Source organism: Halomonas sp. GFAJ-1 (genome assembly GCA_002966495.1).
Taxonomy (GTDB): Bacteria; Pseudomonadota; Gammaproteobacteria; order Pseudomonadales; family Halomonadaceae; genus Vreelandella.
On the sequence record CP016490.1, the window covers coordinates 2,130,593 to 2,188,263 of the forward strand.

The 57,671-nt window shown below is 52.6% G+C and carries 28 protein-coding genes and 1 pseudogene (2 of these 29 running past the window's edge); 13 read left to right on the forward strand and 16 right to left on the reverse strand.

The window, feature by feature from the left end:
• The 5 genes in view from BB497_09700 to BB497_09720 are tightly spaced (at most 28 nt apart) and all read left to right on the forward strand, a layout consistent with a single transcriptional unit that may run on beyond the window.
• Positions 1-14,150: the 3' portion of a hypothetical protein gene (locus BB497_09700; GenBank protein AVI62947.1), read on the forward strand. Its footprint begins 16,888 nt before the window's first position; only the last 14,150 of its 31,038 coding nucleotides appear in the window; its start codon lies off the left edge, out of view; its stop codon occupies positions 14,148-14,150.
• Positions 14,147-15,952, forward strand: a complete 1,806-nt coding sequence (locus BB497_09705; GenBank protein ID AVI62948.1) for a hypothetical protein — start codon at positions 14,147-14,149, stop codon at positions 15,950-15,952. Before BB497_09700 ends, BB497_09705 begins: the two co-directional genes overlap by 4 nt.
• 3 nt (positions 15,953-15,955) lie before the next feature.
• Positions 15,956-18,106, forward strand: a complete 2,151-nt coding sequence (locus BB497_09710; GenBank protein AVI62949.1) for a peptidase M50 — start codon at positions 15,956-15,958, stop codon at positions 18,104-18,106.
• 15 nt (positions 18,107-18,121) lie between these two features.
• The gene (locus tag BB497_09715; protein AVI62950.1) at positions 18,122-20,080 is read left to right on the forward strand and encodes a preprotein translocase subunit SecA; all 1,959 of its coding nucleotides are present in this window, start codon (positions 18,122-18,124) and stop codon (positions 20,078-20,080) included.
• 28 nt (positions 20,081-20,108) lie between these two features.
• Complete coding sequence (locus tag BB497_09720) at positions 20,109-20,846, forward strand: efflux transporter periplasmic adaptor subunit (protein ID AVI62951.1); 738 nt, start codon at positions 20,109-20,111, stop codon at positions 20,844-20,846.
• A gap of 357 nt (positions 20,847-21,203) precedes the next feature.
• Here the strand turns inward: BB497_09720 and BB497_09725 are convergent, their stop codons facing one another.
• The 3 genes from BB497_09725 to BB497_09735 all read right to left on the reverse strand — a co-directional run bounded on the left by BB497_09725 (position 21,204) and on the right by BB497_09735 (position 23,339).
• Positions 21,204-22,004 carry a transposase gene (locus BB497_09725; GenBank protein AVI62952.1) on the reverse strand — a complete coding sequence of 267 codons (801 nt, stop codon included), beginning with the start codon at positions 22,002-22,004 and terminating at the stop codon, positions 21,204-21,206.
• 20 nt (positions 22,005-22,024) lie between these two features.
• Positions 22,025-22,258: a transposase gene (locus tag BB497_09730; GenBank protein AVI62953.1), complete on the reverse strand. Its 234-nt coding sequence runs from the start codon at positions 22,256-22,258 to the stop codon at positions 22,025-22,027.
• A 406-nt stretch (positions 22,259-22,664) separates the two neighbouring features.
• Positions 22,665-23,339 carry a hypothetical protein gene (locus BB497_09735; GenBank protein AVI64320.1) on the reverse strand — a complete coding sequence of 225 codons (675 nt, stop codon included), beginning with the start codon at positions 23,337-23,339 and terminating at the stop codon, positions 22,665-22,667.
• 163 nt (positions 23,340-23,502) lie between these two features.
• On the opposite strand from BB497_09735, the gene BB497_09740 reads away from it, so the two are divergent.
• Positions 23,503-24,675: a transposase gene (locus BB497_09740; protein ID AVI62954.1), complete on the forward strand. Its 1,173-nt coding sequence runs from the start codon at positions 23,503-23,505 to the stop codon at positions 24,673-24,675.
• Positions 24,676-24,770: 95 nt separating this feature from the next.
• Here BB497_09740 and BB497_09745 read toward each other — a convergent pair whose 3' ends face one another.
• A complete protein-coding gene (locus tag BB497_09745) occupies positions 24,771-26,102 on the reverse strand; it encodes an HNH endonuclease (protein ID AVI64321.1) in 1,332 nt (443 codons plus the stop codon).
• A 674-nt stretch (positions 26,103-26,776) separates the two neighbouring features.
• On the opposite strand from BB497_09745, the gene BB497_09750 reads away from it, so the two are divergent.
• Positions 26,777-28,129: a glutamate dehydrogenase gene (locus tag BB497_09750; protein AVI62955.1), complete on the forward strand. Its 1,353-nt coding sequence runs from the start codon at positions 26,777-26,779 to the stop codon at positions 28,127-28,129.
• Between the two features lie 107 nt (positions 28,130-28,236).
• A complete protein-coding gene (locus tag BB497_09755) occupies positions 28,237-28,650 on the forward strand; it encodes a nucleoside diphosphate kinase regulator (protein ID AVI62956.1) in 414 nt (137 codons plus the stop codon).
• A gap of 11 nt (positions 28,651-28,661) precedes the next feature.
• Here the strand turns inward: BB497_09755 and BB497_09760 are convergent, their stop codons facing one another.
• From BB497_09760 to BB497_09790, 7 genes are all read right to left on the reverse strand, one after another.
• Positions 28,662-29,204: an antitermination protein NusG gene (locus tag BB497_09760; protein ID AVI62957.1), complete on the reverse strand. Its 543-nt coding sequence runs from the start codon at positions 29,202-29,204 to the stop codon at positions 28,662-28,664.
• Positions 29,205-29,209: 5 nt separating this feature from the next.
• Positions 29,210-30,544 (reverse strand): 8-amino-7-oxononanoate synthase, encoded by a 1,335-nt coding sequence (locus BB497_09765; GenBank protein AVI62958.1) that lies wholly within the window; start codon positions 30,542-30,544, stop codon positions 29,210-29,212.
• Positions 30,541-37,902, reverse strand: coding sequence for a polyketide synthase (locus BB497_09770; protein AVI62959.1), 7,362 nt, complete (start codon positions 37,900-37,902; stop codon positions 30,541-30,543). The genes BB497_09765 and BB497_09770 overlap by 4 nt, the downstream gene beginning before the upstream one ends.
• Positions 37,899-39,554: a capsular biosynthesis protein gene (locus BB497_09775; protein ID AVI62960.1), complete on the reverse strand. Its 1,656-nt coding sequence runs from the start codon at positions 39,552-39,554 to the stop codon at positions 37,899-37,901. Before BB497_09775 ends, BB497_09770 begins: the two co-directional genes overlap by 4 nt.
• A gap of 1 nt (position 39,555) precedes the next feature.
• Entirely contained in the window at positions 39,556-40,311 is a 756-nt protein-coding gene (locus BB497_09780; protein AVI64322.1) for a short-chain dehydrogenase, read from the reverse strand.
• 71 nt (positions 40,312-40,382) lie between these two features.
• Complete coding sequence (locus tag BB497_09785) at positions 40,383-41,618, reverse strand: capsule biosynthesis protein CapA (protein AVI62961.1); 1,236 nt, start codon at positions 41,616-41,618, stop codon at positions 40,383-40,385.
• Position 41,619: 1 nt separating this feature from the next.
• Entirely contained in the window at positions 41,620-43,629 is a 2,010-nt protein-coding gene (locus tag BB497_09790) for a capsule biosynthesis protein (protein ID AVI62962.1), read from the reverse strand.
• Positions 43,630-43,933: 304 nt separating this feature from the next.
• On the opposite strand from BB497_09790, the gene BB497_09795 reads away from it, so the two are divergent.
• Positions 43,934-45,952, forward strand: a complete 2,019-nt coding sequence (locus BB497_09795) for a diguanylate cyclase (GenBank protein AVI62963.1) — start codon at positions 43,934-43,936, stop codon at positions 45,950-45,952.
• Positions 45,953-46,020: 68 nt separating this feature from the next.
• Positions 46,021-46,968 (forward strand): malate transporter, encoded by a 948-nt coding sequence (locus tag BB497_09800; GenBank protein ID AVI62964.1) that lies wholly within the window; start codon positions 46,021-46,023, stop codon positions 46,966-46,968.
• Between the two features lie 177 nt (positions 46,969-47,145).
• On the opposite strand, the gene BB497_09805 is transcribed toward BB497_09800, so the two are convergent.
• The 5 genes and pseudogenes from BB497_09805 to BB497_09825 all read right to left on the reverse strand — a co-directional run bounded on the left by BB497_09805 (position 47,146) and on the right by BB497_09825 (position 53,057).
• The gene (locus BB497_09805) at positions 47,146-48,708 is read right to left on the reverse strand and encodes a hypothetical protein (GenBank protein ID AVI62965.1); all 1,563 of its coding nucleotides are present in this window, start codon (positions 48,706-48,708) and stop codon (positions 47,146-47,148) included.
• A 460-nt stretch (positions 48,709-49,168) separates the two neighbouring features.
• Positions 49,169-50,423: pseudogene (locus tag BB497_09810) on the reverse strand (transposase).
• Between the two features lie 235 nt (positions 50,424-50,658).
• On the reverse strand, positions 50,659-51,627 hold the full coding sequence (locus BB497_09815; protein ID AVI62966.1) for a hypothetical protein: 969 nt from the start codon (positions 51,625-51,627) through the stop codon (positions 50,659-50,661).
• 213 nt (positions 51,628-51,840) lie between these two features.
• Positions 51,841-52,740 (reverse strand): transposase, encoded by a 900-nt coding sequence (locus tag BB497_09820; protein AVI62967.1) that lies wholly within the window; start codon positions 52,738-52,740, stop codon positions 51,841-51,843.
• The gene (locus BB497_09825; protein AVI62968.1) at positions 52,740-53,057 is read right to left on the reverse strand and encodes a transposase; all 318 of its coding nucleotides are present in this window, start codon (positions 53,055-53,057) and stop codon (positions 52,740-52,742) included. The genes BB497_09820 and BB497_09825 overlap by 1 nt, the downstream gene beginning before the upstream one ends.
• A 646-nt stretch (positions 53,058-53,703) precedes the next feature.
• On the opposite strand from BB497_09825, the gene BB497_09830 reads away from it, so the two are divergent.
• The 3 genes in view from BB497_09830 to BB497_09840 are tightly spaced (at most 54 nt apart) and all read left to right on the forward strand, a layout consistent with a single transcriptional unit that may run on beyond the window.
• The gene (locus BB497_09830) at positions 53,704-54,930 is read left to right on the forward strand and encodes a CRISPR-associated protein (GenBank protein ID AVI62969.1); all 1,227 of its coding nucleotides are present in this window, start codon (positions 53,704-53,706) and stop codon (positions 54,928-54,930) included.
• A 54-nt stretch (positions 54,931-54,984) separates the two neighbouring features.
• Positions 54,985-56,259 (forward strand): hypothetical protein, encoded by a 1,275-nt coding sequence (locus BB497_09835; protein AVI62970.1) that lies wholly within the window; start codon positions 54,985-54,987, stop codon positions 56,257-56,259.
• Positions 56,256-57,671 carry the 5' portion of a type III-B CRISPR-associated protein Cas10/Cmr2 gene (locus BB497_09840; GenBank protein AVI62971.1) on the forward strand. 573 nt of this gene lie beyond the right edge of the window, so 1,416 of the gene's 1,989 nt are visible here — the first part of the coding sequence; it begins with the start codon at positions 56,256-56,258; its stop codon lies off the right edge, out of view. The genes BB497_09835 and BB497_09840 overlap by 4 nt, the downstream gene beginning before the upstream one ends.

The following is a 57,671-nucleotide window of genomic DNA, read 5'->3' on the forward strand; positions in this document are numbered from 1 at the left end:
CGAGTGCCAATGGGGATGTCTCACTGTCCACGCAAGGCAGTATCCGTAACGGGTCAGCCGAGATTGGGGCACCCCGCATTGAGGGTGTCAATGTAACCCTTGAGGCAGATGATGGTATCGGTAGCGAGCAAGCCGACGGTACGCTGGATCCAGTGCAGGTTAGTCTCGTAGGATCAGGAGGAGTACTGAACGCTGAAACAACTCGAGGCGATGTCTTGCTATCGAGCGGGCCTACTAGCTCTCTTACTATCGGCCAAGTGACGACCGGTTCAGGCGATGTTTGGATAGAGACTACGAGAAGCCTTAATGCGGCTAACAGTAATTCACTCGTGCAAGGCCAAGCGATTACGTTAACGGCGGGTGTTGATATTGGTAGCAGTGACCAATCACTGCGTATTGATTCAAGTAACCGAGATGAGAACAGCGCTGAAGCCCAACGTCGTAATGATGTACTGACGATCAATAATGGAGACAGTGGCAATGATGTCTTCATTGAAGAAGTGTCTGGTGATTTACGCTTAAAGGAAATCATCACGCGTGGTGACGTCTTTATTGAAATTAAAGAAGGCAGTCTGTTGGATGCCAATACGGAGTCCGAGCGTGATGAAAGAACTTATGAAGAACTAAGGGATGGCGTTTGGTCAGCGCTTTCCCTCACTGACGGAAATCGTGTTGATGAAGCGATTGAGCGTCTTGAAACCCGCCGCACCGCGGAATACAGCGGTTACTGGCATGAGCGCCTTCAGCTTTCTGACGATGAGCTTGGTACGCTAGACAATGAGACACGTTATCAGCTGTTTATGCTTGATGAGGAGAGTGCTGTTCTTCTAGAGCTTGGCACTGATGATAATGGAGATGAAAAAATTGTAGGCTTGGCTGATCTAGCGCCAAAAGGTAGTGAGGGAGCCGAGCACCGTCTATATACATCTTCACAAGATTTTGAAACTGTCGCTCGCAGTCAGCTAAGACACATCGATAGTAGTGCCATAGCAGATATTGATGTTTCTCAACTGGATGACGCGTTAGCGGATGAGCTGAGCCGGCTAGTGGCGCAGGGTGGATACGTTATTGATACCAGTAGCCTTGCGCTAAATAATGAAGAAAAAGTGACGTATCGTCGCTTTGTAGCGTACGACGAAAATGCCCAGATCTCCTTAAGCGATAATGAGCGGGCCGCGTTAGACCAAGATCAAATTAATACCTTAGAAGTAACGAGAACAGAGCGTTTCCATCAACTGCACGCGACTTATGGCGGTGAGACAGATGTGTTCCGCAGCGATCATGTCATTGTCGTTAGTGACGAAGAGAAAGATGAACTCCGCGATAACGTTAAAGTATGGACTGAAGAGGAGCTGTTAAGTCTAGTCGGCGAAGGGCTGCTGCAAGAGACAACTGATACGCGCTTAGAAATCCAGGCACCTAACATCAACGCTGGTGGTGCGATCACTATTTTGGCGCGAGATGGCAGCGTGGGCTCGACCGATGCCTATACGGTTATTACGCTTGAATACGAGACCGATGCTAATGGAGAAGAACGTCTCAAGACATTAAGCGATGATGATCGCGTTCAGCTGTCAGCGTCTGAGCGCAATGATATTTCGTACATTCGTGATGGGCTTTTAGAAGACGTTAATGTTGATTTTGAGGTGAGTGATGATGGCGGGCAAAACACGCTAACCGCTATTCTGCGCGAAGATGAAGATAATCTTGAAGATTGGTCGCACTTTAATGTGGGCGATACCCTCTACCTAAACGGTAGCAGCACACTTAATTTTACTGAAAATGCCCGATATCTCACGGTGACCTCTATTGAGGGTAATCGGCTTGAAATGAGTGCTGAAGGCGACATTGTTAGTGAAACTGATAAAGTTGTTGAGCTAGGTCGTGTCGTACTGGATCCTCTCAATGTAGAAGAAGGCGTTCGTTTTACACACATCGTGATTGACCAGCGTAGCGATGTGAACATCTCTCAGCGTAATACGTCTGCAGGTATCACCATCGAAAGCGGTGAGTCGCTATACCTTGGCTCGGATGGTGATGTTGTGATTCGCTCGCTTGATGTAGGGGCAGATCTAAGAATTAAAGTCGACGGCAGTATCCTGTCCGATGGAGCGGTAATCAACGCAACCGACGCTATTCTAGAAGCAGCCACTGGAAGTATCGGTACCGAAGATAATGCTATCGAGCTGCAGTTAGATAACGATGGTCTTATTACAGCGCGTGCACGTCAGGATATCCACTTGGTGACAACGGAAGGACGTGATGCGCGTATCGCGACCTTGTTCTCAAGTGGTGGTGACATCGTCATCAATTCTGACGGCAAGATTGTGGATGGACTAAGACACGAACTGCTGAAATTACTGGCCAGTAACGGTGAAATTATTCTTCATGCGCAAGGCCATATAGGCGATCTTGCAAATGATAACGTTCTAGAAGTCCGTGCTGCCCAGGGGGTTACGGCGACGTCCCAAAACGGTGATGTTGCGCTCGATAGCGTTGACGGAAGCCTAGTGGTTAACCAAGTTGAGGCACAAAACGGGAATGTTTGGCTGGCTGCTGAAGGCTCCATTGTTAACGGCTTAGGCGTTGATCCGACGGTCGCTAATGTTATCGCTGAAGACTTAGAACTTCTGGCACGCTTTGGCGGTATCGGCAGTATCGAAGGTGATTTATTTACTAATCTGAGCGGACGCTTGGATATTGATAGTTTTGACTCCCTCTACCTGACAGATCAATCAGACTTGCTCAACATCGGTACAGTTCGTGCCGGCAGTGAGACGAGTGATCGCCTCGCTTTCATCACTTCGTTAGGCGCGATACGAAGTGCACTCTCTTCAGACGAACAGGAAAACCTTCTTTCTACCAATGTTCATCTGATTGCGACTGACGACATTGGTGAAGCAGACAATGTCATTACCACGAGAATTGGTGATCTACAGGGGCAGTCGATTAATGGCAGTGTCTTCATTGATAACCAAGGTGCTATGACCATACGCAGTGGCCTTGAGGCTGCTAACGATATCAACCTTGAGATTAATAGCCCGATCACTGTCGAAAACAACATGATGAGTCATCATGGCGACATCAACATCACGTCCAATGCTAGCAATGACGACATCGTTACGTTCACTAATGGTGCGCAGGTTATTGCAGCTAACGGCAGCGTTATTGTTAATGCTGCTGAAGGGATTGTGATTGATGATGGCAACGTGCTTATTAAAGCTGCCTTCGATGTTGAGTTCTACTTACAGGTACATGAATCCAGCCAAACAGATGGATTTGCAGATCTCAGCATGGGCCGTATTGAGGCGGCTAATACCTTCTTAATGCAAGGAGGCGAACGCCTTCAGACGTGGACATTGGATGATGAGCTAATTGTTAATGCTCACAGCATCGAGATTGTCTCGCTTCAAGGAGACAATGTTTATCTGTTGGGTGGGGCGCTAAGTGCAAGCCGATTAGAGTTTATGGGGGGAGGCAATGACGACACGCTTGTTTTCGATGGTGAACATGTAATTGATGATGTAAGCATTTCATTAGGTGGCGGTAGCAATAGCGCACGTTTTGAAGGGACGCTTAACGCCTCAATGGTGGTGTTGAACGGCAGCGATGGCAACGACCATGTGGTGTTTGATGGCGACCATAGACTTGATCGTTTAGACGTCAAGCTTGGTGCTGGAGATGACACGTTACGCGCACATGGGTCTATTCATTCTATCGATGGGATGCGCTTTGATGGTCAATCAGGCGATGACGATCTGCTGTTCCACGCCGATGAGCTCATCGGGCCAATTGATATCTTGGGTGGCGAAGGCGACGACCTAATTACTGTCGTTGAGCTTAATACACGCAACGCACTCATGACCTTAGACGGCGGAAGTGGTAGTGACATTTACCGTATTGTGACGCGCCAAGATGCAAATGCTGACTATGAAATTACGGTAGCTGATAGCGGTGCTGCCAACGATGGTGTTGATTATCTCTTTATCGAAGGGCGTGGCTACGACGCTTACGACGGATCGGTCGATATTAGTAGCTTAAATGCAGTTTCTAACGATGCTGAAGACTTGTTTTTAATACGTCGTAATTTCATTGCGCGGCTTGAGGGTGATAGTGCGCAGGGTGTTTCTGGCGACAATGTCGAACGTATTAACTACGATCAAAGTCTTAATGGCCGAGTCAGAATTAATGGTCACGATGGTAATGATACCTTCATTGTGGATGATACCTCCGCGATGATGACGCTTGATGGCGGTAAGGGAGATGACCGCTTCCAAATTGGGCAGATTTTTGCTGAAGATCCTAATGCACCTGAAAACCTGGTTGACGGTATTTATGTCAATTCAGGCGTTCGCGCAGGTGATGAAATTGAGACTATCAGAACAACGCAAGGCTTCTTAAGCAGTGGTAACCGTGAGTCTATGGTTATTTACGGTGGTAGTGGGGCCGATGAGTTCGTTGTCTATAGTAATAAAGGCCTGCTGCGGATGGAGGGTGAACGCGGCAATAACAGCTTTGTGGTGCGGGCATTTATTGTTGAAAACGACATCCAGGTACGTGGTGGTGATGATGATGACCTGATTGAGTACAACATAAACGCACCTGTCGATATTGACGGTGGTGGTGGCTTCAATACGCTTGTGGTTTTAGGTACAGAAGCTGATGACAACTTCGTTATTACCCGAGATGGCGTGTTTGGTGCTGGACTTAACATTGGATTTGACCGCATCCAGGCTGTCAACGTTGACGGGCTAGAAGGCGATGATACGTTCTATGTTTTATCAACCGCTTTTGATGTTGTTACTCGTCTTGTAGGTGGTCTGGGTAGTGATACGTTCCGCATTGGTGGTGATGTCACAGGGCGTGTAGTGGCTTCTGATGTAGAAGGTCGCAGCAGCTTGATCACTCATGGGGTCAATAGTGCTGATAGCGCTTATAACAACCTGCTCATTGATGGCGTCCCAGTCTCTATCGCAGATGAGTCTAGTGGGGCAGTCACTATTGATCAGAGGGGTGGAACCCGCATCCTGGAAGGCGGTGATATTGCGAGCTACTTCTTAGGCCTTGCGCTGCCCAGTGATATGTCTATTGCTGATGGGGCCATGGTGACGCTAACGGTGTCAGCAGCCATGTCGTCGACCACTGATCGAACACGCGCCCAGGATGGTAAGAAGCCTCAGACCGTGTTGCTTTCCAAAGCAGAGGATGGTGAGTTTACTAATGCATTAACGGTCGACTTTATCTTTGATAGTGATACTGGTTGGGGAAGCGATCAGGAAATCTTTGTTAAGGCGCCGGAAGATGGTGTGGTCGAAGGAACGCGCAACGTTGCCGTGAGTCATTTGGCCTCTATTACCATGCCCAATGATGAACCGGTTCCGGATGTATTGGCACAAATTAATGATCAAGCGATCGGCAATGCAATGATTACGGTCTTCGACCGGGATCAGGGAGATCTTTTCATTGAGCAAACGGGGCGTCGCTTAACCGTTATTGAAGGGGAAAATGGAACAGGCCAGTCTGATTCCTTTTCCTTTAGTCTGACTACGCCTCCGGCTGAGAACGAGACAGTCACTGTTTCGCTTTCTTTTGATGATCGTTTAGCGGTTGATCAGGATACCTTTACGTTCACTGCTGACAACTGGCAGGAACGCCAAACAGTTACCGTATCAGTGGTGAACAGCGATACCGTATCTAATCGGCTAGATACTCGTATCAGCTTTGATATTACGTCGAATCAGAGTGACTCAATCTATCAAAATACTCAGCCAGGATCTGTGCTTGTTAGTGCCTACGACAATAACAGCGCTGATGTCGTAGTACAGGAGATTGGTGATGGCACGCGGATTAGCGCAAGTGGAGGCACAGGCGCTTATACCCTTCGGCTGACCAAAGCGCCAACAGATGATGTGCTTGTCCGACTTAATAGCGATGGTTTCAGTGATTTTGATTTGAATAACGAGCGTATTGTGCTGGATACGGTTGTTGATGAGTCATTACAAGTTAGTGTGCTGGATCCAGTGGAGTCTGGCCCGCGGCTGGTGCTTCAGGATGGGCGGACGTGGTCGTCACTCGGTGTGTCAGTGGGCATGATAGTGGCCACTGATGACCATCAGGAGTTCAAGGTAAATAACCTATCAAGCGACGGCAGCGAGTTAAACCTTACGAAAAGTGCGAAAGGATTAACACAAAATACGCTGACGATTAATCGTATATCTACCCCAGCGGTTGTCTTTACCTCTGAAAACTGGTTTGAGCCATTTAACGTCGAAGTCGGCCTAGATGTAGATTACGTTGCTGCGACTGGTAGTGAAAATGATCGACAGTTTCCATCTCAGGATAACGTGTTAGACCGTATTCAGGGGCCGTTGATTTTAGAGGGTGGCACTAGCGATACGGATCGTTCTATTGCTGACGCTGTAATGTTGCCGTACGAAGATGACGGAGAGCGTGACGATCTTGTCATCGTCACACCAGAAGAAGCCGCTAAACAAGATACGAATTCGCTCATCATGTCAGCTGATGCAAGTGTCAGTGATCTTGAAGGTGTCCTTACCAGCAATTATGTTGCTGGGCTAGGTATGAACCAGGGCGTGCTGACCCAGGATGATGGTTTTGGTGACACGATCGAGACACCTTTGGGAATTACTTACCATGGTTTCCAGGTGGTTGAACTGCGCATGGGCAGTGGGAACGACAACCTGACCATTGACGCAGATCCGATCAAGTTTACTGGCGAAGATGTGAACGTCCGTGCTGTTGGAGATACTGTTCGGATTGAAAGACAGGATGGTGGTAGTTGGTATGACGATGGTTTCCGTCGTGCTGATGAGGTCTTTGTGAATGGACACCGTGCGGTGGTAAGTGAGGTTTCTGCGGGGCAGTCGACACTGGTATTGCTTTCATCTCTGGGTGCGTTAAATCTTGAAACAGGCATTCAGACTATTGACGTGATTCGTGAAATGCCACTTACAGTTGTTCATGGTGGTGGAAATAGAATTGATGATGGTGTTCGTGGTGGCGATACAATTGTTGTCAAAGGAGGCTACGATGCTCAAATGCCGCTCATTGTGTTTGGCGATACGGCGAGAAATGGTGGCCCTTACCGAGCTGAGGGTGGCTCGCTCACAGATCTAGCGCAGCGCTTTGAAGAGTTTGGCAACAATACGTTGGACGCTTCCCAAGCCATTGGTGGGGTTGTTCTAGTTGGTGGTCGCGGCGAAGACACGCTGATCGGAGGCTTAGGAGATGATCAGCTCTTTGGTGGTGGTGGTAGCGACATTATTGATGCAACGCGTGGTGGCAACAATCACCTTTATGGTGATGGCAGTTTAGATGTCACCATCAGCCACCGTCTGCGCCAGGCTGATAGTGTAATGACGCTGTATCATGCAAAGAGTAGTGTTGATGTAGAAACCGGAGACCGATTAGAAGCAGGCAGTAACATCCTCATGGGAGGAAATGGCAATGATATTCTTATCGGTGATCAGGGCGTTGTGGAGCTTAATGCTGCTGATGGCATGAGTGGCTTAAGATTGCTGGATTCTCAGCGTGTTGTGAGCATCGAAACTAAAAATCCAGAAAACTACGGTAGCAATACACTTAGCGTCACCGGTGGCAACAATGTATTGCTTGGTGGATCCGGAGCAGACAGCCTGCACGGAGCGGCGGGTAACGATATTCTCATCGGTGACCATGGCCTTATCGAGTTCTCTGTGGCCAACGAGCTCGATAACCCTACTCGGATAATCTCACGCGAAGAACGGTTTGACGGTAATGACACGTTAGTAGGTGGCAGCGGCGACGATATCCTGATCGGAGGCGGTGGGCAGAACACCCTCTATGGTGGTTCGCAGCATACTCATCAGCAAAGTGGGAATGATGTGCTGATTGGTGGTTACGCCGAACTTACGTTTGCTGATGGCACTTTGCGCCAAATTAACTCTTTGTACCGTCAAAATGGGGATGGAGATGTTATCTACACAGGTGACGGCGACAATATCGTCATCGGAGGTGAAGGTAACAATGAGATAGTTGGGGCAAAAGGCGCTACAAGCACAACTGTTCTTGGTAACAGCGGTAGTTTGGAGTGGAATGCTGACGGCCGTTTGACCTCACTGCAAACGTACATCACGGATTACGACGGTGATGATTCTATAACGATTACATCAGGAGATGTGATTTGGGCCGGCGGTGCTGGTAATGACACGCTAAATATTACCGATGCATCACAAGATAGTCAGCACGTTTTGATGGGTAGTAACGTTCAACTGCAGTGGAACGATGATGGTGTGCTGACCAGTGCTGCGAGTATCGCTCCTGAGAGCGCTGGTAATGACACTATTACAGTCAATGCAGGCAACGTCACCTGGATTGGCGGTGTAGGCGATGACTCCTTAACAATCACCGACGCCGACCAAGAGAGCCAGCATGTCCTGATGGGTGATAACGCTCAGCTTGGCTGGACGGATGACGGTGTGCTGGTCAGTGCCGAAAGCTTAGCAACCGACATTGGTGGTAATGATGACGTCTTCGTTAACGCGGGTAACGTCACCTGGATTGGCGGTGTAGGCGATGACTCCTTAACGATCAGCGACGCCGACCAAGAGAGCCAGCACGTACTGATGGGCGACAACGCCCAACTTGGCTGGACCGATGAGGGCGTACTGATTAGCGCAGAAAGCCTGGCCTTTGAAGAAGGTGGCGACGACACCGTGTCGGTTAATGCGGGCAACGTCACCTGGATCGGCGGTGTAGGCGATGACTCCTTAACGATCAGCGACGCCGACGAAGACAGCCAGCACGTACTGATGGGCGACAACGCCCAGCTTGGCTGGACGGATGACGGTGTGCTGGTCAGTGCCGAAAGCTTAGCAACCGACATCGGTGGTAATGATGACGTCTTTGTTAACGCGGGCAACGTCACCTGGATTGGCGGTGTAGGCGATGACTCCTTAACGATCAGCGACGCCGACCAAGACAGCCAGCACGTACTGATGGGTGATAACGCTCAGCTTGGCTGGACCGATGACGGTGTGCTGGTCAGTGCCGAAAGCTTAGCGACTGACATCGGTGGTAATGATGACGTCTTCGTTAACGCGGGCAACGTCACCTGGATTGGCGGTGTGGGTAATGACACCCTCGAAATCACTGAGGCGGCTCAGGGTAGCGAGCATGTCCTGATGGGTGATAACGCCCAGCTCGGCTGGACGGATGACGGTGTGCTGGTCAGTGCCGAAAGCTTAGCAACCGACATCGGTGGTAATGATGACGTCTTTGTTAACGCGGGCAACGTCACCTGGATTGGCGGTGTAGGCGATGACTCCTTAACGATCAGCGACGCCGACCAAGACAGCCAGCACGTACTGATGGGTGATAACGCTCAGCTTGGCTGGACGGATGAGGGCGTGCTGATTAGCGCAGAAAGCCTGGCCTTTGAAGAAGGTGGCGACGACACCGTGTCGGTTAATGCGGGCAACGTCACCTGGATTGGCGGTGTAGGCGATGACTCCTTAACGATCAGCGACGCCGACCAAGACAGCCAGCACGTACTGATGGGTGATAACGCTCAGCTCGGCTGGACCGATGACGGTGTGCTGGTCAGTGCCGAAAGCTTAGCAACCGACATCGGTGGTAATGATGACGTCTTTGTTAACGCGGGCAACGTCACCTGGATTGGCGGTGTGGGTAATGACACCCTCGAAATCACTGAGGCGGCTCAGGGTAGCGAGCATGTCCTGATGGGCGACAACGCCCAGCTTGGCTGGACGGATGACGGTGTGCTGGTCAGTGCCGAAAGCTTAGCGACTGACATCGGTGGTAATGATGACGTCTTCGTTAACGCGGGCAACGTCACCTGGATTGGCGGTGTAGGCGATGACTCCTTAACGATCAGCGACGCCGACCAAGACAGCCAGCACGTACTGATGGGTGATAACGCTCAGCTTGGCTGGACGGATGAGGGCGTGCTGATTAGCGCAGAAAGCCTGGCCTTTGAAGAAGGTGGCGACGACACCGTGTCGGTTAATGCGGGCAACGTCACCTGGATCGGCGGTGTAGGCGATGACTCCTTAACGATCAGCGACGCCGACCAAGACAGCCAGCACGTACTGATGGGTGATAACGCTCAGCTTGGCTGGACGGATGAGGGCGTGCTGATTAGCGCAGAAAGCCTGGCCTTTGAAGAAGGTGGCGACGACACCGTGTCGGTTAATGCGGGCAACGTCACCTGGATCGGCGGTGTAGGCGATGACTCCTTAACGATCAGCGACGCCGACGAAGACAGCCAGCACGTACTGATGGGCGACAACGCCCAGCTTGGCTGGACGGATGACGGTGTGCTGGTCAGTGCCGAAAGCTTAGCAACCGACATCGGTGGTAATGATGACGTCTTTGTTAACGCGGGTAACGTCACCTGGATTGGCGGTGTGGGTAATGACACCCTCGAAATCACTGAGGCGGCTCAGGGTAGCGAGCATGTCCTGATGGGCGACAACGCCCAGCTTGGCTGGACGGATGACGGTGTGCTGGTCAGTGCCGAAAGCTTAGCGACTGACATCGGTGGTAATGATGACGTCTTTGTTAACGCGGGCAACGTCACCTGGATTGGCGGTGTGGGTAATGACACCCTCGAAATCACTGAGGCGGCTCAGGGTAGCGAGCATGTCCTGATGGGCGACAACGCCCAGCTTGGCTGGACGGATGACGGTGTGCTGGTCAGTGCCGAAAGCTTAGCGACTGACATCGGTGGTAATGATGACGTCTTTGTTAACGCGGGCAACGTCACCTGGATTGGCGGTGTGGGTAATGACACCCTCGAAATCACTGAGGCGGCTCAGGGTAGCGAGCATGTCCTGATGGGCGACAACGCCCAGCTTGGCTGGACGGATGACGGTGTGCTGGTCAGTGCCGAAAGCTTAGCGACTGACATCGGTGGTAATGATGACGTCTTTGTTAACGCGGGCAACGTCACCTGGATTGGCGGTGTGGGTAATGACACCCTCGAAATCACTGAGGCGGCTCAGGGTAGCGAGCATGTCCTGATGGGCGACAACGCCCAGCTTGGCTGGACGGATGACGGTGTGCTGGTCAGTGCCGAAAGCTTAGCGACTGACATCGGTGGTAATGATGACGTCTTCGTTAACGCGGGCAACGTCACCTGGATTGGCGGTGTGGGTAATGACACCCTCGAAATCACTGAGGCGGCTCAGGGTAGCGAGCATGTCCTGATGGGCGACAACGCCCAGCTTGGCTGGACGGATGACGGTGTGCTGGTCAGTGCCGAAAGCTTAGCGACTGACATCGGTGGTAATGATGACGTCTTCGTTAACGCGGGCAACGTCACCTGGATTGGCGGTGTGGGTAATGACACCCTCGAAATCACTGAGGCGGCTCAAGGTAGCGAGCATGTCCTGATGGGTGATAACGCTCAGCTTGGCTGGACGGATGAGGGCGTGCTGATTAGCGCAGAAAGCCTGGCCTTTGAAGAAGGTGGCGACGACACCGTGTCGGTTAATGCGGGCAACGTCACCTGGATCGGCGGTGTAGGCGATGACTCCTTAACGATCACTGACGCCGACCAAGAGAGCCAGCATGTCCTGATGGGTGATAACGCCCAGCTGGGCTGGACGGATGACGGTGTGCTGGTCAGTGCCGAAAGCTTAGCAACCAACATCGGTGGTAATGATGACGTCTTTGTTAACGCGGGTAACGTCACCTGGATTGGCGGTGTGGGTAATGACACCCTCGAAATCCCTGAGGCGGCTCAGGGTAGCGAGCATGTCCTGATGGGTGATAACGCCCAACTCGGCTGGACGGATGACGGTGTGCTGGTCAGTGCCGAAAGCTTAGCGACTGACATCGGTGGTAATGATGACGTCTTTGTTAACGCGGGCAACGTCACCTGGATCGGCGGTGTGGGTAATGACACCCTCGAAATCACTGAGGCGGCTCAAGGTAGCGAGCATGTCTTGATGGGTGATAACGCTCAGCTTGGCTGGACGGATGAGGGCGTGCTGATTAGCGCAGAAAGCCTGGCCTTTGAAGAAGGTGGCGACGACACCGTGTCGGTTAATGCGGGCAACGTCACCTGGACCGGCGGTGTAGGCGATGACTCCTTAACGATCAGCGACGCCGACCAAGACAGCCAGCACGTACTGATGGGCGACAACGCCCAGCTTGGCTGGACCGATGACGGTGTGCTGGTCAGTGCCGAAAGCTTAGCAACTGACATTGGTGGTAATGATGACGTCTTTGTTAACGCGGGCAACGTCACCTGGATCGGCGGTGTAGGCGATGACTCCTTAACGATCAGCGACGCCGACCAAGACAGCCAGCACGTACTGATGGGTGATAACGCTCAGCTCGGCTGGACCGATGACGGTGTGCTGGTCAGTGCCGAAAGCTTAGCGACTGACATCGGTGGTAATGATGACGTCTTTGTTAACGCGGGCAACGTCACCTGGATTGGCGGTGTGGGTAATGACACCCTCGAAATCACCGACGCCGACCAAGACAGCCAGCACGTACTGATGGGTGATAACGGCCGAATCAACTGGCTAGATACGGGGTTGCTTAATCTCATTGAAAGCGTTACGCCTGAGGCAGGTGGCAACGACACCATAAGCGTTAATGCAGGCACCGTTCTTGCAATAGGTGGCAGTGGCAAGAACGAAATCTCAACAGGTCTGGGCAGTGATCGCATTATTGGTGATAACGGCCGTATTACGTTTGACGGCCAGGGGGAAGTTAAAAAGCTTACTTCAACTCATTTCGAATTTGGTGATGGTGACATCATCACCAGCGATGGAGGCGATAACTGGGTAATTGGTGGAAAAAGTAGCAACACCATTGACCTTGAAAGTGGTGATGGTGATAACAGTGTCATAGGCAACAATGGCCTCATCGAAGGTGAAAATAGTATTCGACGCCTATTGCAAAGTCTTGATGTTGTGGCTGCTACGGCTGGCAACAACAATATCGCTACAGGCTCTGGCCGTGATTATGTTATTGCAGGGATTGGTTCAAACATAACAAGCAATAAGGCCGGCGAGTCCATTGTTATCGGTGATGACGGTGTGATCGAGGCGGATGATGAAGGTCGCTACATCAGGGTGGCATCCGGTGACCCAAGCCTAGGCGCTAACAATGACCTTAACGGCGGCGCGGATCGCGACATACTCATCGGTGGCGCTGGTGATGACATCATCAGGGGGGGCGATGGAAACGATATTTTATTCGGTGACTTCGGGCGAGTCATCCGAACGGAGGATCGGCTCTTTGTTGATGCTAAACATCTGTATGAAGGTGGCAATGATAAAATCTATGCGGACGGTGGCAACAACATTGCGATAGGCGGCGCAGGTCAAGATCTCTTTGATGCCAACTTCGCTACTGACGCTTTCGTGGGTGACTACGGTTTTTTTGAAATTGAAATAAGTGCCCCTAACGAGCGCGAGCGCATTTTGCATTTTGAGACGGTCTCATACGGTCGCGTTGACTTGATTCGAGCCACACTTGAAGAGCTGTATACCACCAATAGGCATGACGATTTGGTAGAGGCAGAGCCTATTATCATAGCTCGGCCGCTTGGCTCGATGAACGTCATCGACACTGCTGCCACAATGGGGAGTGAAGCGAGGGGATTATCCAGCAGTATTGCAGATTTGATAGACACATGGATGGAGCGTCAGTCAGGAAGCTTACGTTCCAGTATCGCGAGTGCAACAGCGCTAGCAGCGACAGAAAGCCTGCGTAATGCTCCAGAGGCAGAAATAGCTGAGGTAACGGCTGGACAGTTAGCTGGTGGAGATAGCACTGAAGAGCCCCTGGAAATAGATAACCCTGCTCCAGACGACGAAATTATAGAAGAGACAGAGGATGATGGAACATTAACGGAAGCAATGGAAGCGACAGACGAGGAGTTATCTACAGATGAGGAGCTGCCAGAAAGCGATGTTGTGACAAGCGAAGAGCTTGATGGCCTTCCTGCAGGTTGGCTTGCCACAGTAAGTAGTGCTTCTGCCTTAGCGGTCGCTCATCAGCGGAACAAGACGAACGCAATAGATAGACTTGAAAAGCTACGTCGTGAGTCCGCTGCGCGAAATTGGAAAAAAATGACTAATCCGCAAAAGAATCAAGGTGGCGAATGACTGAGGCTGATGAAATACAGCGATGGTTAGAGCTTCAAGCTGATAGATTTGTCAGTTCGCACGTTCATTTGCATCTTGTAGAAGGCATCGCGCTATGGGAGCAGGAGGGGCAGTACCAACCCATAGCGCTGTGGCCAGCGCAAGCAGAAGGTGTAGGGCTACTTGATGTTGCCAGCCAATCGCTAGAGGCTGCGCAAGGCGCTGTTGTGGCAATAGACGAGGATAGATACGGTGTTGGTTATCCTATTTTAGATCGCTCACCTGAGGGAGGTGGCAAAGTAATAGGTGCCGTTGCGTTTCATGTCGCGTATCGGACACCAGCTCACTCGTCAAATAAGCGCTACCTCACTGCGTTTCTGTATCATTTGGAAGATTGTGCCTCGGGGTTAGAGTTGGCATGTCTTTCCAATGAGGCCCTAAAGGCTCATACCTCAACACGGCAGCAAAGCGAGTTTTTTTCGCTTTTGGCTGCTGTTTTAGAGCAGCCTACTTATGCGTCTGCAGCCTTACAGCTGACAACCAAGTTGTCATCGCTCATGCGCGCTGAGCGAGTGAGCTTAGGTTGGCGTTCAGGTGCGCGAACCAAGATTACTAGCATTTCTCATAGCGCTAATTTTAATCGAAAGATGAATCGCATACGTGCGACAGAAACATCAATGGACGAAGCGCTTGATCAACGATGCCCAGTCGTATGGCCAAGTGACCATGTGCTTGAAGGTGATGTGGCTGCCGTTAATCGTGCTCACTTTGCCCTGTCAGAGATGACAGATATTAGTAATGTGTTAACGATACCAGCCGTTGATCAAACGGGTGTTAAGGCGGCGCTAACTATTGAGAGAGAAAGCCCCTTTACACCAACTGAGATTGAAGCATTGAGCAGCGTGATGGCGTTGAGCGTGCGTGCGCTCGAAGAAAAGCGACGCAATGATCGCCCTTTAGTATTAAAGCTGCTGGTTGCCATACGTGGGCAGTTCGCTGCGTTGCTCGGCGCAGGACATCTTGGCTATAAACTAACTGCAATTAGCTTGGCTGCCCTTTTAGGCTATGCCTATTTCGCAACAGGCACGGCTTATGAAGCGGCAAATGCCACCTTGCTCAGTGAATCTCAGCACGTTATTTCAGCTCCGTTTCAGGGATATATTGATGCGGCTCAGGCACGTGCCGGTGACCGCGTCAGTGCGGGAGAGGGGTTGGTGTTTATGGATACGCGGGATCTCCGTCTACAGCAATTACAACACCAAAGTCGGTTAGCGCAGTTAGAAAGTGAAGCACAGAACTTGAGAGCACAAGGCGATCGTGCTTCATTGAATATCTTGGAAGCTCAGCGTGCACAAACGCAAGCCGATTTAGAGCTTGTTGAGTCGCGTTTGCAGCGATCTACGTTAGAAGCGCCTTTTGATGGGGTGATAGTGGAGGGTGATCTAACACAGCAGCTGGGTCGTGCGGTTAGTCCAGGAGAAGAGCTGTTTCGAATAGCACCAGAAGGACGCTATCGCTTAGAGCTGGCTGTAAACGAGTCGAGGGTGTCTGAGATAGAGGAGGGGCAGCGCGGTCAACTGTTGCTGGCCGCATTAACAGACCGGCAGTTTGAGTTTGAAATACAGCGTGTCACGCAAGAGACACGTCAGCGTGAGGGAAGTAATTATTTTATCGCGGAAGCCATTGTACTAAGCGATGACGCTGCTTTTCGGTCAGGCATGGAGGGTATTGGACGAGTGCCTCTTGGTGAGCAGCGGCGAATTAGCATTTGGACTCGTGAGTTAAGAGAGTGGCTCTTAATGCTTAAATGGCGTTTTTGGTAATTTATGAGTGCTTCACTTTATAGCGATCAATGGCATCGTGTTTCCCACCTTGCACCGCGGCTGCGTAAACATACCAGCATACATCGTCACGATTATCGCGGTGCGCCTTGGTATGTTTTATTTGACGCTCTCACAGGACAAGCCCACCGTTTTACACCGGAGGCATATCAAGTCATTGGTCGTCTGGATGGCTCCTCTACGCTGCAAAGCATCTGGGATGATGTCAGCTACGAAATCGGCGATGAGATGCCAACACAAGATGAGTTGATAGGACTCATTGCGAAATTACATCATGCTAATATTCTTGCGGGGTATCACGATATTGATATCGAAGAACTCTCGCAACGAAGACGCCAAGGGCGCCTGAAAAAAATTAAGCAGGTCTTACGTTCTCCGCTGGGCGTGAAAATTCCGCTTGTTGATCCTGATGCCTTTATCAATGCCACTTATCCTTATGTAAGGCCATTCTTAAGTATCTGGGGGGCTCTGATCTGGATTGCTGTTATTGGCTTTGCAGTTGTATTAGCGGCGATGCATTGGGGGGCATTAACAGATAACCTTGCGGATAGAGTTTTAGGCCTTAATAACCTCTTACTCATGGCATTGGTCTATCCCGTTATTAAGGTTATTCATGAGCTAGGACATGCTTGGACAACTAAGGATACGGGTGGGGAAGTACACGAAATTGGTGTAATGTTTTTAGTGTTTTTTCCTGTACCCTATGTTGATGCATCGGCAGCTGCGGTATGTCCTGAAAAGAGACAGAGGATGTTAGTAGGTGCTGCAGGTATTTTAGTTGAGCTTTTTATTGCTGCGCTGGCCATGATGGTATGGCTATTAGCTGAGCCAGGTCTGTTACGGTCGATAATGTTTAACATTATGGTCATTGCTGGCATTTCTACACTGCTGTTTAACGGTAACCCTCTTTTGCGCTTTGATGCCTATTATGTGTTATCAGACTGGTTAGAAATTCCTAATTTTGGACAGCGCGCGAATCAGCAGCTTGGGTATCTAATTAAGCGATTCTTATTGAAAAAACGCGATACTACAAGCTCTGCAGATTCTCCCAAAGAGTCTTTTTGGCTTGTCCTATATGCGGTTACTTCTTTTATATATCGCATGTTTTTAATGGTGTTTATTGCTATTTTTGTAGCAACTAGCTACTTCTTTATAGGTGTGATACTCGCTATTTGGTCTCTTTATATGGCGCTAATTCTACCGAGTTTGAAAATCTTGAAGGAGATGGTTGTGGGCACGCAACTTGAAGGCTACAAAATGCGAGCCTGGCTTTGGCTTGTGAGCGTTTTGCTCGCAATTGTGGCAGTTCTATTTCTGATTCCGTTGCCTCACTCTTCGGTGGTTCATGGCGTTGTAGACAGCCGAGAACCTACAAATGTACGTGTCGGCGCTTCTGGCGAGCTGCGTCAGTGGTGGGTCGAAGATGGGGAGCGTGTTGAAGAAGGGCAATTAATGGCTGACCTTTATGCGCCTGAGCTGACAAGCGAAGTTGCTCGGCTTGAAGGTCAGAGGCGAGAGGCAGAGTTTCGTATGCAGGCAACTGTTCGTAACCCTCAAGCGATTGCCATCGAGCGTGAGAATTTAAGTTTGATTGAAAATCGGCTTGCGGACGCGCAGCTAAGAGCTGCAGGGACACGCGTAGTGAGTCCAAGAAATGGCCAAGTGAACTTGGATCAAGAGCGTATAGATCTTGGCCAGTTTATCCCACGTGGCCAAACGATTGGGACTGTCATTCAAGATAGTGATTTGCGTATTCGGTCGCTCTTGCCCGGTCACTTACAGCCTTTGATTGTTAACGATCTACAAGAGGTCAAGCTTAAGTTGCCGGGGCATAACCGTGAATTTGAAAGTGCACTGCTGGGAATATCACCGAGTGCGACACGTGATATACCTAGTATAACCCTTACTAGGCAGGGGGGAGGACAAGTAGCGTTAGATCCCGAGCAGGCTCAAGAGCTTATAGCTTATCGGCAGCATTACACATTAGATGTTGATGCAAGCTCATTGATAGACGCAGAGACGCACCTAGCGCTCGACAGTCGTGTTTTTATCAAGCTGATACATACGCCTTCCCCCATAGGTTTTCGGCTTTGGGACAATATTAGACGAAACTTTTTGTCACTTTTTGACCGATGAAATTAGGCTAACACTATGTTGTTTGCACTAAATCGCTATCCTGTTAATGGTGTCGATCGACCAGAAAAAGTGGTACAGCCACCTAGTTGGTTAGATCAACTGTGGGCATGGATTACTGCTCACGTGCATTTGCCTTCAGTACTATCACTTTTTGCTCTGAAAACACTTCTTCCCTTCATACATTACTATGGCAAAAAACTCCATCGTTTAAGCGATGGAGCGCTAGATCAGTATATACATGACCAAAGGCAGCAATTACTTAAAACGGGTGTCAATATTATTAATGTGGTCAGAAATTTTGCGCTAATACGAGAGGTTGCTCGACGAGAGCTTCATATGCCGCACCGAGATGTCCAGTTATTAGGTGGCATGTCACTTATGCGTGGTTGCATGACAGAAATGCAAACAGGTGAAGGTAAAACACTCACCGCGACCTTAGCGGCTGCCACTGCTGCAATGGCAGGCATTCCCGTGCATGTTGTAACCGTGAACGATTATTTATCCAAACGTGATGCCGAACTGATGCTGCCCATTTACGATCGCCTTGGGCTGAATGTGCATGCTGTTGTACACGATATGTCCAGTGCTGAGCGTCGACAAGCGTACCGGGCGGATATTACGTATTGCACGAGTAAAGAGCTTGTTTTTGATTATTTACGTGATATGAAACGTTTCGAAAATGTACGGTCGCCTTTGCAAGCGCATGCTGCCAACTTGCAAAGTCGCTTGTCAACTCGCCTGCTTTTGCTGCGGGGACTACATTTCGCTATTGTAGATGAGGCCGATAGTGTATTGCTCGACGAAGCGAGAACCCCCTTAATACTATCAACCGAAGATGACGGGAATCATGACCTTGGACTTCCGCTGATTCATGCATCACTTGAAATGACAGAAGAATTTAAAAAAGGAGAGCATTTTGATATTGAAAAAGGTGTTCTTTTCTTAACTGTTAAAGGCAAAGAAGTACTTTCGGATAAAATCGCTGTACAAAGACGCGCGCGACAACTTCATTTAATAGAAAAAGCAAAACTAGAATGGTTGGCGCATCAGGCGTTAGTCGCTAAACATCAAATTATTAAAGACCGTCACTACTTAGTAAGAGATGGCAAAATTCTCATTATTGATGAGCATAATGGTAGGGTGCTTTCAGATCGGCGTTGGGCAAAAGGCTTGCAGCAATTGCTGGAGGTTCTGGAAGGGTGCGAGCGTACACCTCCTAACGTGACAATTGCACAAATTACCTTTCAGCGATTCTTTCGCCGTTACCATCACCTTTCAGGCATGACCGGTACTGCTAAAGAAGTGAAAAAAGAATTGTGGCAAACCTACGGGCGCCCCTTTTTGCCTGTGCCACCACATCAAAAAAATCGTCGTCAAAAAGGCAATATTTATAACTTTAAGGACAATCACTCTCGCTGGGAGTGGATAGCTCAGCAAGCCTTAGAGAAGTCTAGTCAGGGTAGGCCTGTTTTAATTACCACCGTTAACGTCAATGACTCTGAGGAGTTATCTGCGCTGCTAGTGGATTCCATCCCACACCATGACGTACTAAATGCTCGTCAAGATAATAACGAAGCAGACGTAATAGCTCGCGCTGGGTATTCAGGTTCAGTGACAATCGCCACCAGCATAGCTGGACGTGGCACAGATATAAAACTTGATGACGCAGCTAAAGCATTAGGTGGGCTACACATTATTGCAGCCGGCTTGCATGATGCAGGCAGAATTGATCGTCAGATTGAAGGACGGTGTGCGAGGCAAGGCGATCCTGGTTCGATTGAATGGGCTATCAGTGAAGAAGATGCGATCTTGGATGAGCTGCAGGGATGGCATAAACACGTGGGCGGACTTTATAAGCGGCAAAAAAAAGCTCAGCGTTTGCGTGAGAAACGTCATGCTCATCAACGAGCGCGTATGCTGCGAGCTGATTGGAAAAGTAGTGAACGATTAGGGTTTAGCGGTCGTCTGGAGTGAAGAAGGGCTGCTCGGCAAAGGAGATAGCATGGTTAAAATAAGCGCATTAGTATCATTTCCTCTCGTGGTTTCCACATTGCTCGTGGCACCATCAATTTCTCACGCAGATATTCAGGCCGTCAGCTGCCTGGTGGGACCAAGCAGATCCGCTGTGTTGTCTAGTGGAGTGCCTGGGCTGTTAGAAACGATAAATGTACAACGCGGTGAAGAGGTAGAAAGAGACCAGGTGTTGTTTAGTTTGAATAGCGATGTTGAGGAAGCTAGCCTCGCACTTGAGTCTGCTCGTGTCGCATTCGCACAGCGTACGCTACAGCGCAATCAGAGGCTAATAGAGCGAGGCATTTTGAGCGAAAGTGAACGTGATGAAATGGATACTGAATTGAGTATGGCTAGGCTGCAGGCGGGTTTGGCGGAGGCAAGGATTGCGGATCGCATGATCCAGGCTCCATTTCCAGGCATTATCGCTTCATTAGATAGTGAGGAAGGAGAGTATATAGACAACACTCCTGTTATGCAGCTTGTCCAAATGGATCCACTTGAGCTTGAGCTGGTGCTTCCTCTAAATGCATTTGGTCGATTCTCAGTAGGCGAGGTATTAGACGTCGAACTGATTGAACCTATAGGGGAAATTATGCCTGCTGAGATTACCAGTATCGATCGCTTCATTGATCCTTCAAGTGGTACGTTTGTTATCTACTTAACATTGGATAACGCTGAAAACACGATTCCGCCCGGTATTAATTGTCGCTTGCCCAATGGTTGGTAATCGCCCATGAGAAGTTCTTGACATCCTCCGACCACTAAATCAGAGATTGTAGTGGCGGATTCCCAGTTTGTTGCCTTCCTGGTTCCTGCTTCGTTGTCCGTTGCCTGCCATGCCTTGGCATTGATCTTGCCCAGTAACAGTGGACACCTCAAGAATGTAATACGCTACGATGAGGTGAACAATGGCAAGATCGACGACATCAATGAAGAAAAAATCCTATACCCGTTATTCAGATGCCTATCGGCAAGAAGCGTTAGCGCTTGCTGATCGCATAGGCGTCGCTGCAGCAGCTCGTGAACTGGGCACGGCTGCGGCGGTAATCCCCCCATTTATAACCGGGGCGATAAGTAGAGTTGGTTAGGCAGCCATAGTCACTTTCTGTTTGGGTGTTATCCCACCCAATGCCATGTTCGGTCGCTCGTGGTTGTACGTCCAGAGCCAGCGTGTGGCAAAATCCTGTACTTCAGCGATTGAGTCGAACAGATAATGGCTCAACCAATCATAACGGACTGTTCGATTGTAGCGTTCAATGTAGGCATTCTGCTGTGGTTTGCCAGGTTGAATGTACAGCAGCTCAATGCCGTTTTGCTTCGCCCAGCGGGTTAGTTTGCCACTGATGTATTCCGGGCCGTTGTCGCATCGAATGGCTTTAGGCCGGCCACGCCATTCGATCAACTGGTTTAAGGAGCGTATCACGCGCTCTGCTGGCAGTGAGAAGTCAGCATCAATGATCAGGCCTTCCCGGTTGTAATCATCGATCACGTTGAACAACCGATACGTTCGGCCATCGGCCAACTGATCATGCATGAAGTCCATCGACCAGCAGTCGTTTAAAGCAGTGGGTACGACCAATGGCGCTGGCTTTTCACGCACCAGTCGCTTTTTCGGCTTGATGCGTAAGTTCAGCTCCAATGCCCGGTAAATTCGGTAGACACGCTTATGGTTCCAGCGAAAGCCTTTCACGTTGCGCAGATACAAGTAACACAGCCCAAAGCCCCAGTTACGCTGATTGTGGGTCAGGCGCACTAGCCAGTCAGCGATAACAGCGTTCTCATGGCTAAGCTTCGCCTGATAGCGGTAACAGGTTTCACTGATCCCGAAAACCTGACAGGCCAGCCGAATACTACAGCAGCCGGCCTCAACGACATTCTTTGCCATCTCGCGGCGTTGAGATGGCTTTACCACTTTCCCTCGAGGGCTTCCTGGCGCAGCTCTGCCTTCAACCGCTCTTCGGCATACATCTTCTTGAGGCGCTGGTTCTCGTCTTCCAACTCCTTGAGGCGCTTCATCATGGACGTGTCCATACCACCGTACTTGGAGCGCCATTTATAAAATGAGGCGCTGCTCATGCCGTGCTCGCGACATAGTTCGGGGACAGGCACACCAGACTCAGCCTGCTTCAAAATCGCCATAATCTGGCTGTCAGTAAAACGTGATTTGCGCGTGTGAAATCTCCTGTTTTTTCAGGTTACAAAATTCCACTTATCAACGCGATTATTTTTCGGGGGGATTACCCGGCCACAAGGTCGAGAAGCTGCCGCTATCGCAGCGCCATTGGCACTGTGAGGGCTGTGGCGAGGCCATCGGCCGCGACATCAACGCGGCCAACAATATCCGAACCGCCGGACTGGCGGGGTTCGCCTGTGGAGCGACTGGAGCGGGGGCAGCGGCGTAGCCGCTGTCTAGTGAAGGCGTGGGGAAGCAGGAAGGTTTTTGGGGTGACTCAAGAACCCTCGGCCAACGGGCGGGGAGTGTCAGCCGAAGAACTCTGGCTCTTGTCACTGAAGGCTTGCGTAAGTCGAGCTACGCAGGGAGCATTCAAAAAGTGTAAGAAATGCCTAGCGTTGCTACAGGGTAGACGCGCAAGCTGTCAGCGTCTTCACGTAGTTGGCGCTCTTCTTCCCGTAAGTCAGCATGGAATACTGGATCAATATTCTCTAGACCGCGTGAAGTTGACAGCTGAACATCTACGTCGGTGGTGAACACACCAAGTTCAGAGAAAAAGCCAAAGCCATTAGTGTTTGACGAACGCCAGCCCATGCCGATGTACGGTTGAATCGTATCCGCAATTACCACTTCACCATTAAGCGTGCCAATTTCATCAGCTGAATAGATGTTATCGTTGAGTTCGAAACTCTGGCCATCACGTGAACGGCCCGTGACCGTAGCGGTCATGTCTGGCAATGCCGCGCCAGCCGTCAAAAAAAAGCGCCCTGCAAAAGGGTAGTAATCAATTTTAAGCATGCCTGCTTGTAAAGAAATATCGCCAGAGTAATCGACATCGTCAGTGTCGTAATCACCGCTGTAATCAAGGCCACCAGCATAATTGGCAGTTATAGAAAAGCGATTATGGAAACGCCAAGAGCCTTCTAGGCCAACGCCCGTTGTTCCTGCCATCAACCCCAAAGTGAATGAGTCATCAGCAGTAGCAGTGCTGGCCGCAGCAGAAGTTAAAGCTAGTGCGGCGACAAGAGAAAGCGATGTTTTTTTCATCAGATTTTGCGCGGGATACCCGGTTCTTTTATCAAAAATCCGCGTAAACCCTCGCCCGATTGAGGGCGGGGATACAAGCGGGCAGCGCGCTAGCGCTGCAGGGGTTGTAGTTTCGTATTTATCTGGCACTATACATTCATACAGTCAACGAGTTGAAGCCGTTGTGTTAACAGCCACCAAAGTACGCATCTACCCCACCCCCGAACAGGCTGATTTCTTGAATCAGCAATTCGGGGCGGTGCGGTTTACGTACAACAAGGCACTGCACATTATCAGCTCGCAGTACAAGCGCCATGGCACCAAGCTGCGCGCTAAGAAAGACCTCAAGCCGTTGTTGGCGGTGGCGAAGAAGTCTCGCAACTACCACTGGCTCAAAGCGTTTGATTCTATCGCACTGCAACAGGCGTGCATTAATCTGGATCGCGCCTTCCAGAACTTCTTTAACCCCCAGCTTAAAGCCCGCTATCCGCGCTTTAAACGCAAGCATGGCAAGCAATCGAGCTATCACTGCACCAGCGTTAAGGCGGGTGATGACTGGATCAAAGTCCCCAAGCTTACGCCGATTAAAGCCCGAATCCATCGAGAGATCGCCGGCACGCTGAAAAGCATCACACTGACCCGCACCCCCACAGGCAAGTATTTTGCCTCGCTGCTGGTGGAGGATGGTGTGGAGGCAACCGCACCGCTGCAAACGGTGGAGACGGTGCTGGGGGTCGATATGGGCTTAACGCATCTGGCCATCGACTCCACTGGCCGCAAGGTCGCCAATCCTCGCTTCTTGAAGCTGGCGTCTGCCAACCTACGCCGCAAGCAGAAAGCGCTTTCACGCTGCCAGAAAGGTAGCAAGCGCCGTACGAAAGCGCGGCTAATGCTCGCCAAGGCGCACGAGCGGCTGGCGAATGTGCGTGCTGACTTCCAGCACAAACTGTCTCGACAACTCATTGACGACAACCAAGCGGTGGTGGTCGAGACACTGAGCGTGAAAAACATGCTCAAAAACCGCAAGCTGGCCAAGCATATTGCCGATGCCAGTTGGAGCAGGTTGATCGAAAAACTGGCGTATAAGGCGAAGCAGCAAGGCAAGCATCTGGTCAGAATCGACCAATGGTTCGCCAGCTCCAAAACCTGCGCGGGCTGCGGCCACAAAGTCGAACAAATGCCCCTCAGTGTCCGCACCTGGGATTGCCCAAGCTGTGGCACAAAGGCGATTGACCGTGACGTAAACGCCGCGATCACTATTCGCCAGCAAGGCATTTTAAAATTAAAGGCGGAAGGGCTGTCCGTCTCTGCCCATCGAGGCCTGTGTAAGACCGGTCACGCACCGGCTGCGGCCTAAGACGTGGGAAGCCTCACCCGTGGTTGCGTAGCGACTTAGGGTGGGGAGCAGTCACTGCCGGGAGGGATAGCGCGTCGCCCGCAGGGCGACAGAGATTACGCTACCGCCTGCTCCGCGCCTCCTTTGTGGTTAATGGATGATAAGAGGTGGTAGGCGTAGCCATCACCGCGTTGGATGACAGTGCAGTATTTGTAGGAAATACCTTGTACGGCACCATTTTCGGTTTGGATGTTAAAACTGCCGGTTTTGCGCACTGCGACGCGGCCGGTATGGGTGCCGGCCCTCTTGCCGGTCGTCACGATGGCTTTGACCATATCGCCCGTCTGAAAGCCTTTTAACTGCTTTTGCCGCATTAAATAGCCACGCGGAAAGCCGTGTTTGGTCAGGCGAGTGCGCTGGTAGCTGCCGCGCCCCATCGCTTTGATGGTTAAAGTGGGCACCTGCCAGTCGTTCAGCGTGCCGAACGCACCGATACAGGCGGCATCTAAGGCATGGGTTTTAGGGATGCCCAGCCGCTGGCGGTTGTATTTGGTGCGGCCACTACTGGCCACCGATACGGGAAGGTTAGTGGCTTTGAGCGCATTAAACAGCGCCCAGCGTGTGGCGTTGACTGCACTGGCATCGCGCAGCGGTTGTTTCAATTGGCGCTGCACGCGATCCAGGCGAGCGTCGGCAGTGTGGCCGTTGGCTTTCAGTCGGCGCTTCAAACCGTTGCTTGTGGCGAAAAAACGGGTAAGCGCCTGGCTATCCTTTTCCTGGTTACAGGGGTGGCAGCTCAAGGTTAAATTGCTGATGCGATTGGAGCCACCGCGAGAGTGCGGCACCACATGCTCAATTTCCAATGGTGTCTCGGTGTCGCCACAGTAGGCACATTCCCGGCCCCATTTTTCCAGCAGGTACTCGCGGATTTCGTACCCCAGCAGTGTGCCTTGCTGGTATTCGATACCGCTGATCTCTGGGTTTTCCAGCTTTTGCGTATCAAAGTGCACTAACTCTTGATCCAGTGCGGTGATCGGGGCCAGTTTTCCTAGCCGCTGTACCCAGGCCATCGTGGTATCGACACGATGCTGCAACGACGGTGCCAACCAACCTTTAGGCTTGGTGCGGTTGTTAAAGCGCGGGGCGCGGTAGCGCAGGTTTGCACTGCGGCGGCGACGCCGAAAGGCGGCGCGCTGTTGCAGTGCTTTTTTGATCTGGTAGCCGCGATGCGTAAGCTCAAACAGGCACAGCACATGGCGCTGCTCGCCATCTGATTCCCGCATCAGCGAAAGCCCCGTGGTTTTGCTACCTGGGTCGATGCCCAGGCGTAACGGCTGCGTGTCACCGCCGATACGATCTTTCAGTCGAAGCGTGAACGGGTAGCGTTTATGCACCACCGCCCGACCCCGAGCAAGCAGTAACCGAGCGCGCTTTTCACTGCACGGCATCAAAGGCTGCTTTTGTTGATCCAGTACGAAAACCGCCATGCGATTTCCTCCCTATTAACGCCCTTACGGGCCTTGTGTCGCGGGGCTTGCACCCCATCTCCCCTCGGGAATGTCGATAACCAGCTCCTGCCAACGAGGGTACGGTTAGCAGCGATCAGCACCTTCAGCGTTTTACCTTGCGCTAGCATGATGCTGACCTTTCAGAGCATTAGACTGAGGAAGCATCTACTGGTGAGTCTTAACGACCTATTATCAACGTAGCGGCGATATAGCCGCTCTCCCTGGTCAACCTAGCTTGTTTTCACAAGCTCCCTCCTTCAGGCGGGGGTAGCTGACTTATATGTCCAAATTGCTTATTTATTGAAATGCCACGCGTGGCAGTGAGGCAACCCAACTATAAAGAAAAATGAGCATTTTTTGAATCTTTGTTAAAAATTAGTGACTAACAAATTTTAGCTGTATTTTTTTTGCCATAAAAAGTTTAAATAGGGTTGATATGTTTTTTCTTATGCACCAGAAATGCGCAAATTTTTTTAGACTTTGGTCTATTTTTGTCGGTTTTTTGCCCCATACCGAAGCGGCATAGGGTATGCATAATTACGCTCTCGCAGTTAAATATGTGAAAGCTCTGGCCGGCCAATTACGTATTTTATAACTGCAAATGGTGTCTATTTATGCCCTATGTCCACGATACGCTGACACGTTTAGCGAAAAGTAGCCCTGCACAGTCAGAGTTTTATCAAGCCACTGAAGAAGTGTTGGAGTGTCTTCGTCCACTGTTTGAGCGTGCGCCGCATTATCACCAGCACAGTATCATTGAGCGCATCGTCGAGCCTGAACGCCAAATTATGTTCCGCGTTAGCTGGGTGGATGATGCTGGTCGCGTTCAAGTGAATAAAGGGTACCGCGTACAGTTTAATTCCGCGCTCGGGCCTTATAAGGGTGGTTTGCGGTTCCATCCTAGTGTGACGTCTGGAATCATCAAGTTTCTGGGGTTTGAGCAGATTTTTAAAAACGCACTGACCGGTTTGCCGATTGGCGGTGGTAAAGGTGGTTCTGACTTCGATCCTAAGGGCAAGTCTGACAACGAAATCATGCGTTTTTGTCAGTCGTTTATGACGGAGCTTCACCGTCATATTGGCCCGCATTCCGATGTGCCTGCGGGTGATATTGGCGTTGGTTCAAGGGAGATAGGCTATCTGTTTGGCCAATATAAGCGTTTGACTGGCCGTTACGAAGGTGTACTGACTGGTAAAGGGCTTAACTGGGGTGGCTCGCTGGGCCGCAAAGAGGCAACCGGCTACGGTGCGGTTTACTTTGCCGAGAACATGCTCACCGCCCGGGGTGAAGCGTTGCGCGGTAAAACGTGTTTGGTGTCGGGCGCGGGCAACGTGGCTATTTATACTATTGAAAAGCTGTGCGAGCTGGGCGCTAAGCCGGTGACGTGCAGTGATTCCACCGGCACGATTCACGATCCTAGCGGTATCGATTTAGGCTTACTCAAGCAGTTAAAAGAAGTACAGCGCGTTTCACTGGAAAACTATCTTCACGACCATCCGGACGCGCAGTTCATTTCGGTACGGGATTATCCGCAGGATGGGCATGCGGTATGGCGCATTGAGGGCGATGCAGCCTTCCCCTGTGCTACCCAAAACGAGCTGACTGAAGCAGACGCTAACGCCTTGTTGGCTAACGGTGTTAACTGCGTAAGCGAAGGCGCCAACATGCCTTCCACCAAAGAGGCCGTAGACCGCTTTTTGGAAGCCAAGATTGCTTACGGCCCAGGTAAGGCGGCTAATGCCGGCGGGGTGGCGACCAGCCAGTTGGAAATGGCGCAAAACAGCAGCATGGAGCAGTGGCCGCTCGAAAAAGTTGACGAGAAGCTGAAGCAAATTATGGCGGATATCCATCGCCAGTGTGCTGAGACAGCGGAAGAGTTTGGCGAGCCCGATAACTTAGTGCTAGGCGCCAATATTGCAGGCTTCCGTAAGGTAGCAGATGCGATGATTGAGCAGGGCGTGACCTAATCGCTTTTACAGCCTAATGCGTATATAGTGCTTGTATACAGTCCTTCCCTTTTTGGGGAGGGCTTTTTTTGTGGTTTATTTTTTACTGCTTTCTAAGGAGAGTAACCATGGGGCAGCGTCCTCCGATTATTATTAACCGTATTGATGCCGAACGGCTTCAGCGCCTGATCGATAATGCCGCTGAGAAAGATTTGATGGTCGCAGAGCTACTCGAAGAGGAGCTGCTGCGCGGTGAAGTGCTGGACCCCCAGGAAATTCCTGAGGATGTGGTAAGTATGAATAGCCAAATACGCTTTACCGATTTGACGCGTGAGCGTCAGATGATTCGCACCCTGGTGTACCCGCACTCGCTGGAAAGCGTGCCCGACGGTATTTCGGTGATGGCGCCCATCGGGGCGGCGTTAATCGGCCTTAAAATAGGCGACGTGATTGAGTGGCCGCTACCCAACAACACTGAAGTACGCCTGCGCGTCGATGCCATTTTCTGGCAGCCTGAACGCGAGCAACAGTTTCATCGCTAGTGAGTCGAGTGTTAACCCTCACGCTTTTGCAGGCTGTCGACCGCGAGTTCGATATCCTGAGGGCGTTGCAGCACATTAAGCAATACGATTGCGCGCTCTTCGCCTTTGCAGCGTTTGAAGACGGCTTCTAAATCTTTGAAGGGGCCATCGGTAATGGTGACTTTCTCACCGGCGCTAAAATAACGGTGGCTGCCTTCTTGGCGATGTGGCTGCGTTAACAAGGTTTCGATGAGTGCGTTGGGCACCGCAATGGGGGTATTGCCGAAGGTAAGTAGCCGCAATACGCCCCGTGTAGAGCGGATGGGGCGCCAGTTACTCACGGTCTGGTCCAGGCGAATAAACAGGTAGTAAGGGAAGAGCGGCTCGGTGATTGTGGTGAGCTTACCCTGACGTTTGCGCTGCACGTCTAGTACGGGGTGGAAGACCTCGTAATCCTGATTAGCGAGATGCTCAGCTGCGCGAAAAGACTCGCCACCTTTGCACTGGATGACGTACCAGCAGGGTTCACCGTTCTCTTTGCTCTCAGGGTCTTCTTGGCCCGATACTTCTTCCATGGTCATTACCTTTTGTGATTAGAAAGCAGGGTAACAAGTGTATCTAGGGTCGTGTCAATGTGTTCTTGGGTATGTTCGCAGGATAGGAAAAAACGTAATCGGGCGCTCTTTTCCGGCACGGCCGGATAAAGGATAGGCTGCACGTTGATATGCTGTTCAAGCAACGCATGAGAGAGGTGTGCTGCCAGCGGCGAGCTTCCCACAATCACCGGCACTACTGCCGAACCAATGCTGTGGCCGGTATCCAAGCCACGCGCTTGAGCCTGCTCTAAAAAATAGCGGGAAATCGTTTGTAGCTGGGTCACTCGCTCGGGCTCTTGCTGCATCAGCTCCAGCACTTTTAACGAGGGAGCTGCAACTTGAGCCGGCATGCCAACGCTGTACAAAAAGCCGGGCGCGAAGTAGCGGAGCGTTTCGACTAGCGCCTTGTTGCCAGCAATATAGCCGCCGCACCCAGAGAGCGTTTTGCTCATGGTACCCATCCAAATATCCACATCGGTTGGGTCAATGGCAAAGTGCTCCCGCAGTCCTAGACCGGTGTCCCCCATTACGCCAAACGAGTGCGCCTCATCCACCATTAACCACACGTGATGACGCTGCTTTAGCGCAATAAAGCGGGGTAGGTCGGGGATGTCGCCATCCATACTGTAAAGCCCTTCAATAACCACGATCACCCGCTCAAACTGGTGGCGGTGGCGGCTTAAAAGGGCATCTAACGCCTCTGGGTCGTTATGATTAAACGACATGCGCTTGGCGCCAGAGAGTTGAGCGCCTACTAATGAACTGTTGTGAATGTACTCATCGTGGAGTACCAGGTCTTTTGGGCCGAGCAAATACCCTAGGGTCGAGACGTTCGTGGCGTGGCCGCTTACAAAGGCAACCGCATCTTCCACACCGTAGGTATGGGCGATAGCTTGCTCAAGTTCACCATGGATAGGCCGTTCGCCAGACACAACGCGGCTGGCAGAAACTGATGTGCCGTAGTGCGTGGCTGCATCGCACGCGGCTTGCACAACGCGTGGGTCACCGGAGTAACCCAGGTAGTTATAGCTGGCGAAGTTGATGCAGGTATGGCCGTGAATACTGCTCGTGGCACCGGCAAGCCCATCATGTACTTTGAAGAAGGGATCTACCAACCCGAGCTGCTCAGCTCCCTGGCGCATCATCGCAAGCTGTTGATAGCCAGGGTGAGCGTCGAACCGTGTAAAGCGCTCGGGAACTGAACGAGCACCCTCTACCCCATTGTTAGAAGGTGTCGATGCGCTGGCGGCACGTGGGGTCGGGCGTTTACGGGCCTGTTCCAGCAGTTGTCGTTTCAGTTCAGAGCGCTTGGCGGTCATGGTGTCTCGGTCACAGGTGATGAAGCTGACTCATGGGTGAGCCCGTCCGCTCCATGGCGAGCGGCCAGAGAGGCTAACGCATCTTGTGGCGCTTCTTCAACATCATCATCGTGCTGGTGCAGCTTTTGTATCAGTACGCCTGCCAGTTTGTTCAAAGTAGACGCTTCGCTGAGCACCATCACGGGTACCTGAACTCCTAGCCGATTTTCGATAGCGGTCATGAGCTCAACGCCCATCAGCGAGTCGAAGCCCATGTCGTATACCGAGCGGTTAACGTCGATCTTCTCTTCGTCGATCAACAGAATGCTGGCTAGTTCGGCACGTAGAAGATCAGTCACCGTGCTGTGCAGCTCTTCAGGCGAAAGGTCGGCAAGCAGGGCGCTGATGTCGTCATTACTATCAACACTGCCATCATCGTCGCTGGCACGGGCAATTTCTGTGAAGCGCGGTGCGTTAGCGGTTGGCAGGAAGCGTGCCAGGGCGCCCCACTCAAGTTCAAGCACGCCTAGGCTTGCCCCTGGGGTGATCAACATTTGCTCCAGAACCTTCAAAGCATCGTCGGAACGCAGGGCAGAGCCGCCCAAACGCTCTTGCAGGGCGTCCCGTGTGCGGGTGTTGCGCGCCAGGAAGCCCACGTCTTCAATTGCCCCCCAGCGAACGCAGGTGGCAGGCATGCCCTCGGCGCGGCGGCGGGCAGCAAACGCTTCAAGCCAGTGGTTGGCAGCAACGTAGTTGGCTTGGCCTGGGTTGCCGAACAGCGTCGTGGCTGAGGAGTAGAGGATAAAGAAGTCTAGCTCGGCCTCACGGGTAAGGGCATCCAGGTGGCGTGCACCTTCAATTTTGGGGGCCAGTACTTTTTGAATACGTGCGGCGTCCAAATTGCGAATCAAGCCGTCATCAATCACTGTGGCAGCGTGCACAATCCCGCGAAGCGGAGCAAGCTCGTGCTGGGCGCGGGCTAGTACCTTGGCAAGTGCGTCGCGGTCAGTGATATCGCAGGCGGTGGCAAGCACCGTGACCCCTTGAGCTTCAAACTCGCTAATGGCTGCCTGGGCCTCTTCGCTGGCTGGTCCGCTGCGGCTAACCAGAATCAACTGGCGCGCGCCTTTGCTTACTAACCACTGCGCCGTTTTAAGGCCAAAACCGCCGAGTCCGCCGGTTATCAAATAGCTGGCATGTGCCGGTAGCTGCATGGCAGCGGTACCCAGCACCTCGTTCTTAGGCGGGGCGATGGGCTGCTCATAGGTTACGACGACCTTGCCGATTTGACGCGCTTGCTGCATGTAGCGGAAGGCGTCAATCACTTGGCTGTGGCTGAAGGCGGTAAACGGCAGCGGGCTAAGCGTGCCTTCGTTAAACAGCGCCATCATTTCGCCGAACAAGCGCTGGGTAAGCGCAGGCTGCACTTTCATCAGCTGGTCGGAGTCGATGCCGAAGTAGCTGAGGTTGTTGCGGAACGGACGCAGGCCAATATGAGTATTCTCATAGAAGTCGCGCTTGCCGAGTTCTAAAAAACGACCAAAGGGGCGCAGGGCGCGAAGGTTTTGGTTAATGGCTTCGCCGGCCAGGGAATTGAGCACGATATCCACACCTTCGCCCTGGGTGTCTTGCAAAATCTCTTCGGCAAAGGTGAGCGAGCGGGAGTCGTAAAGGTGCTCGACCCCCATTAAACGCAGGAAGTCGCGCTTCTCTTCAGAGCCCACCGTGGCGTAAATTTCCGCACCCAGCCACTGGGCAATTTGCAGCGCGGCAATCCCTACGCCGCCTGCGGCGCCGTGAATCAACACTTTCTCGCCGGGTTCTAGGCGCGCTAGGTGCTTCAGCGCGTAGTACACCGTAAAGAACGTGGTGGGAATGGTCGCCGCTGCGGCGTAACTAATGCCGTCGGGCAGCGGCGCCACGGCGTGCTGACTGGCAATCAGCCGGTCACTAAAGCTTGCTGGGCCAAAGCCAACCACCGCTTGACCTGGTGCCACATGGCTAACATTTTCACCGACAGCGATGACGTCACCTGAGAACTCAAGCCCCAGGGTTGGCCCGGCGAAACCATTCTCGATCGCCTCATCAGACAGAAGCCCCAGGGTGTACATCACATCCCGAAAGTTAAGCCCGGTGGCCTTGACACGAATTTCCACCTCATCCGCCCCAAGGGCGGGTAGCGGGCGAGGCCGCCACTGTAGCTGGCGTAGTTGGCCGGGTAAGGCAAAGCCCAGGGTCATCGCTTGGTGCGGTGTGGTTTCCTGAGCGTGGAGCGGATGGGGGGCGGGCAGCGTGCGTAGGCGGGTAGCCAGGCGGGTGCCTGCTTGGGTAATCACCAGCTCGTTTTCGTTATCCGGCGTCGTCACCGAGGCAGCAAAGGTCGCAAGGGTAGCCGCACTGGGTGCTGAGGGTACGTCGATAAGCGTTACCAGATGACCAACCGCTTCGTTCGCCAACGAGCGACCAAAACCCCATAGCGCAGCGTCGTCACTGGTGCTGGCTTCTTGGGTGGGTAGCCAGAGCGTGACACGGCTACCTTGCCCTTCAAGCCCGCTAGCTTCTAGCGCCAGTGACCATTGCTGCGCGCTATGGCAGCGCTGGGTTTGGGCGGCGGTGGTCGCGGCCCCTAGGCCGCGCAGGTCGATCACGTTGAGTACAGTGAATAGCTCATTATTTTCAGCAAGCGCCTCATCAAGCAGAGCCTGCGGAGTGGCGTCGCTGATGCGCAACCAAGCATTGGCAGTGCCAGACAGCTCGTCTAGCTGCGCAGCCAGCTGGGTGGCGAGTGCTTCTTGCGCATGGTTCGCCACCACCACGTGGCGCGCGGCTGGTAGCGGCGACGCGGTTGGTTTTTGAGCATGCGTGTATTGAGCATGCAGCAGGTAGGCGCCTGTATCACCCTCTTCCAGCGCGATAGGTGGGGATACCCTGAACCCTTGATTATTCAGCCAGTCGCTAAGAGTGCTCTGCTCAAGGGCCGTTTGGTCGATACCGGGGGTTGCCAGTACATCGTCTAGCCAGCGGCTGGGGGAAATACCCACCACCATGACCTGGGCACCGGGGGAAAGCTGAGCGGGCAGGGCATCAATCAGCTGCCGCGTGCGTTCGGGCTGGGTCACATCCACACTGATAAAGGCAAGCTGAGCTTTTTCTGCGCAGGCAAGCAGGGGAAGGGTGTCTTCCAGTGGCTGGATGTCCATCAGCGGGAAGCGCTCTTGCAACTGCTCCGCTTGGTGGCGGGCGGTGTCGCTGGTGGTTATGGCGCGGTAATGGTGTGCGTCTTTAGCAATATGCCGTGCGTTGGCAAGCTGCTCTAAGAGGCGCTGGCCTAAGGCTGGTGCGCAGGGGCCCGCTTCCAGTAGCTGCAGTCGCTGACCAGTAGGTAGCGTAGCTAAGGTAGCTTCCATTAGCGCCCCAAGCTCGGTGGCCAGCACCTGCCAGCCGCTCTCGCCGATCAACACTCGGTTAATACCGGCGAGATGCTCAGTTGTAATGCCCAGGCTTTCAAGCTCAGCGCTACCGTTAGTTAACTGCTCCCGATGGAGGCCTAAGCGGCCCACTAGGTGTATGGGCGCAAAGTAGTCTGGGTAGTCTTGCACCAACAGCTGCCAAATGATGTCGGGGGGCAGCTGTTCATTCTCATCTGTTGCCTGTTCGCTGTTTTGCTGGGCAAACGCTTCGCTCAGGCTATCGAGTAGCGGGGCGACTTCCTGGGCGTAACGCTGTCCAGTTTGGTGGGCATACGCGTCGCTTAGCCCTGCTAAACGGCTGAGCGCCTCGGCGGGCAGTGCCAGCGTGGCAGCATCAAGCGGCGCAGGCGTTAGCTCCACATCCAAATAACTGAAGTGCTGGTGGTGGGCACGGTTAAGACGAATCGCCTTAAAGCGTGTTTCCCTAAGCACGGCCACGGCGTTGCCTGCGGCGTCGAACAGTTCGAAATCGGCGGTAAACGAGTGGGGCGCGCGTTTACCCATCACTGCGCGGGCCACCACGGGTACGCCAGCTTCCGCATTGACCTGGATGCGACCAACGCGCACCGGCACAAACGCGAGCTGAGCGGCAAACTCGCTGTGTTGTGCCAACAGTGGGATGAACATCTGAAAAGCGCTGTCCAGAATGCCTGGGTGGACGTGAAGCGTGTCCAACTGGCCCTGCATCACCTCCGAAAGATGTACTTCCCCAATGACGCTATCGCCTTCAATCCAGCCACGGCTAATCGCCTGGAACGCAGGGCCGTAGTGCAGCCCAATCCGTTCGGCCATTTGCAGGTGCTCGTCCAGCGTGTAGTCAGGTGCACGAGTGGGGAGCGTTGGCGCTTGGCGGCTGAGTAAGAAGCCGCGGCTTTCGCGCATGCGACGGGCCACGGCGTTTAGCTGCCACTCGGTGCCTGTAGCGGGTTCCCGAGAGTGTATCGCCAGGCGGCCGTCGTCTGGGTTCAGGGTAAGGCGCATGGTGCGGCCATTGGGGCCGTCGAGCAGCAGCGGAGCGCGAATTTCTAGCTCTTCAATGTCCAGCAGCGGGGTGTCTTTTTGCTGCAGCGCGGCCGCAAGTGTGAGCTCGACAAAGCCTGCACCGGGGAAAACAGCGCCTTCGCCGACCACGTGGTCAGCAAGCCAGGGCTGGCGTTTGGTGTCCAGCTGGCTTTCCCAGGTGTGCTCTTGCTGAGCTAGCGGGTAGCCCAGCAGCGGGTGCTGGTAGTAGCGCAGTAGTAAGTTTTGACCATCGTTGGTGCCCTGCACCCAGTAGTGGGTACGCTGCCACGCGTAACGGGGAAGCAGTACGCGCTGGCCTTCTACTGGGAAGAAACGACGGCTATCCAGACTTAAGCCACTAAGCAGCAGCTGGCTTAAGCAGCGGTTAAGCCCTTCATGGCCAGGCTTGTGGCGCTCAATAGTGCCCACTACCAAACCATCACGCTCTTGCTGGCGTAAAGATTCGTTGAGATAACGACGCAAAATAGGATGGGCGCCCACTTCCACAAAGACGTTAAAGCCCTGCTCCATCAGCACAGTCGCGGCGTTATCAAACAGCACCGGTTCGCGGATGTTGAGCCACCAGTAGTGGGCGCCGAGGGCGCTACCTTCACTGGTGGTGCCGGTAACGGTGGAGATATAAGGAATTTGGGTCGTCTGGGGAGAAATGTCGGCCAGCGCCTCAACGACGTCCGCTTCGATGCTGTCCATGGCCGGGCTATGGAAGGCGTAATCAAGCGGCAACCGTTTAGCGAAAATGTTCTGGTCGCTGAGGGCGGCTTCAAGCGCGCTTAGCTGATCCCGATCACCCGCTAAGGTGATGCCTTTCGGGCTATTGATGCCTGCCAGACTAATGCGCTGATACTCAGGTTTTTCCAACCAGGGTGCAATCTCATCGGCACTCATGGCTACCGCGCTCATCTCACCTAGGCCACGGGTCTTGCCTTGGTAGTAGCTGCGGTAGTAAATGACTTTTACCGCGTCTTCCAGGCTAAGCGCGCCGGATGCCCAGGCCGCCGCCACTTCACCAACGCTATGGCCGAAAACTGCTGCAGGGGTAATGCCTTGGGCACTTAGCCATTCAGTAAGCGCTACTTGTAAGGCAAATAGCGCAGGTTGGGCGATTTCAGTGCGGGCAAAACGGCTCTCTGCGCCATCAAGCTGGTTCCGACCTGCTAGTTCGTCGCGTAGGGAGAAGTCGCCGTACTGCTGGAATAGGGTATCAACACGATCAATGGCACTGCTAAATACGGCGTCACTTTCCAACAGATCGTGGCCCATGGTTTCCCATTGGCAGCCGTTACCATCGTAAACAAATACGGGTCCGCAAGCGTCAGCTAAGCGCTCAAGGGTGGTGACTGAGTTTTCTTGACCCGCTGTTGCTTCCTCACCTTCTGCAAACTGGCTCAGGGCGTCCGCCGCGTCGGTGGGCGTGTGGGCAAAGTAGAGCGCACCGAAGGTGTGTTGCTCCCGGTGGTGGTAAAGCGTGTGGGCGATATCGTAAAAAGAGTGCTCGCTGTCGCGCAGGTAGGCTGCTAAGGCCTGGGCATTGGCAACCAAGCCTTCTTGGCTGCGGGCGCTAAGCCGGATAGGTAGTGCGTCAGCAGAGGTGTGACTAGGTACCGTGTTTTTTTCCGGCGCACTTTCTAAAATGACGTGGGCATTAGCGCCGCCAAAGCCAAAAGAGTTAACCCCAATGACTAAGCGACCCTGTGGCTTAAGTGGTTGGGCTTTGGTAACAACGCTGATATTCCACTCATCAAATTTGATGCGCGAGTTGAGCTTGCGAATGCCGATAGTGGCGGGCACTTCACGGTGCTGCAGGCTGTAGAGCGCCTTGGCAAGTCCAGCCACCCCAGAGGCTGTTTCCAGGTGTCCAACGTTACTTTTCACCGAGCCAATCAGCAGCGGCGTTTTGCGGTGCTTGCCTAACGCTTCGCCAATCGCGCGGGTCTCTATTGGGTCGCCAACGGCGGTGCCGGTGCCGTGGGCTTCCAGATAATCGATCTCGTCCGGTGAGATGCCCGCCTGCTCGTAGGCGCGGCGCATTAAATCAATTTGGGCGCTGGGGTTGGGCACTGTTAGGCCGGATTTGTGACCGTCGGTATTGACGGCTGAGCCTGCTACCACCGCCAGGATATTGTCGCCATCGGACACGGCAAGGTCGTAGTCTTTCAGCAAAAACAGCCCGGCACCTTCTGAGCGCACGTAGCCGTCGCCTGCGTCATCAAAGACTTGGCAGCGTCCGGTTGGCGAGAGCATGCTGGCTTTGGAGAAGATAATAAAGCCGTAGGGGTGCAGGTGTAGGCTAATGCCGCCTGCCAGTGCCATGGTGGTTTCGCCGCTGCGGATTGACTGGCAAGCTTGGTGAAACGCCACCATTGAAGACGAGCAGGCCGTGTCCAGCGACATGCTCGGGCCGTGTAAATCAAACACATAAGAGAGCCGGTTCGAGGCAATGCTTGAGGTGTTGCCCGTGGCGGTAGAGGCGTCAATGGCCCCCATGTCATCAGCCATGCGGTAGGAGTAATCAAGGCTGGCGACGCCCAGGAACACTCCGCACTGGCTGCCGCGTAGGCTGCTAGGGACTATGCCCGCGCTTTCCATGGCTTCCCAAGCAAGCTCCAGCAGCATGCGCTGCTGGGGATCCATATTCGCCGCTTCACGTGGCGAGATGCCGAAAAACGCTGCGTCAAACCCGCTGATGTCACCAAGGCTACCAGCGGAAAAAGTCACGCTGGTGCCAGGATGGCGTTTGTCTGGGTGCCAGTAGGCATCATGGCTCCAGCGATCTGGAGCCACTTGGGTGACGAGGTCTTTTTCGGCTTGCAGGTCCTGCCAGAACGTTTCAGGGGTGGTGCCGGGGAAACGATGGGCGGCGCCGATAATGGCAACGCGTTTAGTCATTCTTGCTCCTGAGGTTCTGGTTCTGCCTTGATCACATCGTTACTTATATCGCGTCCAAACACTTGTTTAAATAGCCGGACGCCAAGTTCGTTGGCTACTATCTTCTGTGGCGCGTACCCAGCAGGCGCTGGACTGGGTGTTTGTCCTACTAAATCTGTCGACCATAGCATGTAAGGCGTACTGCCCGTAGGCAGTGAATAGTGCGCGTAAGCGGCGGGCAGTATCGGCACATGATCACCGTACCATCCTAACAGCCCAGGTCTAGCGACTGAGTTTAGCGCTGTTTTAACACTGCCTAGCATTTGGTCAGCTTCACCTAAGTGGTGCAAATAGACCGCTAGATCGCGTAAGTATTCTGGCAGCGGCCAAGCAGCGTTTGGCAGTGTAGCGGCCAACCGCGCCTCATCAGGTGCTTCTAAATGCAGTGGGCCGTGATTTTCCATGGTAATGACAAATAGAAATAGCGGCCTATTATCGTCATCTTCAAGCAGGCGTCCAATCTTTCGTGCCACCGCGTGGTCACTAATATATTGGCCGTGCTTATCGTGGCTGTCGAATTCACTAACATCGATGAATGTATCAAAGCCAAGTTTGGGGAAAACCTGGTCACGCATGTAAAAGGTAGCCGGGTAAGGGTGTATGCAGACGGTGCGGTAACCCTGAGATTTAAACGCGCTGGCGATGCTTGGCAGCGGGTGCCGTGTAAGGGTGCGGTAAGGGTTAAATTGACGAGCGCCCCAGGTCTCTGGCGCAAGCCCGGTAAGCACTGCGCACTCGGTTCGCACTGTGTTAGCACCCCAAGCGGGAACCTCTAAGTCGCCGTGCTGAATGGCCTCAGCGCGGGTGGCGTCAAAATGCGCTAGCAGGGTGGAAGCAACCTCCGGGCACCAAGGGCGCGGGTCGAAAAACGACTCGCTCTGCACCAACACTACGTTAGGAAGGGTTGCGTTATCAGGTGTGCGTGACCCTGCGGCCATTTGCGTATCTGCTGCAGGCTTCTGGTGCTTTGCGATAGCACTAAAGGGCGAAGAGGCCGCTGCAGGAGGTGAAGAGCGCATGAGCGCAGTGCCGTAGGCCCACAGGCTGGAATAAAGTCCCAGGCTGTGGAGATCGGCAGCCGGCGCCAAGCTAACCGACGGTAGTTTATATAGCCCAGCCCCCACCAATAGTGCACCTAAAGCGGCGATGCCGAATGTCGCTAGTAAAAAACTAGCGCCGCTCCACTGGCTGAGTAGCGAAGACTCGAAGTACAGAAAACTGCCAATCGCAACTGCACCAGCACTGCTGGCGGCAATCGCAAGCCCAATACCAAAAAATGGCACGTAAAGCCTTGGGTGAAGAATCGCGTCCCAAAAATACTCAAAGTCGTGGCAAATAAAAGGCTCATTGAGCGTGCGGGACTTGGTATTGCTGGACTGTACGATGACCAACTGAAGCGACAAAATAAACACCACTGCAAACCAGGGGCGCTGTAATAGTAGAGTGAATAAGCCAAACAGCAGCAGCCAACTGCCTACATGGATGCTACTGGCGGCAATACCACGCTGCCAGAAGGGGCGCGGACGAGGCGTTAGCAGTGCTTCACATAACAAGCTGCCTAGCAGGCCTGCCGTTAGGGGGGCTACTAAAGCAAGTGTAAAAGAGGCCTGCATGTTAACTGCCTCCTGTGTGGTGAAAGCCAAAACGCTTTACCAGCCATTGGGAGATGCCTGCAGGTAGCACCGCAAGCCACCAGGTGCCGAAATTCAGCGGGAAAGGGAAACTCACCCGGGCGCGATTGGCACTGATGCCACGGGCAATCTTATTTGCTGCGCGCTGGGGTGACCACTCCCACGGTTTGGGGCCGGGCATTGCCTCGCTCATGGGAGAGGTGACATAGCCTGGCATGACCACTGTGACACCGATGCCGTGAGGCGCTAGCAAGCCTCTCAGGCCTTCGCCATAGGCTTTTATGCCTGCTTTGCTAGCACTGTAGCTGGGCGTGGTGGGTAAGCCATGCCAGCCTGCCAGGGAGCTGATAAACACAAGCTGACCGCTGCCTCGAGCTTGCATCGCCGGTACCAAGTGCTGGGCCATGGCAATCGGCGTCTTTAGGTTGATATCTAATAGCGCTTGAACGTCGTCCCAGGGCTCCAGCCCGCCCTCGTGAGTGGGGTGCGTGTTTTTGCCAGCGTTGGCAATGACGATATCTGGCACCTGATCAACCGATAATGCGGTTAACCATGCTTTAAGAGCAGTATCATCGGTCAGGCTGACCGATGAGAGCGTTACTTTTGCGCCTGCCATGCGACACTCCGCGGCAAGTGCTTCCAATGTCTGCTGTTGGCGGCCATGCAGTACAAGGTGGGTGTCGGGAGTGGCATAGACCTTCGCCAGCGCGCCTCCAATCGCCCCCGTGGCACCGGTAATTAAGACACAGCGTTGCTGAACTGCACGGGCAGAGACCTCGGTAGCCGAGGGGGGGGATGATCGGCCAGTGCTCAAAGCAGCTTCTCCAACGGTGAAGGGCAGGCTTCAAGTATACGCGCTGAGTTGTCCACGGCTAAATCAATGCTCGGTTGACAGTAAAACCCGCCATTCACTTGTGCGGCATGCATCACCGTGTTTTGGAAATAACCGAACAGCGTGGGGTTGGGTGCCGGAGGCTGGTGCCAGAACTCTTCCAGCGAACCTTCATAAGTGAGTCCCGCTAAATTATAGATGGGGTCACTCAGCGCAAAGGTGGGGCACCGTTTTTCAAGAGAAACAATGCCCACGGTGCTGTTAACCGTCACGGTGCCGACCGCGTGTTTGATGAGTGGATTGAGGTCGCCAGACTCTAAATAGACAATGCGCCCCTGTAGGCCGTAAAAATCCACCAGCTTTTCGATAATTTTAGGGTAATTGACTAGGCCCATATCCAGGGGGTGGTTTTTGATACACAGCAGTGCATCACTGGGGGCATGTTCGGCAAACGAGCCCATGACGTGATCCATCACCTCTTTCATATTGGCATAGGGCGAGTGGTCACGAATTTGTGCATCAGTATTGAGCTGAAGCGGCAGCATAAAATAGGGTTTGCCGCTTTCGATAAGTGATGTAATGCGTTTCGCATCTCGCTTTTTCCACTGTTTAAGTAGCGTAAAGCGCTTGATATAGCCCGCGTACTCAACCGGCGCGGTAATGGGCGCATGGTTGCGGTAGCGTGGCGCTATCAGAGGGTTAGCCAGGCCTGCCAAGTGATAGGCAACATCGTGCATCGCGCGGATTTTAAACGATGAGCGAAAGCGTACTGGCGGTGGGAGTTCAGGCAGCTTTTTTCCGGTTTCGTAAAACCAGCTGGGGTCGCGAGGCAGTAGTGAATGACCGTTCACTCCTTCGCGCTCTAAGGTAATCCAAAAAGGGCGAAAGTAGCCCTCTTCAAATACGTGGGTACGAACCCCTGCATCAGCTGCTTGATCAACGGCTGGGCGGTGAACTGGGCGTCGGTCGCCAAAAACGATTTGATCGGTAATCGCGTAACGCTGCCAGAGTGACTGTATAAATGCTGGGAGTTCGCTTAGCGGGTCGCGAAATAAGTGGCTATGACCATGGGTGAGTTGCCAGTAGGCCATGTCCCCAGCATTGAAATTGACTTTGACCACGCGGTGGCCGTCATCGGTTAGTCTACGCGCCAAACGTTGATTAAAGGGCGAGCAAACGCCTTGTAGAAATAAAAATGCGCGCTTTGGCTTCAACTCAATGGCTTCCAATCAGTAAATTACGATAGCCGCGATACAGACGCTGCTTCCATGTAAGACTATGTTTTTGTGATCTGGCCTGTTCCAACAGGCTTACGACGGTTTCAGCGTTACAAAGCTGACGGGAACGTGGGTCAACGTAGTTTGGATACAGCAGAAGTGTTCCTGCCACTAGCGCGTTGAGTGTTAAGACGCGCTGACGCCTTGGGCAGTGCATAGCATCCGTTGTTAACCCCCAGCCCGCATAAAACGGCAGACCGTAGGTGCATACATGACGGCCGCGCAGTAGCGCTTCAAAGCCGGTGAGCGAGCTCATGGTATGCACCGCATCAACGCGCTCCAAAAGCACGGTAATGTCGATATGGCTGGCGTCCAAATCATACAGGCGTTCAGCGTTAGTATCGAGTGTACCTATCCGAGCGCCGCTCAAAACATCGGGATGCGCTTTATAAACAATGAAGGCAGTGGGGTGTGCTTCTCTTACTGCGCTTAGCAGGGCGCTGTTCGTGCGTATTTCCGGCGAGCCGGTGGCAATAGAGGCATCGCTTTCAACTTGGCCGGGTACCAAGATAACCTGCTGGTTGGCGGGCAGTGTAATATCCTGTTGGCCGGGCACGTTGTACTTCGAGAGCTTTAACGCCACTAAGCGTTCGCGTAGCTGAGCGGCCCGCGTTAGTAGGTCATCGCTGAACTCCGCTTGGTTAAGCAGCGTCTCTAGCTCACTGGGTTGGCTTGGATCGTAGTAGATCCCTTGGCGATCAATAACCAAAGAGAGCGGCTGGGTGAGATCGACACCCAAGCCTACCGAGCGAATAAAGCCATCTTCCATGCGCCCTAGCTGGTCAAGGTGATGTGGGTAGCGGGCTTTAAAGTCTTCATTGATTCGGCTGGACCACACCAAAAATTGTGCAGAAGATGAACCTGCGATAGGTGTGACAGGTAGCTCTTTTTGATAGTGGACCACCGCAGCAGGCCCTAAAAACTGGCTGATAAAACGCCGTTTCCAGAAGGAGAAGCCGCAGGCGAACCATTGGCCGCGCAGTCGTTCTTGCTGACGCTTTTGATCAGCGATCAGTGCGATCGTCTCTTCTAGCGTAGCGGCCTTACCCGTGTAGGGGTTAGCGTAGCGGGTGTAGCGTAGATAGGCTGCGGCAAACATTTCTTCTAAACTGCGTTTTACGCGCCGCCGGGTACAGTGCAGCTGATCTTTCGTTAGCCCCCAGCCGGCGTAGAAGGGCAAGCCAAAGCAATGAACCTGCTTGCCGGCTAGCAATGCCTCAAAACCTAGCTGACTGGTTACTACATAAACGGTATCAACTTGATCAAATAGGGCCCATGGGTTGATGTCTTGGCTAATTAGGCGGCAGCGAGGATGGTTTTTTGCATTTGCTAAATGCCCCTGTTTTTTACCAGCAATCACGTCAGGATGGACTTTGACTAATATCTCGGCATCTGGGTGGTCGCTTAATGCCTGAGTGAGCATCTGTTCAAAACTTTCTGCACTAGCACCGCCATGATGAATAGAGGCATCGCCCGCAGTTTGATCTACCACTAAAATCTGTGCGCTACTATCAATTGGCTGGTCGATGGCATGGTTATATTTTGATAGCCGGTAGCGCTTTATTAGCGCTATGCATTGGCGGGCTAGCTCAAGCTCCTCGAACTCAAACGTGGCGCTGTTTAGCCAGTTCTCTAGGTCACTGGGGCGTGAGGCATCATAGTAGATCCCGGTATGGTCAACGATCAAACTGTGAGGTTGATACCCATCGGATGCGAGCCCTAAAGAACGCAAAAAACCATCTTCCAACGCAATATAAGGAAGCGCATAGCGTTTAGCATAACGACGGGCACGTTTGCTGGTGGGTTTAAGCCCCCAGCCAATAACGGCATCAGGTTTTGGTTTAACCCCGCTTATACGCGAAAAACACTCAAACTCAGGCAGAAATTCAGCAAGTGCAGAAATTTTGCGGATGCCATTTGAAGTATAACCAGCTGTACGTTTCGCCATTGGGGTTGCCGCTTATATATAAGCTTAAAGGAGTAGTCGGCGAACATACGTGAAATGGCTGTGCTTATCAATTTTGCCCAAGCTGCATCCGCGCAGATTGTATACAAGGCAGAGTGTTACGGCGTTGCCGGTCAGGGTGAATTGCCTAACTCAGGTAATTTGCCTAATCTAATTTACTTTTCAACGCGCTCGCGGGTGCCCTTTTTGGTAAGTTCTGTAATCATATCGTAATGAGCTGTGTCATGACTGATGCTAAGTGGATTACATTAGTGCTAAGGAAAGTTGATAACAGAAGGAATAACCGGTGCATTTAGCCCGTTTGGTTCACAGACTGAATGTTCTACGTTCGTTAAAAGGCCAGCTACTGCTGGGACTTTCTTGTGCGCTTTTGTTGCTGGCAGCGTTGGTGTTGGGTATGGCGTGGCAGGTGGGTAAGAACATGCTGTATGAAACGAACATGGAGCATTTACGCTACGAGACAAATCTTCTTGCTGATGAAATAACTCATCAGGTTGATCAACGTTTCCAAGCGCTTGAGCGTTTAAATCAATTGCTGGCAACAAATGAAGACGTTGACGCTCTGGAGGCTACGCTTAGCCAAAACGACGCGTTATTATCATGGTTCGAGGGTATTGTTATTGCTGATAGCCAAGGGCGGATTGTAGCGGACTGGCCCAGGGTGGAAGGGAGAAGGGGGCTTGAAACGGCTTCACTTGAATATTTTAAAATGCTGCAAGGGACGCGTCAGCCCTATGTGAGCGAACCCTTTGTTGGGCGCGCCAGCAATATGCCTTTAGTGCTGGTGGGTGTGCCTCGTAAAAATTCAGAAGGAGAGTTTATTGGCTTTATTGGGGGGGTAGTAAGCTTAAATTCTGGTGGTTTATTTGGTCGCTTGGCTAAAGTGCGGTTAGGTGAACAGGGGTTTGCTTCCGTAGCGACATCTTCGGGTAAAATTTTATACCATCCTAATCAATCTTTAATAAACGCTCCTATACCTAACCTAGCGGGCAATCCGTTGCTGGGGTTAGCGCTTGATGGTTGGCAGGGGGATGGGGTTGAAACACTCATTGATGGACGGCTGAGCCTGCAATCGTACGCGCAGATATGGCCCGCCAGCTGGGTAGTGGGTTTGTTTTTGCCTGTCGAGCAAGCTGAGTTCCCGCTCATAGGATTCATCCACAGACTGTGGTGGATCTGGGTCGTGCTTGCGATACTGATGATGCCGTTTTTATGGTGGTTGCTAGCACGTATTCTGACCCCCTTGAATCAATTAGAATCACAGATCGGTGAGGTGGGGCGTGGGCGTCGTGACCATGTTAGCCTTGCGACGACGATGCAAGAGCTTCAGCAGGTAGCAGTTACCTTCAACCGTGTAGAGGACGAGCGCCAGCAGCTTGTTGGTAATTTGCAAGAGCGCGAGGCCTTCTTGGATTCGGTTCTGAATGCGTCTCCTCAGGGTATGTTTGTCGCCAACTTTGGCGGCAATATTACCTATATGAATCCCGCGTTATTGGAGATATTGGGGATTTCTGCGGATACCCCCATGGGGGCATGGTTAAAGCAAATACATGCTGATGACCTGGATGGCGCTGAGGATATGTGGCGCCATAGCCTTAAGTCTGGCAGCGATTTTGTACGTCAGCTGCGCTTTATTCGTAGCGACAATGAAACGCTTTGGTTGGATATTCATGCGCGGGTGGTGATGCTTTCCCAGGGTGGCCATTCGCTGGGTTTGGTCGGGGTGGTTAAGGATATTACCGAGCGCCGTCAGCAAGAGGCTCTTCAGCGTTGGGAGGCTGAGCATGATCCACTAACCGGCTTGCTCAATCGTCGAGGGTTTGAGCGCCGTCTTGAAGAGGCGTTTGCTGATTTCCAGAAAACCAGCACACCTTCAGCACTACTGATGTTTGATCTTGACCATTTCAAGCCTATCAATGACGAAGGTGGTCATGCGCTAGGTGATGAAATGCTTCGCCGGATTGCTCAGGTAGTGGCGTGGGAAGTGCGCCGAAGCGACCATGTGGCGCGCCAGGGAGGGGATGAGTTTGCTGTTCTTCTGCCAAGTTGCACTATCAGTCAAGCAGAAAAAATCGCGGAGTCTCTGCGTCAAGCAGTCAGTGAGATAGCGGTAAACCAAGAAGGTAAAGAGTACACGGTTACGCTGAGTATCGGTGTTACCCGCTTCGACGAGGACGATGAAAGTTTTGACGATGCGCTTGCCAGAGCGGATGCCGCTAGCTATGAGGCCAAAGGGCTGGGGCGTGATAGCGTGGTTTTGCGGGTGCCAACGGAGCAGGATCTAGGCGCGCTGTTTGATAAATAATAGCATGTCGACAAACCGTTGCTATATGTAGAGTATAAGTAACTGCTTATCAGACTGAGAGTGCCCTTGTGGAGCTACTTGCGTTATTTTCCCGCACACTAGACGTTACGCTGCCGGTGTTTGCAATGGTCTTTGTGGGTATTGGCTTAAAGCGTTTGCGGTGGATTGATAGCGCCTTTGTTGCTACGGCCTCAACATTAGTTTTCAAAGGAACGCTCCCTACGCTTATATTCTTAAGCTTGATTAAGGCAGACTTGAGCGTCGCGCTGGATGTGCCGCTGCTGCTCTTTTTTGCCGTCGCCACATTAGCGCAATTTGCATTTAGCTGGGGGTGGGCGCATTACCGAGTACCTAGAGCCGAAAGGGGCATTTATGTCCAAGGCGCTTTTCGTGGAAACTGCGGTGTCGTTGGCTTAGCGCTAGCGGCGGGGATGTACGGTAATTACGGGCTTTCGGCGGGCAGTTTGTTGCTAGGTGTGGTCATCATTATGTACAACGCGCTTTCAGTGATTGCGTTGGCGGCTTACCAGCCCGGGCAATCCACCGATTGGCGAAACATGCTTAAGCATATTGCCACCAATCCGCTCATTCTTTCGGTATTTGCGGCACTGCCATTTACTGCTTTCTCGATTCCTTTGCCCAGCTGGGTAATCACCTCAGGAGATTATTTTGCCTCGTTAACCTTGCCACTTGCATTGATCTGCATTGGCGCAACGCTCTCAGTGGCCAACATTCGCGTAGGGAGCCAAGTTGCGTTGAGTGCCAGCAGTATGAAAATGATCATTCTGCCGTTTGCCTCCACGCTGGCGGCATGGTTAATGGGCTTCTCTGGGGAGCAGTTAGGCCTGCTGTTCTTATTCTTTGCCAGCCCCACGGCCGCTGCAAGCTTCGTTATGGTGAAAGCGATCAACGGCAATGTAGCCCTGGCGGCGAACATTATTGCCATCACCACACTGATGGCGAGCATTACAGTAACGGCAGGTATATTTGCTTTGCGCTTTTTGGGGTGGATTTGACATCCTCCGACCACTAAATCAGAGAGTCCAGTGGTCGGAGGATGTCAATTGCATGGCGTCCCTGGCAGGAGTCTGAACCGCCCCAGATTTCGTAGACACCTGGAACGATTCAGCCATCGCAGGGGCTAGATTGCTTCGCCGTTTCACTTCTCGCACAGACATATCACGCGCTCGGCTTTAAAACGTTTCTACCTCAAACGCTACAATTTGCCGTTGAGCGCTTGAAAATTCCACGCCCACTAAGTGGATGGGCTTGCCAGAAGCACGGTGTTTGTCGGCATATCCCTTGGCTTTGATTTGCTCAAGCGCCTTGCCTTCGGGCAGCTGTTCCACGACCTTGAATTCAAAAAGATAAACATGGCCACCAAAGTCGACGCTCATATCTACCTTACCCCTTAAGCTAACATCTTCCACCGTCACGCCCACGCCGAGTGCGGCGAAGTGGCTGTAGAACACACTGGCATAATGCCCTTCATATTGGGCAATGGGGTTATTACGATACCAGTCGTGGGGCAAGCCAGCATAAAGGGCTTTCAGGTGAGCCTCCAACCCCACCAGATCATGCTGACGTAATACCGTAAACAAGGTGCGGCGTTGTTTTGGAATGTCGTCAACACCCAGCGAAGGCAGTAGCGCCTGGTTCAGGCTGGTTTCAACTTCCTGGTTAGGAAACCCCAGGGTGTACTGGCGGTAGCCCACGATAGGCTCTTCGATATTCTTGATTGTTAGATAACCGGCTTGAAACAGCAGGGCATCCGAGCTGATGGCATCGACATCAAATTGGCTGAGCAGCTCGTATTCCGTTTCCCAGTGTGCTAACTGGGGAGTAAATACGCCGCGTTCTTTCAGCAGGTTGACCAGAAACGTTGGGGTGGCGCTTTCAAACCAGTAAGGGCCGAACTCACGTTTCTGCAACAAGAGCAGCACATCAAAAGGGTTGTAAACTGAATCGACGTTTTTGCTGCCCCAACGGTAGCCGTTATACCAGCGGCGGATCTCTTCGCGATCAAGGCCGGGAAGTTCTGGTGCAAACACTGTATCGATATCGTGATCGGTATAACCGCAAATAGCCGCGTAAGGCGCATCGAGAGTAATGTCATTTAGGTTGTTAAGCCCCGAAAACAGGCTGACTTTACTGGACTTGGACACGCCGGTGAGCAGCACAAAATGCAGGTGCGGGTCGGCATCCTTGAGCACGCTGTAAAGGTTCTTCAGCCCCTCGCGCAGTTCGCGGGCCAGTTCAGGGTCGAGCAGGTTATCCAGAATCGGCTTGTCGTACTCGTCGATCAAGACAACGACGCGCTGGCCATAGGCGAGATGGGCGTTTTCAAGCAGGCTGGCAAAGTCGTCGGCAATCCTTTCGGGTGGCGTTACATCAATCCTCAGATGGTGGCGCTGTTGCTGCAGTTGGTAGCGAATATTCGCGTCCAGATCCTCGCGGCTGGTGACCACACCGTTGGAGAAGCTGATGCGCACCACGGGATTGTGCGTTTGCCAGTCCCACTTGTCGTGGATATACAGCCCTTCAAACAGTGCCTCTCGGCCTTCGAACAGGCAGCGCAGAGTATCCAGCAGCAGGCTTTTGCCAAACCGCCGTGGGCGAGAGAGAAAGTAATAGCCGCCCGTTTCTGCGATGTTGTGAATCAAGGGCGTTTTATCAACGTAGTAATAATGGCCCTTGCGCAACTTTTCGAAGGACTGGATGCCAATGGGTAATATCTGACGGTACGTGGCTGGCATACTAGCTTCCTGGGACTCAGGGTAGAAACGGCTAACGACTTTAATAATGTCAGTCTAACATGCCGCTGAACTGAGGGGATGGATAAGGTTTTTTACTCATCTGCTGGAAGCTCCAGATCGCGCTGTGCTCATTGGCCGAGGGTCAAAAATGTCCAAAAAAAGGCCATTTGAAAATCACGCTTGTGCCAGCTTGGCGGATTAAAACGTAGATGTACCGGTGTTAAGCGGTGTGCCAAAAAGGCGTATCATCTATATTCTTTTTGTTTTAACTCGTTGTTATATATTTTTTTTTAATTTTTCGTCGCCAGCCTTCCTGTTTTTTGGGCCGCATAGCTGATTAGAAATGGTCTTCGAAGCCGAAGTCGTAGGTTCTTCCTACCATCGACAAGGTTGAAGGGTTACCCACTCAATCGTGGTTCAGGTATCAACTCACGGAGTAATATGAAGGCTCTTCGTCACTTCAAGTGGATTTGGCCTGATCAAACAGGCGGCCCACCGGGCTGCCAATCAGGTAGATTATGGCGATGAAGTTAGCCTCGTTCCGATAGCCACGTGCGCGTGACCGAGCCGCCTGGAATAGGCCGTTCATCCCTTCCAGTCTTGCGTTCGTCAGTCCCGAGTGCCAGCGTCTGACCACTGCTTCCGCGTGCCGCTCAAGTGTCGCCAAGGCCTTTCCCATCGGCTTCAGTAGTGGCTTTTCAGAAACCGCCGCTTGCATGACCTTGAGGTAGTTCGTGATGCGCCATCGAGCCGCTCTGGGCGTTGGGGCCTTCTGGATCCAGCGTAGCTTTTCCTTGATTATCCAGGCATCGGCCGTGGCGCTCTGATCGGCTACCAACTCCTGGAGCGCCGCTAACTGCTTAGGTCTCAGGTTCTCGTTGTCCAGATTTTTCAGCAGTGCCCAGCGCAGCGATAGGGTGTTCCTGCTCGCGGCGCTCTTTCTTGCGTACCTCATCCAGCCGCTTGGTAAAGGTCTGCACGATATGGAACCAGTCGACCGTCACCTCGGCCTTGGGAAGGTGCTTGGTGATGCCGCTAAGGAAGGCGGGCGACATGTCGCAGACTACCTCGATCACATTGTCCGTATCGCCGCCATGGGCTGTCAGGAAGGCGCTAAATGCTTGGATGGTATCCTTGCCGCAGCCTGGGACGGCAAAGATAACCGGTTCCTGCTTGCGCTGCATATCGAGGAACACTGTGACGTAGCGGTGACCGCGCCGAGACGCGGTTTCGTCTACGCCGACCGTCGCCACATTGGACAGATCCAGCTCCCCCAGCATGCAGCCCACGTAGTGATGCACGATACGCCATAGTCGTTTGTCGGAGATCTCTAGCTGCCGAGAGACGGCCAGCACCGGCATCTCCTTGACCAGCGACATGGCCGCTTGCTCGAACAGCAGCGTGAAGTCGCTGCCCGACCGCGCCCAGGGTACATCTATGCGTTTGACGCCATGTTCAGGACACTTCGTGCGGGGCACGCGAGCATGCAGGTAACAGTGGTGCTGAAAGAAGTTCAGATGACGCCAGGTTTTGTCGGCAAAGTCGTGAGCTTGACAGGCCTTGCCGCACTCCGGACAGGGGTAGAGACTGCCTCGCTCCGCCTCAACATAGAGATCCAGTCGGTGAGGCGACACGGCGGTATCCAGGTGCTGGTTCTTGAGGATCCAGGGCGCTTCCAAGCCCAGGCCGAGAGTTAGAATCTGGGTGCCGTCCATGCCATACCTACTGCTGTTGTGGAGTCCATATTCTGGCCCAGCTCAGGGGACAAATTCCACACACAACGTCGAAGAGCCTTAGAAGGTTATGAGACTGGTAAAATAAGCACATACTATATGTCCTAAAATTACGTTTAATTAGCTAAAATTATTATTAGAAATGCACAGCTGTGTTGGTGGCTAGATGCACACCGGCTCATCCTGGTTACAACCTACACTCTGACTACTGCAAGACCTAAGAAGTTAGGAAAAGATTCGCCCACGCATTTAAAAACTGGCTAATGTCATTAGGCGTAATTTGGACTATGGATAGTACTGACAGTAGCCCAATCAAACTAAGCGTTATATCAATACGGAATGCGCGCCGTGCCTGAGCTTCTTGCTTTGAAGCGCGCTCAGCCTCTGTCCGCAGTTGCTCTTTCTCTCCTTGTTGGTAGCGAAGTTCCCGTAGATGTTGAGCCTTTTGCTCACGCTTGGTGAGGAGTAGATTCGAAATATCTTTCAGCTGTGAGGTTAGCTGCTGATTGGTTTCGCACAGCTGCCAATGCGCGGCGAGATGCGACCAAACTTGGTTAAGCTGTTGACGAGCAATATCAATAGGTCGAGCAAAAAAATCGCTAGCATTAAATGCTAAGACCTCTTCATGTAGGGTCGCTAGCGCATCAAAGCGTTGGTGCTTTAGATGCTGGGTCAGAGCTAACATCTTGCTTGTCATAATGTAGTGGTACGCTGCGGCGAGGGCTTGGCAGATAACAATACGTTGAAACTGTTGGTAGGTTGTCCCAACCAAAGCAAGCCCGTTGCGGTCGCAGGCAATTTGAAAGTGTTCACCTACCGAGACGAATGTACTGTCAGGTAGGGCTTTAGAGCCACGAAGAAAGTGCGACACAGCATACCGGTCTGTTGTATTTGTGCTATTTCCAAGTGGTCGCTCCCACCAGCCTACACGCGCTAATGCCTGACAATGTACTGCGTCATTATGTGGTAGTGGAAAGGGTGTAAATAAGACGCGAACACACACGTTTGCCGACAGTTGGAAGAAAGATAGCTTCCAATCCTTAACGTCATGCGTATTGCATGCAAATTGGCTATAAGACTCGACAGATGGAATAAAAAAGCTAATGCCTTGGTTGGCAATTTTCAGTGGAACCAGTTCGACAGGTGTGCTTTGAGTAATGCTGATGTAGGCAAATGAAGTTTTCATTTAACGTCTTCCCTGTTCGTAAGTCTCGTGTGCTTTCGTTATGTCGTTGAGCGATACCAACAAAAACAGCATGGTAGCGATGTCATCTTATGAGTGCCTACTGGCAAAATTTTTGCAGTTTTTGCGTGCGGAAGGATGATCTGACATTTAACGTAACGCTGCTCTTGAGCAGAATGAACCGCCCCGGTTATTCCGGAGACCGGTTTGTTTGAGTCAGGCAGCTTCACCCGACTCCTCCAGTTGACGATAATACGTCCTTTCTCGTTCTGCTGGTGGAACGTTTCCGATGGGTTCCAGTAGTCGGCGATTGTTGAACCAGTCAACCCACTCCAGCGTGGCATACTCAACGGCACCCAGCCCTCTCCATGGGCCACGATGATGGATCACCTCCGTTTTGAACAAGCCGATTATGGTCTCGGCCAGCGCATTGTCGTAGGAGTCGCCGGTGGTGCCGACTGAGGCATTGATACCCTCGTCAGCCATACGCTCGGTGTAGCGGATCGAGAGATATTGGCTTCCCCTATCACTATGGTGGATCAACCCTTGTCTGTGTTTTCGTGCCCACAGAGCTTGCTCCAGAGCGTCCAGCACCAGTGCCGTTTTCATCGACGTCGCTACACGCCAACCCACGATACAGCGTGCATAAACATCGATAACGAAAGCAACGTAAACGAAGCCAGACCAGGTAGCGACATACGTAAAATCGGCCACCCAAAGCTGATTAGGACGCATGGCCGTAAAGTCGCGTTTCACTAAATCAGGTGCTCGTTTCTGGCCGGGATCACTGATCGTCGTGAAAGGGCGTTGGCCTCGCACTACGCCGCGAATTCCCAGGCGTCGCATGAGTCGTTCTACGGTGCAGCGAGCAATATTAACGCCCTCACGGCGGAGTTGCCGCCAGACCTTACGAGCACCGTAGACGCAGAAATTTTCTTCCCACACTCGCTGAATCTCAGCGGTAAGAAGCGCATCCTGCCGATATCGATCTGCCCGCCGCTCAGGATCGGTCTCAAGTGCCTTGTGGTGGTAATACGTCGATGGGGCGATTGGCAGCTGGCTACAAATCGACTCGACCCCGAACTGAGCACGATGCTCGTCGATAAATGACACCATCAGTTGGGTTTGCGGTCGAGCTCCGCCTGGGCGAAAAAAGCAGCCGCCTTACGGAGAATTTCATTGGCGCGCTTCAATTCGACGTTTTCACGCTCTAGCTGCTTGAGTCGTTCATTTTCAGGCAGGTTAACCGAGCTATCTTCCTGCATGAGTTCTGAGCGTTTGCACCAGGCTCTTAAGGTCTCTGGTGTACAGCCAAACTTGCTGGCAATGGAGCAGATCGCCGCCCACTTGGACGGGTATTCGCCTTGCTGTTCAAGGACTAATCGAACAGCTCGCTCCCGGACTTCTGGGGAATATCGTTTTGGTGAGTTCATAACTCCATCCTCTCAAGATATGGAGTCTCCGGTAAAGCCGGGGCGGTTCAGAATTTAGCGAAAATTTTTGCTAGGTGCCTGGTACTAAATTCTTCGTATGATTCTGGAGCCAGGTATTTCTAAAGGATAGAATCATGTTGAATGTTGCGTCGCTCTCCTTGCTGATCCTGTATAGCAGACACAGTGCGCCTATTATTATGAGAAACATGCGCTACGCAGTTGTGTTATGTCGGGATAATGGGGACTAGCCCTCTAAGGCCCGATATTCATGCTCTTTTGCTTCGCATTGCACTGTGTAAAATTTATCAAAAGCCTACAGGTTTTTTTACCCTAAGAAAGTGTGTTTTTATAAGCTACGCATGCAAATAAGAATTAGTATGAATGTGAGTGCTGGCTGCTATCATGTTGTCAAATATGAGAAAGTTACCCCGACTGTTTTTGCCACGAACAGGCGTCCGCCTAGTGCTTATTAAGTATAAGGCATGTAGTAGGTCGATAATGTGTTGATTTGAAGAAGCCCACGCTATATGGGTAGTTCTGTACAAGTCTATGTAAGCATTGTGCCCAACCTTTAGTGCATGGTAGTGCACACTCAATAGATAGATTCAAAGTAAGCATTAAAATTACCATAACAGGGAGGTTTTCAATGTCACATGTTCTTGTCACCCATCTTGGCAAACCCCGCCTGCCCCATGGGGTAACAGATGGCCCCAGCCAAGTGCGTGACTATGTTGATGCCAAATATTCACTCGATGGTCATACCTTTGAAACGCCTATGATTGGTTTCGGGCTGATTGATCGCGTCAAGCCAAATCGTGTGATTATGTTGGGTACCACAGGCAGTGCATGGTCTTCGGCGGTAGGCGTATGTATGAACCGTGAGATCTGCCCCGCCGATGATGAGCACGCCTGGGCTTTGATGGATGACCTGCTGGCGCTTGAAAAAGCCGATGCCATGAGTGCCACGCTGCTGGAAACACTCAGTGCCTTTCTGAGCCACTGGCTTAACTTATCAGTGACCTGCCAGCTTGTCCCTTATGTAGAAGAGAATCCTCGTCAGGATACCGCTCGTTACCTGAAAGCCCTGGATGACGTGATTCATCCCGAAGAGCGTCTATCCATCGACGTGACCCATGGCCTGCGCTATCACCCCATGCTGGCCCTGGTGGCGGCCCAGTACTTTGCCAGCCTGCGCCAGACACAGCTGGAGGCCATCTACTACGGGGCATTCGACCGCATGAAAGAGGGGGTGGCCCCCGTACTGCGGCTGGACGGCATGCTCGATGTGCTCAACTGGGTTCAGGCCCTGAACAGTTTCGACAAGGATGGCGATTACGGTGTCTTTGCTGGTTTGCTGGAACAGGATGGCGTTGCCCAGGATGTCTGTGCGTCAATCCGTCAGGCGGCTTTCTTTGAACGTGTCACCAACGCCTCCCAGGCCAAACAAAAACTGACACCGCTGCGCCAGTACACCTTTGATGCTGAGGCCGAACCGCTGGCGGAACTCTTTGCCCCTGCTCTGAGGGAGCGCACTGACTGGGCCTCTGTTTCCAGCCGAGGCAACGCAGAACTTCGATTAGCTGAGGAATACCTGGGCCGTGGTGACTATCTTCGCGCCGTGATTTACGCCCAGGAAGGCTACATCAGCAAGCGTATTGACCTGGAGCGCGGCAACCCGAATGATTTTGACCACCGCGACGAGGTTTCCCGCGGGGATGATCTGCCAACCGCTTTCAGAACACTTAAAAAGCTGCGTAATACGCTGGTACACGGTTTGCGCAACACGGATAAAAAACTGGCTCGCCAGCAGCAGGATGAAAGCAGCTTGAAAAACACTATCAAGCAGCTGATCAGCGAGATCAAGCAGGGGTGAGTGATCCCCATCACCACTCGCCTGTCACTGAATAAATATCAAGGAGGAGCCTGAATGTCACCACCCACGCGCTTTCCAGCGCTACCCGGCGTGCCGCAGTTGCTTAAAGCTGAAATGCTGATTACCACGCCTATGTTTCTGGGGGATGGCGGGCAGAAAGCCACGTCCATTCGTCCACCCTCCATCAAAGGCGCACTGCGCTTCTGGTGGCGGGCACTGCAATGGCCGAGGCTCTATCAGCGCCATAGTCACGTTGGCACGGCGCTGGCAGACCTGCATACCCGGGAAGCAGCCCTGTTTGGTCTGGCTGCCGGGCACAAGGTTGCTCAAAACCATGATGATCAACATGAGCATCAAGACAAAGAGTCCGGTGGGCAAGGGCGTTTTCGGATCAGTGTTACTCAGCCGGAAGTCAAAGCAGACCCTGATTTCCGGCCGTCTGCTTCGATGCAGTACCTGTTGGGGCAAGGGTTATATAAAGGCAAGCTAAATCGTGACCCACTGCAACAAGACAAACGGTTCACGCTGGAACTGACGGCCAAACCCGGTGGCCAGCCCGTGACAGAGGCTCTATGGCAGAGCTTGGAAGAAGCCCTGCTGTGCTGGGGTCTGTTGGGCGGGCTGGGTGCTCGCGCCCGTAAAGGGCTTGGTTCGGTAAGCTTGCAATCTTTGGAAGGAGGGCAGTATCAGGCACCTCAGAATCGTACCGACTATGAAACTCTCCTAGAAACGTTGCTAGCACCATTGCAAGGCCAGGATGGCAAGCTGCCTCCGTTTACGGCGTTTTCTTCGGTCAGCCGGGTGGACATTGCATTGGAAGGCAAAAGCCCTGACAAAGTGCTGGAAACCCTTGGTCATGAAATGCAGATGTATCGGTCTTATGGTCGCAATAAGGAAGTTAATCGTCAGCCAGCAGAACAGAATTTTGCCGATGACCATGACCTGGTACTCCATGCCATCAATACCGATACTCTTAAACAAGCACCAAGGCGCACGGTGTTCGGCTTGCCGCATAACTATTTCTTCTCAAGCGTCAAAAAAGGGTACGAGCTTTCCGCCGCCCTGGGTGACCGTCGTGCCTCGCCGTTGTTGCTCCATGTACATCAGTTGCCTGAAGGCGAGGTGCTTGGGGTGGCTAGCGTAATGCCAGCGGTTTTCCTGCCGCCTGATAATGCCCGGTTAAAAGCGGGTTCAAGGCGTAAATCCGAGTATCGCTTGACCTCAGACGACATCGACTGGTCTGTGCTGCATGGCTATCTGGACCGTTTCTCTCAACGCCAGACACTGATCTCCCCGTTAACCCCTAACACTCAGGAGGCACAGGGATGAGCCAGCCAGTCAATAATGAACAGTTTTTCCACCTGACGCTGGGGCCGGTGCAGGGCTTTGTCGCCCAAGCACGGCGCACCCGGGATTTCTGGGCGGGCTCCTTTCTGCTTTCCTGGATGGCAGGCGTGGCCATGCACGCTGTGACCGCACAAAAAGGCAAGATTAACTTTCCTGCGCCTGATAACGGGTTTCTCAACGCCATGCATGGCAATACTTCCCAAGGGTTGCCCAGGCAAGGTAGCCTGCCCAACCGCTTCAAGGCTATCGAGGCCAAAGTGGAGGCAGGCTTTGAACCAGAAAAAGTTACCGATGCTTTAAAGGCTGCCTGGGTTGCCCTAGCCGAACATATCTGGCAACAAGACCTGGAAGTGCCGCTACGTGCCATGGGCGATAGACAGTACCGTACCACGCGGGCCATCTGGGAGCGCCAGCTTGCCAGCTTCTGGGAGGTGAGCTGGGTGTTGACCGCCGACGAGGCCAACGCCCAGCTGCTGGATAGGCGCAAAAACTGGCGTAACCACTGGCCGGCCGAAGAAGGCGGGGTCACCTGCATGATGATGGCCGACCAGCAGGAGTTGTCCGGTGCGTCCGGGCCTGATCGCAAAACGCTGGATGCGTTCTGGGAACCGCTGCGCGGTGACATGCAGACCGATCTGCGAGAAGGTGAAGTGCTCTCCACCCTGGCTTTTATCAAGCGCCGCTTTGCCCGCCATTTTGCCGAGTTTGAGTGGAGCCTGCCCGCTGAGCCAAGCTTTACCTTGAAAGGCTGGCAACTACCGGTCAGTGTGCCGTCCGTAATGCACTTGGCGGCCTGGCCCTGGCTGCAGTCCATGCTGCAAGAAGCGCAAACCGATGATGAACTGCGTGATGCCCTCAGCAACCAACTGGCCCGTGGCCATGACCTGCTGGGTGACCCGGAGCATGACTCCCTGCTACCCGGCCTGAAGCAAGACTTTGTGCAGGCGGGGTTGCGCCCCGATCAGGCGGGTGTTGACCCCTCCATTTTCTTCTCCAGCGTACTGGAAAACCCTCGGCGCTTTGCCGATAGCGAGGTGGAGGATAGTCAGCGCCAGAAACTGCTTGATGGGTTAGCAGGAATCCGCCGCCTGGGCGGGAAAGGCGAGCCTGCTCCCTTTTATACCATTCTGCTGATGGATGGCGACAGCCTGGGCAGCCAGCTCAGCGAGCCTGCCAAACAGGCGCCGATTTCTGAAGCGCTGAATGCCTTTACCAAGGCTGTGCCGGATATCGTCCAAGACCATCACGGCTTTCTGGTCTACGCCGGGGGAGACGATGTGCTGGCGCTACTGCCGGTGACTACAGCTTTGACGTGCGCAGCTGAGCTACGCCAGCGTTATATCGGCTGCTTTAACGAAGCGGCTAAAGAAAAAGGCCTAACTATTCCCGCCAGC

What these genes read in the sequence shown, in the direction of transcription:
- BB497_09775 (AVI62960.1), bottom strand. Translation starts at nt 39,554, where the DNA reads ATGCAGGCCTCTTTTACACTTGCTTTAGTAGCCCCCCTAACGGCAGGC.
- BB497_09815 (AVI62966.1), bottom strand. Translation starts at nt 51,627, where the DNA reads ATGAAAACTTCATTTGCCTACATCAGCATTACTCAAAGCACACCTGTC.
- BB497_09820 (AVI62967.1), bottom strand. Translation starts at nt 52,740, where the DNA reads ATGGTGTCATTTATCGACGAGCATCGTGCTCAGTTCGGGGTCGAGTCG.
- BB497_09805 (AVI62965.1), bottom strand. Translation starts at nt 48,708, where the DNA reads ATGCCAGCCACGTACCGTCAGATATTACCCATTGGCATCCAGTCCTTC.
- BB497_09750 (AVI62955.1), top strand. Translation starts at nt 26,777, where the DNA reads ATGCCCTATGTCCACGATACGCTGACACGTTTAGCGAAAAGTAGCCCT.
- BB497_09830 (AVI62969.1), top strand. Translation starts at nt 53,704, where the DNA reads ATGTCACATGTTCTTGTCACCCATCTTGGCAAACCCCGCCTGCCCCAT.
- BB497_09760 (AVI62957.1), bottom strand. Translation starts at nt 29,204, where the DNA reads ATGGAAGAAGTATCGGGCCAAGAAGACCCTGAGAGCAAAGAGAACGGT.
- BB497_09725 (AVI62952.1), bottom strand. Translation starts at nt 22,004, where the DNA reads ATGGCAAAGAATGTCGTTGAGGCCGGCTGCTGTAGTATTCGGCTGGCC.
- BB497_09705 (AVI62948.1), top strand. Translation starts at nt 14,147, where the DNA reads ATGACTGAGGCTGATGAAATACAGCGATGGTTAGAGCTTCAAGCTGAT.
- BB497_09720 (AVI62951.1), top strand. Translation starts at nt 20,109, where the DNA reads ATGGTTAAAATAAGCGCATTAGTATCATTTCCTCTCGTGGTTTCCACA.
- BB497_09770 (AVI62959.1), bottom strand. Translation starts at nt 37,902, where the DNA reads ATGACTAAACGCGTTGCCATTATCGGCGCCGCCCATCGTTTCCCCGGC.
- BB497_09710 (AVI62949.1), top strand. Translation starts at nt 15,956, where the DNA reads ATGAGTGCTTCACTTTATAGCGATCAATGGCATCGTGTTTCCCACCTT.
- BB497_09825 (AVI62968.1), bottom strand. Translation starts at nt 53,057, where the DNA reads ATGAACTCACCAAAACGATATTCCCCAGAAGTCCGGGAGCGAGCTGTT.
- BB497_09715 (AVI62950.1), top strand. Translation starts at nt 18,122, where the DNA reads ATGTTGTTTGCACTAAATCGCTATCCTGTTAATGGTGTCGATCGACCA.
- BB497_09730 (AVI62953.1), bottom strand. Translation starts at nt 22,258, where the DNA reads ATGGCGATTTTGAAGCAGGCTGAGTCTGGTGTGCCTGTCCCCGAACTA.
- BB497_09745 (AVI64321.1), bottom strand. Translation starts at nt 26,102, where the DNA reads ATGCCGTGCAGTGAAAAGCGCGCTCGGTTACTGCTTGCTCGGGGTCGG.
- BB497_09790 (AVI62962.1), bottom strand. Translation starts at nt 43,629, where the DNA reads ATGGCGAAACGTACAGCTGGTTATACTTCAAATGGCATCCGCAAAATT.
- BB497_09755 (AVI62956.1), top strand. Translation starts at nt 28,237, where the DNA reads ATGGGGCAGCGTCCTCCGATTATTATTAACCGTATTGATGCCGAACGG.
- BB497_09835 (AVI62970.1), top strand. Translation starts at nt 54,985, where the DNA reads ATGTCACCACCCACGCGCTTTCCAGCGCTACCCGGCGTGCCGCAGTTG.
- BB497_09735 (AVI64320.1), bottom strand. Translation starts at nt 23,339, where the DNA reads ATGAAAAAAACATCGCTTTCTCTTGTCGCCGCACTAGCTTTAACTTCT.
- BB497_09765 (AVI62958.1), bottom strand. Translation starts at nt 30,544, where the DNA reads ATGACCGCCAAGCGCTCTGAACTGAAACGACAACTGCTGGAACAGGCC.